Consider the following 44093-nt stretch of genomic DNA (forward strand, 5'->3'; position numbering starts at 1 on the left):
TAACTTAAATCCGCGTGCATGGGGTCTTGATATCGAAAACGGTATTTTAATAGAAGATCCAGAGCAAACAATTATGGATGCTATTGATAACGAAAAGCAGGAAATTTTACAACACTGCCGACGTTTAACAGGCCCAGATGATTTAGAAACGATGGATGATTACCCACAGCCAGTTAAAAAACTACTTGGCCAAGCTAAGCGCGTAAAAGTAGATTTTATAATTAAGCGTTTTATCTAAACCAGTTTATCTAAATAAGCTTATATAAATCTGAAATTTAAATACAAAAAAAGCAGCTAATTAGCTGCTTTTTTTATGGGTTGTAGTTAGGTAGCTACATTATTTAATACCAACCTAACCACAAAACGCTAAATTATGCGTTTTCTACCGCTGTGCGTGGGTCAACATATTCCATGTTGAACGCTTCTGCTACTTCTTTGTAAGTTACTTGGCCTTTAATTACGTTTAAGCCTTTTAAGAAGTGAGCGTCATCTAGTAACGCCTTTTTATAACCTTTGTTTGCAAGGTTAATGATGAAAGGCAACGTTGCATTGTTAAGTGCAAACGTAGATGTGCGTGGAACAGCACCTGGCATGTTAGCAACACAGTAGTGAACAACTTCATCAACGATGAAAGTAGGATCAGCATGCGTCGTTGCTTTAGAAGTAGCAATACAGCCACCTTGGTCGATTGCAACGTCAACAATTGCAGAACCAGGTTTCATTGCTTTAATGTGCTCAGCAGTTACTAGTTTAGGTGCAGCTGCACCTGGGATTAGTACGCCACCAATTACTAAATCAGCTTCTAGTACGTGTTTTTCTAGAGCATCAGCAGTTGAGTAAATAGCTTTAACTTTATTACCAAATTGCGCGTCTAGTGCACGTAATACGTCGATGTTACGGTCAAGAACGACAACTTCAGCACCAAGACCAACAGCCATTTGGGCTGCACTACGACCAACCATGCCGCCGCCAATGATAACAACTTTAGCTGCTTCAACGCCTGGTACGCCACCTAGTAGCATGCCACGACCGTGGTTAGATTTTTCTAGCGCTTGTGCACCAGCTTGAATAGACATACGACCAGCAACTTCGCTCATAGGAGCAAGAAGCGGTAAACCACCGCGAGAGTCAGTTACAGTTTCGTATGCAATACAAATAGCTTTGCTTTTTACAAGGTCTTCAGTTTGTGGAAGATCAGGTGCAAGGTGTAAGTAAGTGAAAAGAATTTGGTCTTCACGTAGCATTGCACGTTCAACAGCTTGTGGCTCTTTTACTTTTACAATCATGTCTGCTTTAGCGAAAACGTCAGCAGCAGTTGCTAAAATTTCAGCACCCGCTAGCGTGTAATCTTCGTTAGTAAAACCAATACCCATGCCTGCATCAGTTTCTACAATCACTTGATGACCGTGGTTTACTAATTCACGAACACTCGCAGGAACCATACCTACACGGTATTCATGGTTTTTAATTTCTTTAGGAACACCAATAATCATATCATTTGCCTTATTAAGAACGGATTAACATTTTTCACTATTATATTCATCATAAGCCCGTGTGTCTCACCTTTTTTAAAGTCAAATCTAGTGTTATCATCTATATAACAAAAATAAACAGCATAAAAAACTAGTTGGCACTATGCATCAGTTATTAGATAGAATTGACCGTAAAATTTTAATGGAATTACAGCACGATGGACGCCTTTCAAATGTTGAACTGGCCAGACGAGTTGGCCTAAGCGCCACGCCCTGTCTGGAGCGAGTGAAAAAGCTAGAACGAGAAGGCTACATACTTGGCTATAAAGCAGTGGTCGATCCAGCTAAGCTTGGGCAAGGTTTATCGGTGTATGTAGAAGTAACAATTACTAAAACATCTCCCGACGTATTTGATGAGTTTAGTGCGGCCGTTAAAAAGCACGAAGAAATTATCGAATGTCATTTAGTATCGGGTAATTTTGATTTTTTACTTAAAACGCGCGTAAATGATATGTCAGAATACCGTGGTGTATTAGGTGACATATTATTAAAATTGCCTAACGTTAGTGAAAGCCGAACTTATGTAGTAATGGAAGAAGTAAAAGGTGAAGAAGGCGTAATTATTCGTCCTTATATTACTTAAGGTTATTTATATTAGCTGCGTCATTTGCTTATATAAGCTCAAATTATAAAAACTTGTTCATAATCAGGCCATCAAGGTTAAGATAAAGTGCAACAAATTGCATTTCCTGCTAAGGTATTTCACTGCTAAGTAAGTGTGAATAAAAATAGAATAATAAAGAGGAATAGGGAACTATGCGCCTAAACGGTGTGCAAAGACTATTAGAAACAGGGCTGATTATCAGCACCTTTACGGCAATATTTATTTTATGTGCCTTGATCAGCTTTGATCCAGCAGATGCTGCATGGTCGCAAACTAGTTTTAGCGAAGTAAGCAACATCACAGGAGCAGCCGGTGCATGGATAGCCGACATTTTATTACTCACCTTTGGTTGGTTGGCTTACTTAGTGCCAGCGGCCATCCAGCTATTTGGCTACTTGCTATTTAAACAACCTCACCGCATTTTACAGCTTGATTACACCACCTTAGCGCTGCGTGTTATTGGTTTTGCTTTATTTATCACCTCAGCTACCGCTATTAGTAGTATCAATTTTGACGATATTTATAACTTTTCCTCTGGTGGGGTAGTGGGCGATGTTATTGCATCAGCCATGATGCCTGCGTTTAACTTTACCGGTACATCTATATTATTGCTGTGTTTCTTTTTTGCCGGGCTTACCTTATTAACGGGTGTATCGTGGGTTGATTTTGTAGATTACCTTGGCGATTTAATGGTTAGGTTTTACCGCTTTATTGTATCGTACGCAAAAGGCTGGATGCACCGAGAACACGCTGCGGGCAAAGCAAATAATTACGATGAAGTAGACGCCCATTTTGAAGACGATATAAAAGAGCAAATAGAGCTGCCTACATCAGCTAAAAAAGCAGAGAAACAAAAAGCAATTAATAAACCGCAAACACCGTTTAATGAGCCTCAAATTAGTGAAGAGTTTATGCCGTTTGACGAGCTTGACGACATACTCGATCAAGAAATTGGCTTTAGCGCCATAGACGATCAGCCAATGGACACGGCTGCTGCATTAAATGCGCTTGACCAAAGCCCAGTTGTAGAGCCAGAAAAACCAGTTACAACAGTTGTATCGCCAGCAAGACCAATGCCTAAACCAAAAGCGCAATATCAACCACCACCAACGGCAAAAGAAAAGTTTGAGCAATTATTAACGCAAGAACCACCACCGGGGCCATTACCGTCGCTCGATTTACTCGACAGACCGGACAAAGCTAAAAACCCAATTTCGCAAGAAGAGCTCGATACAGTATCGCGCCTAGTAGAGACAAAACTACTCGACTTTAACGTACAAGCTAAAGTTGTAGCGGTATACCCAGGCCCTGTTGTTACTCGCTTTGAGCTGGATTTAGCGCCAGGTATTAAAGTGTCAAAAATTACAGGTTTAGCAAAAGATTTAGCCCGTTCGCTTTCGGCAATTAGTGTGCGTGTTGTAGAAGTTATACCGGGTAAAACATATGTTGGTATTGAGCTTCCTAATAAACACCGCGAAATAGTACGTTTGTCAGAAGTAATAAACGCACCTAAATTCGAGCAAAATCCATCGCCACTTACCATGGTGCTAGGTAAAGACATCGCCGGTCAGCCTGTCTGTGCTGATTTAGGTAAAATGCCACATTTATTGGTAGCCGGTACAACTGGTTCAGGTAAATCAGTGGGCGTTAATGTCATGATAGTAAGCTTGCTTTACAAATCGGGCCCTGACGATGTACGTATGATTATGATTGACCCTAAAATGCTTGAGCTATCAGTATACGAAGGCATTCCGCATTTATTGTGTGAAGTAGTCACCGACATGAAAGAAGCCGCTAACGCACTGCGTTGGTGTGTGGGCGAGATGGAACGTCGTTATAAATTAATGTCAGCATTGGGTGTGCGTAACTTAAAAGGTTACAACCAAAAAGTGCTTGAAGCCAATGAAGCAGGTTATCCAATTCTTGACCCATTATTTAAAGACACCGATGGCATGAAAGAAGGCCCGGAAGAACTTGGTAAGTTACCAAGTATTGTTGTAGTAATAGACGAATTTGCCGACATGATGATGATTGTTGGTAAAAAAGTAGAAGAGCTGATTGCCCGCATAGCCCAAAAAGCACGTGCGGCAGGTATTCATTTAATACTGGCAACGCAGCGCCCTTCGGTAGATGTAATAACCGGTTTAATTAAAGCAAATATACCAACGCGTATGGCGTTTCAGGTGTCTAGCAAAATAGACTCGCGTACCATACTTGACCAACAAGGCGCAGAAAACTTACTGGGCATGGGCGATATGCTTTATTTACCACCAGGTACTAGCGTACCAGAGCGTGTACATGGCGCGTTTGTAGACGACCATGAAGTACACGCCGTAGTAAACGATTGGAAAGCGCGTGCTAAGCCAAATTACGTTGATGAAATACTCAATGGTGATGCCAGTGAAGATATTTTATTGCCAGGTGAAGCAAGCGAAAATGCAGACGAAGAGAACGATCCGTTATACGACGAAGCCGTGTCGTTTGTAATTGAAACCGGCAAGGTATCGGTATCGTCAGTGCAACGTAAACTGCGTGTTGGCTATAACCGCGCAGCACGTTTAGTCGAACAAATGGAAACATCGGGTATCGTGAGTTCACCAGGTCATAATGGCGCTCGCGATGTATTAGTACCTAATGGAGCAAATTAATGAAAAAATTTAACGCCTTATTATTAGTGTTAGGCAGCGTACTTGCCGCACCAAGCTTTGCTGACGACAGCCAAGCATTACAAGACAGACTTGCCACTTTAAAAAGTTTTAAAGCGCAGTTTGCACAAAAAGTAACAGACAAAGAAGGTCAAGCAGTTATGCAAGGCGAGGGCACAATAGCGCTTCAACAGCCTATGATGATTCGCTGGCAGCAAACAAACCCAGACGATACATTATTTGTATCAAACGGCGATAAAACCTATTACTTCGACAGTTTTGCTGAGCAAGTAACTATTATGAAAACCAGCAGCCTAATCGATTCAACTCCGTTTGTGCTGCTTACATCAAAAGACCCAGCACAATGGGAAAAATACAGCGTACTTGCAACAAATACAGGCTTTAGTGTAACGCCAAATAAAGGCGTAGAAAGCCAAGTAGAACAACTTGATATAGCGTTTTCAGGTGCGGGTAAAGAGCAAGGCCTTGCTAAACTAGTCGTTACCGACAACTCAGGGCAGCTATCGTCATTTACGTTTAACAATGCCCAAGTTAATACGCCGCTTGATAAAAGCACTTTTGAATTTACGCCTCCTGAAGGTGTTGAAATAGACGATCAGAGTAACGGTGAGTAATTTAGGATTTAATTTTGGGCCCGATGTACGGCCACTTGCTGCGCGTATGCGCCCCACAACGCTTGACGAGTACATTGGTCAGCAACACTTATTAAGTGCTGATAAACCACTGCATCAAGCCATTGTCGCGGGGCGATGCCATAGTTTAATTTTATGGGGCCCGCCGGGTGTAGGTAAAACAACACTTGCGCAAATAATTGCCAACCATGCTGATGCCTCACTTATTCAAATGTCGGCAGTAACCGCAGGCGTAAAAGATATACGTGACAGCGTAACGCAAGCGCGCGATAACCTAGAAAGCCGTGGCCAACGCACCCTTATGTTTGTTGACGAGGTTCATCGCTTTAATAAATCCCAACAAGATGCGTTTTTACCGCACATAGAAGACGGCACCTTTATATTTGTAGGTGCAACCACCGAAAACCCATCGTTTGCCCTTAACAACGCTATATTGTCGCGTGCACGTGTGTATGTTTTAAAATCGCTTGCCGATACCGACTTATACACCGTAATAGAACGTGCACTTAAACAAGACGAGCAGCTAATCCAAAAACATATCACTATTGCCGACAACGCTAAAAAGGCACTGTGCCAAGCAAGTGGCGGCGATGCGCGTAAAGTACTTAATTTACTAGAACAAGCGGTTGATTTAACAACCGAGCAAAACGGTCAATACAACGTAGACGAGCACGTACTTAGCCAAGTGTTACCAACGCATTTAGCCAAATACGATAAAGGCGGCGATGAATTTTACGATTTAATATCAGCCTTTCATAAATCAGTACGTGGTAGCTCTCCCGATGGTGCACTGTATTGGTATTGCCGAATTTTAGCCGGTGGCGGCGACCCTTTGTATGTAGCAAGGCGTTTACTTGCCATTGCAACAGAAGACATTGGTAACGCCGATCCGCGTGCGATGGAAGTGGCCTTAAATGCATGGGATATATTTCAGCGAGTAGGCCCAGGCGAAGGTGAGCGTGCAATTGCACAAGCCACATTGTATTTAGCCAGCGCACCCAAAAGTAATGCAGTGTATATGGCGTTTAATCAAGCCAAAGCAGACGCTCAAAACGAGCCAAGTTACCCCGTACCAGAGCATTTACGTAATGCCCCAACTAATTTAATGAAAGACTTAGGGTATGGCGCTGAGTACCGTTATGCGCATAATGAAGAAGGTGCGTTTGCCGCAGGTGAAAAATATTTACCACCTGAAATGGATGGCAAAGAATATTACCTACCGAGCGAACGCGGACTTGAACAAAAAATCAAACAAAAACTCGATTACCTAAAAGAGCGCGATGCGCAAAGCCCACTTAAACGGTACGAAAATGATTAAACTTTATATGATGATCGCCCTTGGCGGAGCCTCAGGTGCGTGTTTACGGTTTTTTATTAGCGAAAGCATGCTAAAACTCCTCGGTAGGGGATTCCCTTTTGGCACGTTGACGGTTAATATTCTGGGTTCATTGTTAATGGGCATTTTGTACGGTTTGATAGATAAAGAAATTATCACCGCCAGCCCCGTCAAAACTCTTATCGGTATTGGCTTTTTAGGTGCATTAACCACCTTTTCAACATTCTCAATGGACTCGTTGTTGTTATTACAACAAGGTCACTTTATTAAAATGGCCCTCAATATCATCCTAAACGTGATGGTGTGTATTTTTATGGCTTGGCTGGGCCTTCAGCTAGTAATGCAAAAAGGTTAAAAAACTAACATGTTAGATTCTAAATTTTTACGTCAAGACATCGAACAAACTGCAGCACGTTTAGCGGCGCGCGGTTACGAACTCGATGTAGCGACGGTAACGGCACTTGAAGAAAAACGCAAAACATTACAAGTAAAAACGCAAGAACTTCAAAGTCAACGTAATGCAAGCGCAAAAGCAATTGGTCAAGCCAAAGCTAAAGGCGAAGACGCACAGCCACTACTTGATGCAGTGGCTAACTTAGGCAGTGAGCTAGACGCCGCTAAAACAGAGCAAGATGAAGTATTAGCCGCTATTAACGACATTGCTTTAGCAATTCCAAACTTGCCAGACGAGTCAGTACCGGCGGGTAAAGACGAGGACGACAACGTTGAAATTTTAACGTGGGGCACACCTAAAAAATTCGATTTTGAAGTTAAAGACCACGTAGATGTAGGGCAAGACCTAAACGGCTTAGACTTTGAAATGGGCGTTAAAATTAGTGGCGCACGCTTTACTGTAATGCGCGGCCAAGTAGCGCGTATGCACCGTGCACTAACGCAATTTATGCTAGATATACACGCTGATAAAAACGGCTATACAGAAATGTATGTACCGTACTTAGTAAATAGCGCAAGCCTTTACGGCACGAGCCAACTACCTAAATTTGCGGGCGATTTATTCCACACATTAGGCCTTGTAAATGACGATGGCGAACAACAAGCCGGCTTTAGCTTAATTCCTACAGCTGAAGTACCGCTTACAAACAGCGCCCGTGACGAAATTTACGATGAAAGCGATTTACCAATTCGGTTAGTTGCTCATACTCCGTGTTTTAGAAGTGAAGCAGGCAGCTATGGTCGCGATACACGTGGCCTAATTCGTCAGCACCAGTTTGATAAAGTTGAACTTGTACAGCTTGTAAAACCAGAATACTCAATGGCAACGCTTGAAGAGTTAACAGGTCACGCAGAGCAAATACTACAAGCACTTGACCTACCATACCGTAAAGTAATTTTATGTATGGGCGACATGGGCTTTGGCTCAGCTAAAACATACGATTTAGAAGTATGGTTACCTGCGCAAGATACATACCGCGAAATTTCATCATGTTCAAACATGGCTGACTTTCAGGCGCGTAGAATGCAAGCACGTTTTCGTCGTGAAGGTGTTAAAAAGCCAGAGTTACTACATACACTAAATGGTTCAGGCTTAGCCGTTGGCCGTACACTAGTAGCCATACTAGAAAACTACCAACAAGCCGATGGCACAGTAGTAGTACCAGAGGTTTTACGCCCATACATGGGTGGACTAGAAGTGATTGGTAAACAATAAAAATCAAGTTTAAGTTAAGCAAGCTTTAAGCTTGTAAATCTTAAGACGAAAGCCGCTGTTTGCAATGAACAGCGGCTTTTTTGTTTTAGGTTAAAGGCAAAAGCTTAGATAAAAATTTAAGTTATCTTTTTAATAATATCGCTTACACCTATTTTTATAGCTCATTACTTTTTTGTCCGATATTACTGATCTCTACCATTTTGGGGTATTTCTACATAAAGGAAACTTAAATATCGGCTAACTAGTTGTTTACAAGTCCTTATTAGCTGGTTAAATTAGAACCTTTGTAATATTTGGACATTTGTCGGTTTGTAAAGCGACAAATGTCGGATACAAAGTTGTTAGGCTAATCAAGGAGATTAGGTGTTAGATTTTATTTTTGGTATTAGTACTTCAATTGTTGCAACTGGGCTTATATTTTTAACACGAAATTTTTGGGTTTCTTCGTGGCATAAGTTGTATTCAAAAATATACCCTAAAATTGACGGTCGTTTTGCCATTACATTTGGGAATGTAGAAAACCAACTTCCTTGGTTTGAAAATGAACGTTCTGAATTCGAATTAAAGCAATACGGTAAAAATATAAATGGGTTTTATAAAGTTTATAGTGACAATAATTTAAAGTTATCTTTCAAAGTTTTTGGTTTCGTTACAGCCGATAAAATATTAGTTTTAAACTATGAGTCTAAAGACGCTAGTACAAAAGGTGCAGGATCTTTTGTTTTTACTATTACAGGAATAAGCAAAAATATTATAGGTGCGTCTACCTACGTTTGCAGCCAATGTGATGATGTTCATACATTTCCCTGTAAATTAGATAAAGTGGAAAATTAGCCTAACAAGAAGCTAAACCAGACGGCTAAAGCTGTCGTTTTTTTCGCGAAAGAGACGCAACAAAGTACGCCAGCACACCGCTGGTTAGTTTGGCGTTATGTCTCTTTAAACGATTAGGTATTAACATGCAATTTGAAATCAACTTTGACTGGTGGCGACGTAAGACTAAGTGGAACAAGCGCTTATCATCTGTGCTAGGTTTCTTTTTGTTACTCTTTTGTATATTGGCGTTTGGTGTCACAGCATTTATCAATGGCGATGGATACAAGTTAGCCGTAACTGAATTATCGACTAATGCCCAGGTGACAGAGCAATTTGGCGAAAGTCTCGAATATTCTTTCGGTTATTTTGATGGATTTTCCATATATTTGCGTGGTGGGTCGGGTGATGCAGATTTTGTAATTAAAGTGTCAGGAGCTGACAAATCTGGGTTGGGCTATGTTGCTATGACTAAAACAGCCGGTGTTTGGGAGATAGATAATTTGAATATATTAATAGAGGGGCAAGAGCCTTTGGTCTTGGTGGGCGGTAATAGCAATTAACAGTGACACCTATCCTAATTTTTGCACTTTGTGAAACGCCAGATTAGTTTACAATTGGAGTGGCTGTCCAGTTTAATGTTTTGCAATGACAACTGTATTATCTTGTTTATAATATAGAAAAATTGCAAAACACGATGCATTAAGAAGGGGAGGCCCTTTTAACCTAAATAAAAGCCACTCAACCACTCGTAATCACTTCTAAAACGCCAATTTAAACAACACCAAACACTTCTTTATATGCTGCGTAAAAATACAGTAATCGATTGAACCAAAATAGGAACTCAGCTATGGTTTGTTTATCAATAAAAACAAATTTAAAAACGAGTTAATCTACAGGCTCGTTAGCTTTACAGGAGTTGTAATCAACAATGAAGTTCAATCAGAAAGTAGTATTATGTATTTCGTTTCTTTTTTTAACGGCTTGTGCGAGTACCACCAAAAATATCAAAACGGATCAAAGTTTAGATACTAACCAAGGAATAGTTGTAACCAAAATTCATTCTAACTGGGATGGTTATAACAACCCTCTTTTAGCCGATTTAGAGTTCATATTCACCCAAACTGATGGGAAGAAAAAAGATTCAAAGTTTGTGCTTAGTAAAGCCGATGATTTAAAAGTAGTAGCATTGCCCGCCGGTGAATATAAGTGGTTTCGTATTCTTTTTGGTAATTACTATATGGACTTAAATGGCGGATTTACTATCAAGCCCAATGAAGTTACTTATATTGGTGACATATATTCTCAATTAGATCTTGGTATGTTTAGTATGTCAGGAGAATCTCGGATAGTTAATGAATCTGAACAAATTCAAAGCGACTTAAAAGCTCAGTTTCCTAAGCTTTTAGAACAACATAAATTTACGACTGAGTTGTCTACATTACAGCAAAAGTAAAGCCAACAAGATAATTGGACTCCCAACCTCTACACTGAAGTAGAAATTATTTTTCGGAGTTCAATTATAAATAAGTTAAGAGAAAAATTAGGATGACCCCATCCTAATTATTACGAAAAAAGCCAAAAAACAGCATGAAGAGTGCATTATTATAAATAAAGTAAAAATAATGGGGTTAGGTCTTTCTTTTTGCCATTAGCTTTATTATTTCATGCAGATTAATTTGCTATAACCAACATAAGCTTTGCCTCTTTACCGTCTGTTAATACCGCGACGTTACCGTTATCAGTTACAAACACATCTCTTAATCACATCATAAACTAGACACTCACTCTAAATTTTGCACTTTTATGAGCAAAGCACTACGCTTTGTTTAGTGTAAAAAATAAGCAGGTGTCTTATGGCAATCGCAAGAAAGCGTCAAGTAAGTTTGGTTGATACAAAGTACGACCATTGCATATCACGTTGCGTACGCCGTGCATTTTTATGTGGGGAAGACCACTTTACAGGTCAATCCTACGAGCATCGTAGAGGCTGGGTTGAAGACAAACTGCTTGAGTTAGCCAAGGTATTTTGTATTGATGTATGTGCTTATGCTGTCATGAGCAATCATACGCACTTAGTGTTGTATGTTGATGACAAAAAAGCGAATCGGCTGAATGATAAAGCGATTGTTATTCGCTGGCACAAGCTGTGTAAAGGCACTGTACTTACGCAAAAAAGCCATAAACTAGAAGCCATAAACTAGACACTCACTCTAAATTTTGCACTTTTATGAGCAAAGCACTACGCTTTGTTTAGTGCAAAAAATAAGCAGGGTGTCTTATGGCAATCGCAAGAAAGCGTCAAGTAAGTTTGGTTGATACAAAGTACTACCATTGCATATCACGTTGCGTTCGCCGTGCATTTTTATGTGGGGAAGATCACTTTACAGGTCAATCCTACGAGCATCGTAGAGGCTGGGTTGAAGACAAACTGCTTGAGTTAGCCAAGGTATTTTGTATTGACGTCTGTGCTTATGCTGTCATGAGCAATCATACGCACTTAGTGTTGTATGTTGATGACAAAAAAGCGAATAGGCTGAATGATAAAGCGATTGTTATTCGCTGGCACAAGCTGTGTAAAGGCACTGTACTTACGCAAAAATACATACAGGGTGAAAAGCTAAGTAAAGCTGAACTTATCTTTTTTAATCAAACAGTAAAACAATACCGCGAGCGCCTATCAAGTATTAGCTGGTTTATGCGGTTGTTAAATGAAAACATTGCTCGCAGAGCAAATAAAGAAGATAACTGCACTGGCCGTTTTTGGGAGGGACGATTTACGTCTCAAGCATTATTAGATGAAGCAGCCCTTGCGGCCTGCATGGCGTATGTCGATTTAAACCCCATTAGAGCCAAAATGGCTAACACCCCAGAAGAGTCAGACCATACCAGCATCAAACAGCGTTTTACGTATGCAAAGGATGGCAAGCAACCAAAACAACTACTGCGCTTTGCAGGCATGCCACGTCAAATTATGCCAAAAGGGCTGCCGTTTGAGCTTAAATCGTACCTTGAACTTGTTGAGTTAACAGGACGTTGTATACGAGAAGACAAACGCGGTTATATTGAAAGTACACACTTACCCTTACTCGAAAGAGTTAATATCTCCCCAGAAAACTGGTTAAAACTCACCACACAATTTACGCGTGTATTTCATGGCGCAGTCGGCAGGCCAAGTTCACAAGCAAGTTATTGTGAAAACTTAAACCGAAAGCGGCGAGCGAATATCAGTAACTGCGAAAAGCTACTGGCATAAAACGTAAGTTACTCAGTAAAACTATTCAGTAATAAATCACAACTGCATTATGCAGTCATTTTCATGCGTGTAATTTAGGTTTAACAGTGATAATTGCTTATTTAATGTCTAACGCGCGAGTAAAGATATAAAAAGAGGTGAACTCTTAGCCCAAAAAAGTAAATTTAGTGGCGCGCTAGATTAGTTTACAATTGGAGTGGCTGTCTAGTCTAATGCGATTTAGGTTTAAGAGTGATAGTTGCTTATTTACTGGATGAATGAAAGTAAGGTAGTCGTAAAAATCATTTATTAGCCAAAAAAAGTAAATCTTGTAGTGACACAGCTTTACTTGCTGAATTAGAGTAAGTTTCAAGCGCATGTTATCGGATTGTTTTTCCGCTGCGCTCCAAACCAGCCGTAAACGCGGGCGTTATATTTTTATCGACGACTGATGCGCATCACGCTATACTTGTGTCATGATTAAATCTTTCAAACACAAAGGCCTCAAAAAATACTTTCAAACAGGAAGTGTTGCTGGAATTCAGGCTAAGCATCAACGTAAATTACGGATGCAACTTACAGCAATAGATACCGCACAAGAAATTGATGATATCAATCTACCCGGTTTTAAATTGCACCCACTAAAAGGGGAACGTGATGGGGTTTGGTCTATTACTGTAAATGGTAACTGGCGCATTACTTTTGAATTTATCGATGGTAATGCATATATTCTTAACTATGAGGACTATCACTAATGACTATGCATAATCCACCACATCCTGGAGAGTTTATTTACGATGTATACCTAGAACCTTCAGGTTTTAGCTGTCGTTATTTAGCTAAACAACTAGATGTGGCATCATCTACTTTAAATAGGGTTCTAAAAGGGCAAAGTGCTATCTCTCCAGAAATGGCTCTTCGTTTATCTAAAGCAATTGGCAGAACTCCTGAGAGTTGGTTAGCAATGCAAGATAACTATGATCTTTGGCATGCTAAACAACAGATTAACTTAACAAATGTCCACGTAGTTGATTTTGCAGTGGCATAAAAAATATAACAAATTCCTAAGAGGAAAAATAACAGTTGGCTATCGCTCCGTGATTATAACCAACGAACAATAAACAAGACCGAACAATAAACAAGACAGCCAATCTAAATTTTGCTGACGCAAAAAGCAAGTTTAGTGGCGCAGTATTATTTGTTTAATTAAATTATCCGTCTGTTTAATAGGCAGTTAATTCAATATAGGTAAGAGGGGGGAGTTTGGATATGATTGAGACGTTAAAGATAAAATTACTTGATGGTATGCACGCTTATAATGAATGGGAATGTGCTTTAGAAATCCCAATTGACTATAGTTTGGATGAATTACATCAGGCAGTTTTGTCTGCTGTAGACTTTGATGATGATCACATGTATGAGTTTTGTATAGGTAACTCTTATTACTCTAGAAGCGCGCAACGTATAGCATGCAATGAGGATAAGGTAACTCAAGAAACAATTGATAGCATATTCCCACAAGCTAAGGGTAAAAAACTCTATTATATGTTTGATTACGGTGATAGCTGGTTGTTTCAAATAAGTAAAAGTAGGAAAAAACGCTTTAGTGAAAAGCCTGATATATTTTATCCTAAAGTGGTACTCGAAAGTGGTATAAAACCGGAACAATACCCTGATGGAGATTGATGATTTTATCTAATTAGACAGTTGTAGAGCGCTGTGCTCAACTCGTTTTGACCACAGCTTGTATTCATTAGTATACCTTTTGTTTAACTCATTTTATGTTAGTCCACGGTTAAAACTACGTGCTCCAACCTAATATTAATAACGCCAATTACCTTGGTGTGACTAACATTAGCTTTGCCTCTTTACCGTCGGTTAATACCGCGATGTTCCCCTTAGTTGTAACAAACACATCCCTTAATCTACCCATTGCTTCAGGAAATACGTGAGACTGCGTAAATTCACCATTAGCCAGATTAACGCTGTAGAGCTTTTTATCAACAAGAGTAGTGATAAGCACATGTTGTTGTAATGAAGGAAAAGCGGCGTGTTTAGATCCGTAATACGCCATGCCTGATGGCGCTATTGATGGCGTCCAATTAACACTTGGTTTTTGCATGCCTTTATATTCGGTAAAGGGGGAAATACGCGCTTGCGAGTAATCTTTGCCATAGGTGATTACCGGCCAGCCGTAATTTGTCCCAGCGGTTAAGTAGTTTAGCTCGTCACCGCCTGCAGGGCCGTGCTCGTGGCTAACAATTTGCTGCGTATCGTAATCATAAACTAAGCCTTGAGGGTTACGATGACCTAGTGAGTAAACAGCATGTGCATTTGGATTTTTGTGATTAATAAATGGGTTATCTGTTGGAATGGTGCCATCTAGGTTTATACGTAATATTTTACCAAGTTGGCTGGTGATAACTTGTGCTTGCTCTCTAAAGTCAAATCCATCGCCCGTTGAAATTAATAACGTATTGTCGGGTAGGACAAGGGCGCGTCCTGCGTAATGTTGCGGTGTGTTTTTATCAGTCGCTACTTTATAAATAACGTTAGGCTTTGAAAAGTCAGCGCCATTAAACGTGGCTTTGGCAACAACAAGCCTATTTGCGCTTGCATTACCTTGGGCATAAGTAAAAATAATTTCTTTGGAGTCGTTATAATCTGGTGATAATACAATGTCGAGTAAACCACCTTGGCCTGCAACGTATAAACCTGTTAGGTTTAATTTTACTCTTGATTGCACATTGTTTTTAACTATAACTACGTGACCATCACGCTCTGTAATTAACCATGTGCCGCTTGGTAGTTCAACCATGCTCCACGGAGACTGTAATTGCGTAGCCAGTGTTTTTGTACTGTATTGCTCCTTTGGTAACGTAGCATCTGCATTAACAGAAAACGAAAAAAGCGAAAGCAAAGTAAAAAAAGAGATACATTGTTTACGGAGCAAGCCTTTGCTAGCATGACTTGCATAAGAGAAAAGCTTTATTTTAAATTGAGATAACAATGTTGTTTTTAACACGTATATTGCCTTCATTTTTAGTTTCTTGGTTACTTACATTCACACTTGCTAGCTTGTTTCATAGCCAATACGTTGTCAATCAATTAGTTAATGTAGGTGTAGTGGTGGGCTTTAGTGATCGTGCTAGTTTAACGCTTGATGATTGGTTAGGCCTATTACCTACCTACGGCGCTATTATTGCCGTAGCACTTGCCATCGCTTTTTTTGTTACCGTAAAGCTTAATAAAAAGGTTCAAAAATACAGTACTCAGTTATTTGTTATTGCTGGCATTGTGGCATTTGCTATTGTGTTAATTGCCATTGAATCAATTATGAATATTCATATTATAGCGGGCTCAAGAGGCTGGGGTTTTTATGCTCAACTGCTTGCAGGCGCGGTAGGTGGTTTTGCGTTTTCGCAATTAGTTAAGACAACTAAAAACCAAAAAGCGTGTTAGATGTGTGAATATAAGTACGGCTTATACGTTATTTAGTGATTAATAAATAAAGGCCGCTGTCTATTGTAAACAGCGGCCTTTAAATATGGTTTTTAGAGTTAAATTAAAAAATTAAACTAATTAGTTTGTAGCTACTTAGCCCAAAAATTAGGATTAAAACGGGCAGGGTCACCAGGTTTAACACCAAAGAGTTAGTGTAGTTTCCCATAACCCCTTTTTGATTAACCAGCCATACAAGGTAGGTGCTAACAATAGGAAGTAATAACCCGTTAGCCGCTTGCGCGAATATAATTACCGCGACAGGGTCTAAACCGAGTGACGCCACAGCAGCACCAAACAATAAAATAACAATAGCGACGCCTTTAAAGCGCGTGTTACCCATATCGTTTGACCACCCTAACATGCCACACACAGCATAAGCACCGGCAAGCGGCGCTGTAATAGCGCTTGTTAAACCTGCAGCAAATAAGCCAATAGCAAAAAAGTAATGAGCGGCGTCACCAAGCAATGGCTCTAGCTGCACGGCCATGTTAGCCGCACTAATTTGCCCCACATCGGTGCCATAAAATGCGACTGAAGCTGTAGATAAAATAGCTAAAGTGATCACACCGCCTAAGGTGATTGATAGGCCTGTATCAACATTTGTTTGTTTAATCACTTTTTGCATGTCGCTGTTACTGTCGTGTCTAGCAGCGAGTACGCCGGAGTGTAAAAATAAGTTGTATGGCACAATGGTAGTGCCTACTAATGCCAATATGGTCGTAATAGAGCCTTCAGGCATACTAGGAATAAAACCAGCAAATACATCACTCAGTGAAGGCGCTGCCATTACAAGTGTTGAGATAAACACTAAGCTCATTAAAATAACGAGTAAAATTAGCGCGTTTTCAACCACTTTATGTTTGCCGCTATAAAGTAAAGCAGCACTTAAAAAAGCAATTAGTGGTGTCCATAGTTGAGGACTAACTTGAGGGAATATTTCAATTAATCCCATGCTAGCCCCACTTAAGTTACCCGCTTCATAAGCTGCACTGCCCACGCCAATGGCGCTAATTACTAAAAATATAGCTAAAGATTTAAATAAAGGCGTTTGAATATGTGCTCTGAGCGCTTGAGCTAAATCTTGCCCGGTAGCAACGCCAAGGCGCGCCGCCATAGATTGTAATAATATAGTGGCAACTACTGAAAACAGTAATGTCCATATAAGTGCAAAACCAAAGTTTGCACCTGCCAAGCTGGCGGTAGTAATGGTACCTGGTCCAATGAAGGCAGCGGTGACAAGTAGTCCTGGTCCTAATCGCATAATTGACCTTAATAGTGCTATTGCATGTTGCTATTTAAAGTTACATCTAACGTTTAAAACCAATATTTATACGCGATGCCTGTAGTGTTATTGCTGCCACTTTAATTAAGTGCCCTGCAGCGATTATCGCCCCTTGGCTGGTTCTTTTTTAATAAGCATATGTTATACCAATCCGCAATAATACTTAATCAATTTGAGGGATTAAATCTGACGCTAACTGCGTTAAAAATTTCTGATATACGACTGCATGGATGCAGGAGATAGAGCAATGCAGGAGCAATTAGTGATAACAACTAAATAACGAAATTTTTGCCTGGTTATCGACACGATTTTCTCACCTCAGAATAGATCACTTAATTAAGCGAATTGCTATTAAAAAAGGGCGCGTAGGATACCAACTTGTATATAAATTTAAAGGGGATACAGTGCGTTTGCATGAATTTTAAACGAATATATAAGCGAGTTAAATGACTGATGCCGATATTAATATCGGCATCAGTATATTTACTTTATTAGGTTTTTAATCGCTTCTAAGCCTTTTTTTAGGATATCTGCATCGGTAGCATAGTTAATACGAATACACTCGTGCTTGTGCGCCCAGCTGTCGTCAATGCCGATAAAAAAGTTGTGACCTGGGATCACATACACGTCTTGCTCTTTAAGCTTTTGATACAACACCTCGCTTGTCATTTTTGCATCTTTAAACCACAGCCACATAAAAAATGCGCCTTCAACTTTGTGCAAATAAACAGGCAGTTCGGCAAATACTTCATCAAACAATTCAATCGCTATGTGTGCTTTATTACGATAAAAAGGCAGTACAACATTACGACACAGTGGGAGTAGTTCGTTGTCGTTAATTAAGCGTGTCACTAAGCTTGGGCCAATACTATTTGGCGATAAAACCATACTGCCATTTACGCGGCCAATTGCTTTAATAATCTCATTGTTTGCAACCACAATACCGCTGCGTAAACCTGGTAGGCCAAGTTTTGAAAGTGACATACATAAAATAATGTTTGAGTTCCACGTTAGGTTTGCGTCGGTGTAAATACAACCTGGGAACGGATCGCCGTACGCGTTATCAATAATGAGTGGAAGACCATATTGCTTAGCGAGCAAATCAAGGTGTTTTACTTCATCGTCGGTAATTACATTACCTGTTGGGTTGGTAGGGCGTGATACGCACAGCGCGCTTATACTGCTGTCGTTTGCTAGTACTTTTTCAACTGCTTTAAAATCAATTACGTATTTAAACTGTTTTGATGCACTACCTGTATTTAAAATTTCGATATCAGGCTTTATGGCAACAAACATATCAGCCGATAAACCTTGATCGGCATAACCTATGTACTCTGGCGCAAGGGGAAATAAAATCCTTTTATGGCTGCCATCCGGCATTTCGCCTGCCAACATATTAAACAGCACAAAAAAGTTAGCTTGACTGCCATTACCAAGTGCTACGTTATTGGCGCTAATATCCCATGCATACTCTTTACTTAGCTGGCCTGCTAATGCAGCTCTAAACTCGTCGTTACCGGTAGGGCCGTCGTAAAGGCCAAATACTTGCGATACCTTGTTACTGGTAACGAGTTTTTGTAATTCACTTAAAAAAACCTCATTTACTTGTGGTACTAGTGCGGGGTTACCGCCACCGAGCATAACAATATTAGGATTGTTGCTGTTTTTAGCACCACCTAAATCTTCCATTAACTGAGTAATGCCGTTGGGTTGTGTGAATTTAGTGCCAAAGTTTGAGTAGTTCATAATGCATAGCGTTTGTTAGTAATGGGGAGGGCAGTATAGCGTAAATAAATGGCTTAAATTCGATGATGAGAATAATTCAATGCTTAGCTTTGTAGCTAGCTATGACAATGTAATTTCTATAAAACAAAGGCTAAGTTAAGATTTTTTAACGCCGTACAAAAACTCTTCGCCGCAGTCCATATACAAATCAAATTTGGTCATAACTTTGGTAAACATGGGGGCGTGCAAAAACTCGTTTAACCATGCGCGTACATACGTGTATTCACTTTGTAAGTACCAGTGTTTATCTACGCGGGTAAACTGTCTAATAAATGGCAGCAGGGCATAATCGGCTAGACTTTTTTCATCGCCCATTAAGTATTTATGCGTGGTTAGTTTTGCTTCAAATTGCTTAATAAACTCTTCGCAGGCTTTTTGGTAATAAATTTGTGCCATGTCTTTTGTACGAGCATAAAATTTGTACTTTTCGAGCACGGGTTTAAATTGCGTGTCGTTTAGCTTAATTAACTCAAGCATGCGCTCAAGTGCTAATGGGTCTTGAGTATGCAGTAAATTATACGGATCGTTTTGTTTGAGCGCCCAGAGCATAATGTCTAGACTTTCATCGATTACTTGATTATTCGGCAGTAATAAAACAGGCACAGTGCCTTTTGGCGATATTTGCAATAGATGCGGCGGTTTATTTTTAGTTTTTATAGCGCGTAGTAGCACGTGTTGCTCTGCCATTAAAATACCCATTCGTGCACGCATTGCGTATGGGCAGTGTTGTAATGAATATAATAATGGCAATGTCATGTTAGTTACCTTAGCTGTTTAGGCCTTCAACATATTGCTGGCGGGTTTGCACTTTAACCAAGCTATTTAAGTGTTCAACCGCTTGTGTTTGCCCGTTAATTAAATCTTGAAAATGCGCAAGTAACACAGCTTTATCCAGTTTTTCTTTATCGCCTGAACCAATGTCGGTTAAATCAATCATAAATTCGTCAAATTTTTCGGCAAAGTCACTCACAATATCCATGTTTAAAAATTGCTCATGGTTATAAATGCTCGGGTAGCCGCCTTTTTGTTTATCAATTGCAAAGCTAATGCCTTTAACATTGGTAACGGTTGTTTCTTTTTTACAGCTCAACATACAGCTTGCGTCAATACGTGGTTTTTTACAGCCAACGGTTTGCTGGAAAAAACACTGTCGGCTGGTCATCATTAGTATTGGGTGATAAATGCTGTACATCATTTTAAAGTTGTTAGGGCGTTTAATATTACGCATTTGTGGTTTGTTTATTTCGTTTGAAATAAACGCGCCTTTTGCGTTTAAATCTTCTTGTAGTGTTAGTAACGCGTAAGAATTTGTGGTGTTTAATAATGGGCCTGCAATCCAGTCAATGCCCATTTTTACTGCTTTAAATGCTACGCCTGTGTTGTTACTAATAATAAGCTTAGGTTTTACAACCTCAAGCAAACGCACTGCTTCTTCAAAATCTTTACCAATTAACACCGCCGGAAACCACGGAATTAACTGTGGATGCTCTAAAAATACATTAATGTATTTATCGTTATCGGTTCTAAAGCTTTCAGGTAATTTAAAGTAAACATCGCCGTCAGTTAAATCACATAGGTGAACGTCTTTTATGTCCGATATTAAAATAGAGAGTGTTGTTTTGTTTTTATCGACTTTTTCGTGATTAACTAGTTTAGGCAGTTCAACAGGGGCGAGTACCTCTTTACCTTCGTTTAACAAAAACGCGACTTGCTTTTTAATACGGGCGAGCTCTTTAAACGGAATGCTTAAGTTGTCGCCTAAGTTTGAGTAATCCATATTTTTAATGTCAAAATTGGCATTACTAAAGGTTTTAAAGCGTTTATCTATAGCTGCAATATCAACAACCGATTTATCGGCGGTTTGCATAGGCATTTGCGATTGAACTTCAAAGCGTAGAGGTTGAAGGGCGCTTTGCTCTGCTAGGGTGTTGTCGTGTTTATCGTTTATTGTCAGTGTTACTGTAAATGGCTGGTTTAATTGACCGCTAAACTTAAAGCGTAGTTCTCGTTTTGAAATATCTAAAAACTCAATCTTCTTTTTAACCAATGTATCAATGTCATTTTTTTCTGCGGCGAGCTCTTGTTGTGCATCGTAAATTTGCACAACCGAAATCGCGTTACTCTTTTCGTTAGCGTGATCAAAGCTATGATCGCGCGGGTTATCGGTAAACATGTTTTTTGTCATGTCACCTTGCAAAAACTTATTAGTAAAATTACGGTTAAATACTTTGTATAAGCTTGAGTCGTCTTCAATTAAGTTACCGGTTTGTACAAAGGTATCTATTTGTTTGCGCCAGCTATCAATAACCGTATGTACGTAGTTAGCGCCTTTAATACGGCCTTCTACTTTTAACGAGTCAACACCTGCGGCTACCAGCTCTGGTAAATCAAAATAAGCTGAATTATCTTTTAAGTTTAATGGGTGTTTGTTACCCATAGCCGTTGGCTCGTATTCATCACGACACGCTTGCGAGCAACGACCACGGTTACCCGAGTTACCCACACTTACTGAGCTTGAATAACATTGCCCTGAAAACGCAATACATAAGGCGCCGTGCACAAACACTTCGGTTAATACGTCGCATTTATGCGCTACATCGGTCAGTATTTTAATTTCAGTTAAGTTAAGCTCGCGCGATAAATTTACGCGTGTAGCGCCAATGCGCGCTAAAAACTCAACCTGTGATTCGTTATGCGTAGTTAACTGCGTTGATGCGTGAATATGCAAAGTAGGAAAGTGCTTTTTAACTATATTGAATAACCCTAAATCTTGCACAATAATACCGTCGAGCGTGGTATTTACTAGCTGATTTAATAGCTTAAATAGCGCACCCATTTCGTGCTCTAATATAACTACGTTTAGCGTTAAAAAAATCTCACAGCCGTATTCATGGGCTAGGCGAAGTGCGCCGTTAAGCTCATCAAACGAAAGATTAGACGCTCGGTTACGTGCATTAAAGGTATCTAACCCACAATAAACCGCATTAGCACCGGCTACAATGGCGGCTTTTACCGCGTTTACATCACCGCCTGGGGCTAATAGTTCAATCTTTCTACTCATTACAACTTCACTTCGCTCATATTTAATTGCCGCGAATTTTATCTGGTTAAGCACGTTAATGCTATTTATTGAGGGATATAATAAGTAGTAAAATAAAAGAGTGTATAAAATTACAATTAAGCTGGCTGATTTATTACGTAAACATGTAATAAAATGATAGTTTATAAGCAAGTAACACTTTCAACTTTACTTAGGCGATACCCATCAGCAATCAAGATCTTAAACAGTTAGATACAGATTTAAAAAGTGATGAATCTGGAATTATTAACACCCAACTAAAAATAGCCACATTTAACCTGTTTAACTATCTTGAGCCGCCCAATGCATACTACGAGTTTGAGAAAATTTATACTGTGCAGCAGTGGGCTAAAAAGCAGCGCTGGATTGTTGATTACTTAACAGAACATGCCCCTGATGTGATTGGTTTTCAGGAAGTGTTTAGCATTGACTCATTAAAAGAGCTAGTAGGCGAGCAAGGTTATAATTACTTTGCTGTAGTTGATACGCCAGAGGTGATTGATGACTTTATTTATAAACGCCCCGTAGTGGCAATCGCCTCTAAATACCCCATAGTTGAAGTAGCAGCGGTTGAGCACGATAGTGAGCTTGCAATTGGGCTTGGCCTTAATAGTGAGTTTACTTTTAGTCGCAAAGTACTAAGAGCAACTATAACGCTGCCGCATATAGGTAATACCGATTGTTACGTGGTGCATTTTAAATCTAAGCGCCCAATGATTAATGTCGATGAGCATAATAAAGAGCTTACACCCGAGCAAAACATAATTGAAATTTTAAAAGCGAATGTAGCGGGTGGGTGGGGCTCAACTATTCAGCGTGGCAGTGAATCTACATTACTAATGATACAAATGATTGCTCGTCGCGAAGCTACGCAACAACCCATGCTATTAATGGGAGACTTTAATAATGAACTTGCGGATGGCGTATTAAGCCATTTACTGACAAGTACGCTACGCTTTGCGCCTGCATTTGATGCTAAAACCTACCTCGCTAAATATTGTTTAAATGATTCATGGGATTTGTTTGTTAAGTCGCAGCTAAACGAAGATGGACTGTCTAATGGTGAGGCAATGACTAGCGATGAAATAAGCGATAGTGAAAGCAATGGCATTTTTGATTTAGCTGATGAAAACGAAGCAAAAAATGTTAATGCAACTAAGCTTATGCCTTTAAGAGCACCAACACATTATTATGGCGCGAGCAGCTCCGTGCTTGATTATATTTTATTATCTTGTGAGTTTGATGCCAGCTACCTTGGCAGTTTTTTTGAGGTGATTGAGTATAATACTTATGATCGTCACTTAATTAACCCCGAATTTGAGCGTGATGATTTAAGTACTGATCATGGAATTGTGTTAGTTACACTAAAACTAAGAAGCTAGGCTTGCTCTATGCATAATTATGCTAAAATTATAAATTAAAAGTATTCATATAGCAGCAATACTTGATGTATTGCGCCGGGTTGTATATTTTATCATCAGCCTTTCGAATTGCATTAATAATAAATTACTAAAATGGTAAATATGGAATTTTATACCTACTTGAATCATAAGCGAAATATGGATTTACCTTCGTAAATACATAGTTTCATTGTAAAGCGAATTTATAATTTTACATTTTTAGTGAAAGCTTTGCTTTTTGCTTTGTTTGTTAGCTTAAACAGCGCTTACGCACAAGAAACCACCTCATACAGTTTAACTAATGAATCTAATGCAGGGCTGCTTAAAAGAGCTGAATTACTTATAGATACTGACGCTATAACAAGTATTGAACTAAGTAAGTCGTTGTTGTCACAAGCGCAAAGTGCTGATGACATGTTACTCAGCGCAAAGCTACATAACTTGCTAGGTAGGGCGAATAAAAAAAATAACAATATTAATGCATCGCTCGAGCACTTTTTACAATCCTCTGTTTACTACAGCAAATTAAATGATTCACGAAACCAAATAAAGGCGTCTATTAATTATATAAATATATTATTAGAAGAAAAACGTTATGACGAACTTACTACCCGCATTGAAACTTTATTACCAACAACCCTTATGTATGGCGATGACTTTTTTATAGCGCAAGTGCTCCTTACTAAGGGGGATTCGTTTTATGAGCAAAAAAAGTACAATAACGCGAACGCGCAATATACATCTGCTTTAAAATACCTTGTTGACGAAGACGAATTAATACAAAGACAGTTAGGTGAAACGTATAAAAAATTAGCTCAGTCGTACAAACGCCTCAAAAATAGAGAGCAAACGGCTCATTTTTATACCAAAGCTTTAGAGATATATACTAATTTAGATGATTTAAAGTTAATGGCGCGTACATTAAATACACTAGCAGAAGCGCAGCGCTATTTAGACAACTTAGTTTTAGCCCTTGATTACTCCACTCGTGCATTAGAAATACATAAAGAAATTGACGATCCTGCCGGCTTAGCTAAAGCATTATTAGGTGCTGGTATTATTTATCGCCATATCAACCTTTATGAAAAATCACTTAAGCATATAAATGAGGCATATTTATATTATAAAAAAGTAAATAACGTGCTTGGGATTGCTAAAACATCGAATCAAATGGGGCTGCTATACACTCGATTAAAGCAGTTTGATCAGGCCGAGATTTTCTATCAAATAACTATCGATTTGCCAAAAGGTATGGTCGAGGAAAAAACGCTTGCATCAGCTTTAAGAGAAATGGCTGTTATTAACTATGAGTCTGGCGATTTAGTATCAGCGATGCAATATGCTAAAAAAGCTTATGTAACTTATAAAAACAAAAATCTTACATCCTACATTTCTATAACGGCGCGTATTATTGCTAATATTTATCGTGCCCAAGGGAATAAAAACAAGGCTATAAAGTATTACAAAGAGTCGTTGTCGTTCGCCAGAGAAACAGGCAGTAAGCTTTATGAGATAAAGTCGCTAACAGCGCTTGCGGGGATTTTAATTGGTATTGATACAAATGAGGCGATTTCTTTACTAAAAAGGTCACTCGCTTTATCAACCGAAATAGATGATAAGTTACATATGCTATACGCTTATCGTGAAATTCGAATAGCAGAAAAACAGCGTGGACGCTTAGATGAGTCACTTCGTTACGCGGAAGAAGAAATAGCCCTAACCGAAATAATTCAATACGAAAGAGACGAAAGTAAGCTTGCTCTTGAAAAAGCACATTTGCACTTGCATAAAATGGAAGTAGAGCTGGAGACATTAAGAGAAAAAGAAAAACTCCATCAACTTGAGCTTGAAAAGAAAAACAATGAAATTGAAATATCAGGCCAAGCTAGGGTTATATCAGAGCTAGAGCTTGCAAAAAACAAATACGCGAGTATTGCGCTCGCATTTTTATTAGCCGCTTGTTTAGCTATTGTTTTATTGGTTTATCGAAGCTTTATTGCCTCTAAAAAACGTAATGAAGAGTTAGACTATTTGGCCGCGCGAGACCCTTTAACCAATTGTTATAACCGCCGTATTTTATTTGAGATTATGAATCGCGACTTTTTGGATTTACCTCAGATTGAAGAGTACTGTATTTTAATGGTCGATATTGACCATTTTAAAAGTGTTAACGATACTTATGGGCACAGCATTGGCGACACCGTACTTTGTGGCGTTGCCAGTCTTTTACAAGCCAATATACGTACGAGCGATAGCGTGGCCCGTTTTGGTGGCGAGGAATTTTGTATTATTTTACCCAACACGACTCAAGAGCAAGCAATACGTATTGCTGAAGCTATTCGTATTAAAGTAGAAAAAGCGATATTTGATGATATTCCTGTTACGTGTAGTTTTGGGGTTACGTCTATTAAATTTAAAGCCAGAACACCTTCTGAGTTAATTGAACAGGCCGATTTAGCACTTTATGAGGCTAAGTCTTTGGGTCGTAATCAAGTTGTGTTGTGGGATTGTGCGTTTGAAGAGTTTAAGCTTTTTAGATCGGAGTAAACCTAGCAGTATACAGCTCAGTTTTGATGTTATTTTTAAAATCATAACAAGTAAACTTTATACAACGTCGTGAGTTACTTACACATGTAATCAGGCTTATTAAATTAACCCTTTAAATATCAGTGTATTAACTTAGGCTTTAAAATTGCATTCTAAACTAAGTTAAAAAACAAAATAAGGGATTTAGTAATGACTGAAGTTGCACTTTCGGCCTATTTGGCTTTTTACCTCTATTTAATTATGTTGCTTGTACAGTGGGCTGTGGCTACTTTTAGCAAAGCTAAAGAGCCAAATGCTGTACCAGGTAAAATTGACGAGGATTTATCGCACGATAGCTTTATATTTAGAGCGCATCGTACGTTTCATAATACGCTTGAAAACAGCGCATTATTTATAGGTACGGTGTTATTTGCGTTTGTAATTAATTATCAAAGCCCGATTTTTGCTATGTGTATTTGGGTGTACTTAATTGCGCGTTTAATTCACATGGCGCTGTACTACGCTATAGCAACGGAGAAAAACCCAAGCCCACGTAGTTACTTCTTCTTAATTGGTGTGCTTGCTAATGTGGTTATGCTGATAATGATAGGGTTAAGACTAATCTCTTAGTTTATAAAAAAGTTATAAACTCTATTTATAACTTTAAACAAAAAAGCGAAGAGCCTTTAAGGCATCTTCGCTTTTTTGTTTAGGTAGCAGCAGAATATAAACCACGTCTACAGTAAGGTAATATTAATGGCTAATCGACGCCTATAAACCCGCCTGTTTGATGTGTCCACAGGGCTGCGTAAATCCCGCCCTTAGCGATTAGTTCTTCATGAGTGCCTTGCTCAACTACGCCGCCGTCATCAAGTACAATTAATCTGTCCATTTGTGCAATGGTTGAGAGCCTATGCGCTATCGCGATTACTGTTTTGCCTGTCATTAAATCATCAAGGCTTGCCTGAATTGCTGCTTCTACTTCTGAGTCGAGTGCGCTGGTGGCTTCGTCGAGTATAAGTATGGGTGCATTTTTAAGTAGCACACGTGCAATAGCAATACGTTGGCGCTGACCGCCCGAAAGAGTAACACCGCGTTCGCCCACTTGAGCATCAAAGCCTTTGTTGCCTTTGCTATCTACCAAGTCGTTTATAAACTCAAGTGCTTTGGCTTGTTTGGTGGCGTTGATCATCTCAGCTTGCGTTGCATCGGGGCGACCATACAAAATATTGTCTTTTACTGAGCGATGAAGCAGGGACGTATCTTGCGTAACCATCGCTATGTAGCGGCGTAGGCTTTCTTGGCTTACATCTGTGATGTTTTGCCCATCAATTTTTATTGTTCCTGAGTCGGTATCGTAAAAACGCAGTAACAAGTTAACAAGTGTTGATTTACCTGCACCAGAGCGGCCGACTAAACCAATTTTTTCGCCAGGCTTAATGTTTAAGTTTAAACCGTCCATTACTGGGCTGCGATTAGTCTCGTTTGCAGCTTTTCCGTAGTTAAAGTGTACGTTGCTAAACTCAATGGCACCTTGGCTTACGTTAAGCGTATCGGCATTTGGTTTATCGGCAACTTCAATAGGGTTTGACAGTGTTTTCATGCCATCGGCTACGGTGCCAATGTTTTCGAACAAGCTGCTTATTTCCCACATGATCCACTGCGCCATACCGTTTAATCTAAGCGCTAAACTAACAGCAACTGCAATGGCACCTGCGCTAATCGCACTAAGCGACCATAAATAAAGTGATACTGCGGTAACTGAAAATACTAATAAATAATTTAAGCTTTGAATAACAAAGTTTAGGCTGGTTACCAAGCGCATTTGTTTGTACACAGGCTGTAAAAATACATCCATGCTTTGTTTTGCGTATTGCTCTTCACGCTGGGTATACGAAAACAATTTAATAGTAGAAATATTTGTGTAGCTATCAACAATTCGACCGGTCATTTCTGAGCGCGCATCGGCTTGTGAGCTGGCAATTTTTTTAAGGCGCGGTACAAAATAAAGCTGTACGCAAATGTATAAAACTAACCAAACCAGTAAAGGGATCATTAAGCGCCAATCAGCTTCGGCAACTAAAAATACCATTGAACCAAAATAAACCACTATGTACATTAATACATCGAGTAGTTTGGTCACTGTTTCGCGAACGGCTAAAGAGGTTTGTAATACTTTGGTGGCTATTCTTCCTGCAAACTCATTTTGATAAAAGCTCACACTTTGGCGCAGTAAATAACGATGCGCTAACCAGCGAATCGACATAGGGTAATTGCCCAGTAATGCTTGGTGCAAAATAGCAGAATGAAAAAATACGACTACGGGCAATACCAGTAAGAGCATGACAGCCATTTTGATAAGTTCTGATTTTTGCTCTACAAACAAGGTTTCGGGTGTGTAGGCCGTTAACCAATCAACAAGTTGGCCCATGTAGCTAAATAAAGAAACCTCTAAAATAGCGAGCATGGCGGCGCTGATTGACATTAGCACCAACGACAATTCCATTCCTTTGGTGTAGTGACGACAAAAAGCAAATAAAGTAGAAGGCGGCTGAGTAGGTTGATCCTCAGGAAATGCTTTTGTCATTTTTTCAAATAATCGATACATTTTAAAAACTTAAATGGCAAATAATGGTGGCTATTATACCATTTAAGTATTTTTAAATGCAGGTTTGTAAGGTATTAATTGTGAATATGCTAGAGCGTTATTAATATAAACTTATGTATAAAAGAACACCTAAAAACACTTCACTTACTTTTATAGCATTGGGTTATTTAGGTTTGTACCTTTGCTCATGTATAAATCGTCATATCTGAGGCCACCATTTCCGTAAGGCTTTTTAATTGGGCCTGTATTACAGTTTGCTAAAAAATATATAAGAGGTTGTTCGCGCTTCATTCTAAATTGTGCATTTTTATACACCAGTGTTTGCTTGCTAAATTCACCGCCTTTTACGTAAACATCATATTGCTGACCTTGCTCTGAGACTGCTGCGTTATTAACAACATACCATACGTCGTACCAGGTATTTGTTTGCAGTGGCTTGGCCGATTGTTTGGTAGTGTAGTTTTGAATGTTGCTATACCCGCTGTCGGTTTTAACCATTAATGCGCCATCGTTTACAAGCCCGTTTGATTCTGTTTTATCAGTTACGCGAAGTGTAGGCTCAAACGCATCGTACGCATGTTTATTAATTAGCTCTGGCGTAAGGTTGCTTAATCCAAAAGCATGGTTATTAGGAAAAGCAGCCACGTTTATACGCATATAAAATGTGTAGGTGTCGCCAACTTCAACCGCTTGTGGAAGTTTTGTATAAGAAAGCGCTTTACGATTTCCTACAATGCTCTCAGCCGCAGGCTTTTTTAGTAAATAATGATTTGTTGATGAGTTTGCTTGTTCTGATTGTATAACTGTTATTTGTGGGTTTTTAACCTGTGGCTTAGTTTCATTTTGCGTATCGACACTTTGCCACTTGCTAAGTGAATTTTCAAAGTCATCAATAAGTAGCCAATCGCTCGATGTGTTTTTAGAAATGGTTGAACACGACGCTAACGCGCTTAACAAACATAAAAGTGACATGTGTTTACAATGCATAATTGGCTCTCAGTAAGTTTAGGTTTTTTGGTTAACCAATTATTGTTTTGGCTATAACTTTAAAGTAAAGGTTATGTAACCAATTTAATGTTTTTATGTCAATCATTAAAAAAATAGGTATGGCGTGGGAATTGCGGAGATATAAAAATTATTATTCCATTCAAAAAATTAACCAGTAAACTTATCCATTAAATCAACTCAGCAAATTTCAGCTGAGTTTAAAATAATTTAATAGTTAGGATGTTATATGTATACGGGTTCGTGTTTGTGCGGTGAGGTAAGCGTTGAAGTGTCGGGTAGTATAACTAGGGCGTGTTGTTCTTTATGGATTGAAATTTGTTCAATCTAGGGGCGATTTAATCGCGGCGCAAGGTTTGTAACCTAGTGGGCTAAGTAAAAACCGAGCAACAAAGAGTCAATCGTCCCTAGAAAGAACCCAAAGGGCAGCGCATGTTTGGTCTTTATGCTACGTTATCGCCTATGTATGGGGAACAACCACATATCATAGGCTCTGCCTTGCCTAAATACCAAACACACTGCTGCAAATTCAACCACCAAAGAACAACACGCCCTACTATTATTCATTGTCATTGTCATTGTTCACTGTGCAGAAAAAACAGCGGGACTGCATTTGCAACCAATGGCTTTGTAAATGTTGTGGCTCGCCGGTTTATAGTAGCAATAATGATGACAAAAGCAGAATACGAATTCGTTTAGGAATATTTGATAGCGATATTACTGAGCAGGTTTTATCGCATAATTTTGTTACGTCTAAAGCTAACTGGGAGAAGCTAGAAACAAGCTTACCGTGCTATGAAAAACATGAACCTGGTCGGTAACGCGTTTTATTCAATGTGGTAAATGCTGTTAATACTTTTATAAAGGTCTGGCGCAAAGTTTATAAACACCGGTGAGTTTTGTATTTCATCAACGTTTATATGCATTAATGTTTGCTGGCTTAGTATGATCACTATATTTTTGTATTCGTTAAACTCTATTATCCCTAAGCACTTAAAATGTTGCCTTAAAAGTACTAAAAGCATTTGCAGCTCTTGGCCTGTTTGTGGGTTTAAATTAATGATTACTTGCGTATTTTGCTCACTGCAGCGATTTATATTTTGCCAAAAGCTATCGCAGGTTAAAAAAGGCAGGTGATATTCACCACTAAAAATATCTATAGTGATTACGTTAAAGTGATCAGTGCATTGGGTAATATATTGTTCGGCGCATTGTAAATAGGTGCTGTGCTTAATTGGTAACTTAAAGTGCTGGGCGGCAATTAAGGCAATGCTTGGGTTTATTTCTACCGTGTTAAATGTATTTATAGTGTTTATGTAAGGCGTATTACTTTGCAAGTGATACATAATTCGCTCAAACCCTGCCGTGCCTAAACCTAAATTTAATATATTTAGTGTATCTACCGGTTTAAGTAAAAATAACATCATACACTGGTTTACCGGTACGATTACTTGCTCAGGGTGTATAAGGTTCATAACACCCTGAATTATAATGTCTTCATTGGTTTTTTGTGCAAGCGTTAACCAACGATATTTTTTATTTTGATACACGCATACGGGGCCGTATGCACTTTGCTGCGACTCAATAAGGTTACTTTTAACTGTATCTTCTTTTAGCTGACGCATAACTTAAACTATTAATATATAAACAATGACAGTGTGCCACGAAAAACACATTTTTTAATAGATTTTTGTGTAACAAGGTTTGTAATTTAACCTCTAAATATAATATTGTATTAGCAATTAATTAGTTAGATGTTATTCAAGGATTGAAAATAAGAACATTTATTTGCGCCGTTCATTTTGTGTGTGCTCAGTGGATGAAAAAATTAGACTCAAGAAATAAAAATACTGCCATCAATGCTGCAGCATTGTTAGCCATGATATCTACTGTATATAGTTTTCTTTTAGCGATGACGTTTGACATTCGCCACTTAGATAAAATAATCAGTACTTTTAAGCAAAACCCTTTACTTATTGGCGCTTTATTTTACGCAATCGTAATTGGAATTGTGTTTTTAATTTTGGGTGATTTTAACGGTTATAGAAGTAGAGTTAGCTCTTGTATAAATAAAGGGAACTTTAAAAAATATATTTTAGGAATAAAGCTGTGGATGTTTGGGTTAATTCCTATGACCGGTATTATGTTGATTGTACGACTCAATTAACTCTCTAACTATTACTATAACTGCGCTTTAGCGTGCTCCTTTCTGCATCTACCTCAAATGTGTTGCCATAAAATCCTAGTTAAGTAATGGTTACACTATAATAATTAGGAGCTAATAGATGCTTAAAACACCTTTAAAAATCACAACAACGTTACTCAAATTTACTGCAATTGCAGGCGCTTGCACACTTGCATTATCAGCACATGGTGAAACGCAGTTACAATATACCGACCAACAAAAGTTACACGATATAGCAAGTGAAGTGTCGGCTACCCGTATCGGTAGTGACATTCAAACGCTGGTGGATTTTGGTACTCGCCATACGCTTTCAGAGACTAAATCGGATACGCGAGGTATTGGTGCGGCTAGGCGTTGGATAAAAAAAGAATTTGAAAAAATATCTGTACAGTGTGGTGGTTGTCTGGAAATTATTGAAGTAAAGGACACTATATCGGGCGAAAAACGCATTCCTAATCCTGTTGAAGTGGTTAACATAGTGGCTATTCAACGTGGGTCGAGCGAGCCTAATCGCATGGTGATGATGTCGGGTGATATAGATTCACGTGTAAGTGATGTTATGGACTTTACTAGCGACTCTCCTGGGGCAAATGATAATGCATCGGGCGTGGCAGGAGTAATAGAAGCAGCTCGTGTTTTAAGTAAATACAAATTTAATGGTTCGGTAGTTTACGCGGCGCTTTCGGGCGAAGAGCAAGGTTTGTTTGGCGGTAAAATATTAACGGCTTATGCACAAAAGCATAACTGGCAAGTTCATGGTGTTTTAAACAACGATATGATTGGCAATATTACCGGTATTAATGGGGTAACTGATAACACGACTGCACGTATATTTTCAGAAGGTACCCGTGTTGTAGAAACAAAAGAGCAAGCTAATACTCGCCGCTTTACAGGTGGTGAAGTTGATTCTGCGAGTCGTAATTTAGCTCGCTACATAGATACTATTGCTGACAGATATATTCCTAATTTAGATACAATGCTTGTATATCGATTAGATAGATTTGGCCGTGGTGGGCATCACCGTCCATTTAATGACGCAGGTTTTGCAGCAGTGCGTATTATGGAAACTAACGAGCACTACGATCGTCAACATCAAGATTTACGCACTGAAAATGGTGTTGAGTATGGTGATACCATTGAAGGCGTTGATTTTGATTATACAGCCAAGTTAACCTCACTTAATGCGGTAACGATGGCGTCTATGGCGTGGGCACCCGCACCGCCAAAAGAAGTTAAAATAAAGGGCGCTGTTACAGCTGATACGTCGTTTTCATGGCAAGAAAGCAGTGATGAAAATATTGCTGGCTATAAAATTTATTGGCGTTACACGAGCGAGCCGCAATGGCAGTTTAGTAAATACGTTGGTAAGGTTTCACAGTACACACTTAAGAACGTAGTGATTGATAATTATTACTTTGGTGTAGCATCTGTTAGTAAAGACGGTGTTGAGTCTCCAGTAGTTTTTCCGGGTGATGTAGGTTCGTTTGATCACAATATAAAATAATAGTTTGGCTAAAAACAAAGCAAACAGAGAGCTTTAAGGTGCAAACTACCTTTTTATACTTGCACCTTATTTACTAAGCCTTTAGAGTGTAAAAAAAGAAGTAAAAGGTTATTAAAAATGCAACAACAAGAAAAAAAGCAGTTAACAGCAAAAGAGCAAGTTATAACTGATGAGCAAAGAATGCAGTGGCAACGCGAATGTTTTCAAGCAGCGCAAAAGCATTTAGCCGAAAAGGGCATTATGCCAAAATCAGTAGTTGATAAAGACAGCCGATTTTTAGCACCACTTTGTGCAATGTGGAAATTTAAAGCTCAAAACGGTAAAACATATTGGGTAGTAACAGGGCGATTACCTACAGATCATGCTGAAGTAAGTGCAGCTACAGATGCTCGCGATGCAATGCGTTATTTTTCATTGCAGTGGCAATTAAAAGCGGATCAAATTATGAGTACAGGCGCGCGAGATAAAACGCAGGTAGACTTTGCTAACTTACTTATAAATAGAGCACATGGCTTGTACGAAATGTATGATAATGAACCGCTGTGGGCTAATGAACCAAAGTAGCTACAGTTTGGGTTAAGTAACAATGTATAGGGTGATAGCATATTTATTGCCCTTTTCTTTATCTAATGGACAAGTGTGAAGGGGGTTGTATTAAATGCTGAAACAGGGCATTGCATACGCTGTCTAGGAATTCCCGCCTCCATAAAAACATTTCCTTGCTGAATAAAGCCATTTCGCTTAAAACGCTCTACCTCATTTAAAATACAATTAATGCTAACTTCTTCAATGCCTTGGTTTGACGCTAATTCAACAATAAAGTTAAGAAGTGATTTATATACTTTGCGGTTTCGATGCTCGGGTAATACCGCTATTCTGCCGATTAAGCCATCTGTACACAGTCGACCTGTTGCAATAGGGCAGTTTGCATCGTCTGTAACAAGTACATGTAATGCAATTTTATCTAGGCTATCGAATTCGATGTGCTTGGGGATATGTAACTCGTAAACAAAAACTCGTTCTCGAATTTTTTGTAGCATATCTTTTTTTATATCCCATTCAACCTTATCAACCAGATAGCCCATTGCAAACTCCTATTGATACCCAATTAAAATGAGTAAGCAATCACAGCAAAATTATTTAAGCCAATATCAGGTGAAAATTAAAATTTTTAACTAACCTGTATACACAATACTTTACGCTGCAAAATGCTCATCATTATTAATAAAATTGGTATTATTACTCTTGGTCTATATTAAACCAGATCCCCTCATTAACAAGTGTAGTAAAGGTTTGAGTAAAAACTAAACTTGGGTTTGTTGAATTTAATGCTGAACTTTCAAATTCAGTATTATCGGTAAGTAGTTTTACCGCCGCTAAGTCAGTTAATGGCATAGCGTAATTTTCACCGTTTACACTTAATAACACTTCGGTATCGAGCTGCTGATAAATAGCACGCGTGCCACCTAAACGCTCAAACACAGTTTCTTCATCACTTAAATCATCGCTTATTTGCTCAGGTGTAAATGGAGGTTCTACTGGTGCTAAATCCATTTCATGTTTGGGCTGACTAAGCGTTGAGCCTAACCATTGTTTAAATAAATCGTCATTTTCTAAAAGTGCCGCCATCAATGTTTTAACTTTATCAACTTCAAGATTTGTAAGTTCACCTTTTGATTTTCTGAGCGTTATGTTGTGATCGGTATAACGCTTTTGGCCACTTTCGGTATCAATAATATGATCGGCAAAGCTTGAGAGTAAATCTTGTTGATTTGGCGCTCTAAAACCAACTGAATAATTTAGCGCATTTTCTACAGCGTAACCTTCGTGAGGGCACCCTGGTGGAATATACAAAATATCGCCAGGTTCTAATATGCAATCTATTACGGCTTCAAAAGGTTCAACTTGCAATAATTTTTTGTTTTGAGCAAACTGTTTAAGTGATGGATCAGGCAGACCTACACGCCAATGACGTTTACCTTCGCCTTGAATAATAAATACGTCGTATTGGTCTAAATGTGGACCAACACCACCATTAGGCGTTGAATAGCTGATCATTAAATCATCTATGCGCCAGTTTGGAATAAACCTAAATGGTTCTAGCAGTTGTGCAGCATCGCTATGCCAGTGATCAACTGCTTGCACGAGTAAAGTAGAGTGATCGTCTGTTAACTGCTCAAAGTCTTCAAATGGACCTTGGTGCGTTTGCCAGTCATTTTTATGATTGGTGATAATACGTGACTCTATGCTTTCTTCCATTGCTAGGCCGGCAAGTTCATTAGCATCAAGCGGGTCTTGAAAATTAGCAAAACCTTGTTTGATTAAAAGCGGCTTTTTTTGCCAAAAATGGCTTAAAAACTCTTGCTCAGACAAATTATTTATTTTTAATTGATACATACATTATGCCTACTAGTTAGTGCAATGGGGTTAAAACAAAAAAAGCGAAAGGATGATCCTTTCGCTTTTTAAAAGAGTAATTTAGTTTTTAAACTAAATCATCAATAAACTCAACAGCACGACCAATGTAATTAGCAGGTGTTAGTTTTTTCATTTCTACTTTAGCGTGCTCAGGAAGGTCTAAACCATCGATGAAGTCAGCCATTATTTCTTGATTTACACGTTTGCCGCGTGTTAAATCTTTAAGTTTTTCGTATGGCTTTTCAATACCATATTTACGCATAACCGTTTGAATCGGCTCGGCTAGTAATTCCCAGTTTTGATCAAGCTCGTCAGCTAAACGTTGCTCGTTTACTTCAAGCTTACTTACACCTTTAAGCGTTGATTGGTATGCAATAATTGCATAACCCATACCTACACCTAGGTTACGTAATACGGTTGAATCAGTAAGATCACGCTGCCAGCGAGAAACTGGTAATTTTTGTGCAAGATGAGCAAAAATAGCATTTGCTAAGCCTAAGTTACCTTCTGAGTTTTCAAAATCAATTGGGTTAACTTTATGTGGCATTGTTGATGAGCCAATTTCGCCAGCAATTGTTTTTTGCTTAAAGTGGTTAAGGGCAATGTAACCCCACATGTCACGGTCAAAATCTAACAATATAGTGTTAAAACGTGCAATTGCGTCAAACAACTCTGCAATATAGTCATGCGGTTCAATTTGTGTAGTAAATGGGTTTAGTGTTAAACCTAAGCTTGATACAAATTTATCTGCATGTGTGTGCCAGTCGTAATCTGGGTATGCGCTAAGGTGAGCGTTGTAGTTACCAACAGCACCATTAACTTTACCTAGCATCTCTACTTGTGCAATTTGCCCGCGTTGACGTTTTAAACGCATATATACGTTAGCAAACTCTTTACCCATAGTTGATGGTGTAGCAGGTTGTCCGTGCGTACGAGTCATCATTGGGATTGTTTTGTATTCAATTGCTTTGGCTTTAATTGCGCTTAAAAGTTCATCGCAATAAGGAAGTAAAACATTTTTACGCGCTTCGCTTAGCATTAAACCATGAGATAGATTGTTAATATCTTCTGAAGTACAAGCAAAGTGAATAAATTCGTTTATTGCATGAAGCTCACTGTTATCGGCTACTTTTTCTTTTAGTAGGTATTCAACCGCTTTAACATCGTGATTTGTAGTGCGTTCTATATCTTTAACGCGTTGTGCATCAGCTTCACTGAAGTTATCTACAATGGCGTTTAGAAGTGCATTAGCTTCTTCGCTAAATGCAGGTACTTCTTTAATATCGCTTGCTGCAGCTAACGCTTGCAACCAACGCACTTCAACAATTACGCGGTATTTGATTAAGCCAAATTCGCTGAAAATACTGCGCAGTTCAGTGGTTTTGCTGCCGTAGCGACCATCCACTGGAGAGATAGCCGTTAACGCTGAAAGCTCCATAATAACTCCTAAATTTTAGTTTGAACGATAGTTAAATTTTTGTTTTAGCAATGGCGAGTATTTTTCTTTTTGCAAAGAAAAAGTGACGGCGTTTACCGCCCATTTGTCGCCATAATACTGCACTTCTAATGCCGGCTAATAATAACGCACGGATTTTATTTTGAGTGAGCTGCTGTTTTAATAACTCGGGTTTACCATAAACCTGTATTCGGTGCCCAAGGGGGCTCAGCACCGACGAGTATATATCTGCTAAACCGGCAACAACGCTCTCATCGGTAATAGCAAAGTGGTCTAAACGACGATGAATATCATCAATTCGTTTACCTAATTCGTTTAAGCTTTTGTCGTTTGCACTTAGTGCTCGCTCAAGCTGCATTAAACCACCTACGTACTTTACAATTTCAACATCTTTTTGAGCGCCTGCGGTTAGCTGCGCCATTAATGTTTTGTAACCATCACGTAAGTTGTTAGTACCTTGGTAAACATCTTCTGGCGATGCCGGAGATGTTTGAATAATACTTGAAAGTAATATTTCTAAATCATGTTCGTTATTGTTGCCATATTGGGCAATTTTTTGAACTTGTTTAGCAGCCTGGCACATGGCGGCAAGCGCCATGACTTGGTGTTCATTCATTACTTAATCACCGAATCAATAATACCGCCACCTAAACAGATATCTTCTGCGTAAAATACGGCAGATTGACCTGGCGTCACTGCTTTTTGTGGCTCGTCGAACAATACGCGGGCCATGCCGTCTTCACCTACAAGTAAGGTACAGCTTAAGTCTTCTTGGCGGTAACGCGTTTTTACTGTGCAGCGAGTTGTGCCTTTAGGGCCAATACGGTCTACCCAGTGAAGTTGGTTTGCGTTAAGACCGTTGCTGTATAGGCGAGGGTGATCTTTACCTTGGCCCACAATAAGTACATTTCGCTCAAGGTCTTTATCTACTACGTACCAAGGCTCACCAGAACCTTCTTTCATACCACCAATTAACAAGCCTTTGCGTTGTCCAAGTGTGTGGTACATTAAGCCTTCGTGCTCACCTACGTTATTGCCGTCAGTGTCTTCGATAACGCCAGGTTGTGCTGGTAAGAACTTTTGTAAAAAGTCTTTAAATTTACGCTCACCAATAAAGCAGATACCTGTACTGTCTTTTTTATCGTGAGTGATTAGGTCTTGTTCTTCTGCTATGCGGCGTACTTCTGGTTTTTCGATATCGCCTACAGGGAATAACGTTTGGCCAATATGTTCATGGCTTAGAGTATATAAGAAGTAGCTTTGATCTTTATTGTTATCAAGCCCGCGACACATTACGTATTTGTCATCGCGAAGCTCGCGGCGAACATAGTGACCCGTTGCAATAAAGTCAGCACCGAGTGCTTGAGCAGCAAATTCCAAAAAGGCTTTAAATTTAATTTCTTTGTTACACATTATATCTGGGTTAGGTGTACGACCTGCTTTGTATTCAGCTAAAAAGTACTCAAATACATTGTCCCAATATTCTGCTGCAAAGTTTACTGTGTGAAGTTCAATGCCTAACTTATCACACACTGCTTGTGCATCTTTTAAGTCATCAGCGGCAGCACAGTATTCATCATTATCGTCTTCTTCCCAGTTCTTCATAAACAGGCCTTCTACTTGGTAGCCCTGTTGTTGTAATAAATATGCAGATACAGAAGAATCAACACCGCCGGACATGCCAACAATGACTTTAATGTGACTATTTTCGCTCATGAATAATTTCGCTTATACAGATTGCTGTTAACTTGGAAAGGCCGCGATTATAGCATGTATTTTGTTTGTGCTTAAAGAGACTAAGGGCGCAAAGAGGGGAATTAGTCAGTATTTTATTTATATAACAAATAGCAAACTAGACTTAAGCGCGTTATCAGGCTGTAACTTTAGTAATATTAAAGTGATCTTTACTAATAAATTAAGACTATAGAATAATTCATGTAGTTATTAAGTTTTATTAATAGTATTTTCTTTTAAAACTACTAGAGTAAATATACACTTAATAAAATAAAAATAGTGGTGAGTATATGAATGTAAACCACTTTAAGTCGCTTGATATATAGTCAATGGAATGAATATATGAATTATGCCTATCAAATAAACAAGATAAATTCTTTAGTTGAACACTACACACGCAAATCTGATTTTGTGGATAGTGAATTACTCTCCAGTAAAACGACAGAGTTTAAAAAGTCAGCCTATCACCTTTTTTATGAGTTAATAAAACTCAAAAACCCTCATATTTACCAAGAACCAAACCATGTACATGAGTTATTTAGCTTAATAAAGGGTTCAACCGTTAAAAAGAACATTGAGCTAAAGGTGCTGGAGCATGTGGAGCACTGGTGGCTTGAATGGTATTTCGCTTTAGAAATGGATGAAAAGCTTAGTATTGAAAAAAGTGATATGCCAATGAGTTACTTACCTCAAAGTACACTCAACCCTATGCGCAAACATGAGATAAGTCACTACGCTAGGTTATTTACCGTTTTGCCAATGCCGGTATGTAATGTGTGTGCTAAGACGGGTGATATTTTGAAAGTTAATCAACGTTTTGTAGATGTTTTTGGTTATACAGTAGAGGATGTACCTAATCTTAAATCGTGGTGGGAAAAAGCGTATCCAGATCCGCAATACAGAGCACTTGCAAAAGAGCTGTGGCAAGACTCACTTGAAAAAGCGCTGAATAATAATAACGATATACCCGCAAATAACTATCGTGTGTCTTGTCATGATGGCTCACAAGTGATGATGGAGATATCAGGGATTGATATAGGTGAAGAGTTCTTAGCTGTTTTTAATGATGCTACAGAGCGTTTAGAAGCAGAGGATATACTTAGGGATATGGCCTTTTTGGATGCATTAACCAAGATTGCAAATAGGCGTCGGTTTGATGAAAAACTAACGCATGAGTACGAACGAGCAAAAGAATGCGAAGGCATGCTATAGATGATTATTATCGATATTGACCATTTTAAACAATTTAATGACCGGTATGGGCATGTATCGGGCGATACGTGTTTATATGATGTGGCTCAAAAAATTGCTTCAACGGTTAGTCGCCCAGAAGATTTTGTTGCTCGCTATGGGGGAGAGGAATTTGTTGTTTTATTACCTCAAACCGATAGGCAAGGGGCGCTGTTTATAGCTGAGCAAATACAAAAAGCTGTAGAAAGCTTAGCTATTGCACACCAGGATAGCTTTACCGGATTTTTATCTATAAGTATGGGTATTAATACCATCAGTGACTATACAAATAGTGATGAAATTAGCTTTGTAAAAGCCGCTGATAACGCCCTGTATTATGCTAAAAAACAAGGGCGTAACTGCATAGCGCTAAGCTCCGAGTAAATAAAATAGAGTTAATTATTTTATTTAAGCTACTCCCCAATATAGCTAATTATAAATAGTTTCTAGGCTTAATACTGGTCGATTCAGGCTGTCGTTAATACACTTCAATACTAAAGGGCTTCTAAGCGGTAGTGATTTTATTTGCTCTAATGTGTACCAGTTAGCGCTGATAATGTCGGTATCTATTGGCGTTGGCGCTTTTATATTATCAGGCGCTTCAAATAAAAAGCAGAATCGTAAATAGTGCACTCCATTTTCGGCATGCAAATTATACACACCTAAAAAGCCGACTGGCTCAAGCGCTAAGCCTGTTTCTTCAAGTAGTTCTCTGCTTGCGGCTTGTGCAAGAGTTTCGTTTTGCTCTAAATGACCCGCTGGTTGATTGTAACAAATTTGCTTTGTAAATTTATCGCACTCTTTTACAAGTAAAAACTCATTTTGCTTTTTTACTATTGCCGCAACTGTTACATGCGGTTTATGCATCAACTACACCCTTAATTACTTTGTATTCACCACAATTAATATCATCTAACGTATAGTTGCCAATACTGTAGCGAATAAGGCGAAGTGTAGGGTGGCCAATATGCGCGGTCATTCGGCGAACTTGTCTGTTTTTACCCTCGTTAATGGTAATACTTAACCAAGTAGTCGGGATTGCTTTTCGCTCGCGTACAGGCGGATTACGCGTCCAAATTGTAGGTTCATCAATTATTTTAACGTTAGCGGGGAGTGTAAGCCCGTCTTTAAGTTCTACGCCATTACATAAATCATTAATTGATTCACTTGTTGGTTCACCTTCAACTTGTGCCCAGTATGTTTTATTCGTTTTTTTATCAGGTGCAGTTAAGGTGTTTTGCAATTTTCCACAGTTTGTTAAAAGTAATAAACCTTCACTGTCTCTGTCTAATCTTCCTGCTGCGTAAACTTCTTTAATAGGGATAAACTCAGCGAGAGTTTTTCTGTCTGCGTCATCTGTAAATTGGCATAGCACATCAAATGGTTTATTGAATAACACAATTTTTCTGTCTTTAGATGCTATTTGCGGCTTTATTTCTCTTTTACCTGAAGGCGTTTTGTTAAGTGCACTGCGAGAATAAGTACGCCCTGTACTTCTTTTTGGCTTGGATTCAGTTACTTGATTATTGCCTGATTTAGATCTCATTATATGCACCTAGCTGGTTTTGGTAATCCGGCGATTTTTGTTGCTTGCTTAGCAGGGCCTTTAGGGAATAATTTATATAAATAAAGGCTGTTTCCTTTGTCTTCACCGAGTGCTTTAGCCATTGCTTTTACAAGCATCCGAATTGCTGGACTGGTGTTATATTCAATATAAAAATCACGAACAAAGTTAATGACTTCCCAGTGTTGAACGCTAAGGGTAATGTTTTCTTGGATAGCAATTACAGGTGCAAGCTCCTTTGACCACAAAGTATGGTCAAGCAAGTAGCCTTGTTTGTCGGTTTCAATCTGTTGGTTGTTAAATTCAAGCATGAGTTACCACGTAATTGATTGATTAGTTGATAAAGTGAGTGCTACAAAGTCTTCATAGCTAATGGCTTTATCGTTATCTGTTAATTTTATTGCACGTACTTGCGCGTCTTGTTCAAGTATTAACAGTGTATCTGCAAATTGCCTAAATTGTTTTTTTGCAAAGCAGGCATCACCAACAAGTAGCACGTTATCGTCTGATAAAATTAAGTTCTCTAGCTGATTTGCCGAGTAGTAATTAAGCGGCTTAGAAAAAATATGTAATGTACTCATAAATTCACCACATGTTGCTGCGCTTTAATTAATGTTTGTTGTTGACTAAAGTTCAGTGCCTTTGCCTCTATGAGTAAATCATGCTTATTTAAACCATAATCAAGCAATGACTTTTCACACACGTAGATGTTTTCAACATCATAGATTTCGAGTGTTTTAATGTTTTTAAAAAAATCTTTTAAACCAATATTGTTTGGTTGTTGATGTTTTTTTAAAGCCAAAACGGCGGGGCCGCTAAACAACCAACTCACATTTTGGTCAACGGCAGCAAATATCAATGTCATATCAAGTGCATCACGAATATTTAAATCGTCAAATGGACTGCACTGACTCATTACTAATACGTTTATCATTTAAATTGCATCCATTTATCAGCGTCGCTTGCAAGCATTGCAAATTCAGCTAGCCCTGCGACTGCAAATACACCTGTGTTTTTAATATCTAACCCGCGTTTTTCAGCGGCGGTAACACACAGCATTAAATTTAGTTTTTGATCGGCGAGTTGCTGCCAAAGTGCTGAAATTTGAAGTTCGTCTGAGGATAAATCAAAGTGGGTAGATGCATGATAAATACCTTGCTGGTATAAAAAAATAGCATCAATGGTGTGCCCTTGGGCTAAACATGCATTCGCAAACTTAACTAACCTTTGCGTTGTATCGTGATCGGATGGTGGTGTATGTAATGAAAGAACAAAACGTGACAAAACAATTCCAATAAAAAAGCCCCAATTAAGGGGCTATTTTAACAGAACTATTTAATTAGTCATCACTTGCGCCAAGTAGAGCAAGTAAAGACGTAAATAAGTTATATACGCTTAGGTATAAAGACACTGTTGCGCGAATGTAGTTGGTTTCGCCGCCATTAATGATTCGGCTTGTATCGAATAAAATCAAACCAGACATGATCAATACAACTGCCGCATTAAGCACCATAAACATAAGTGAACTGCCAACAAAAATATTAACAATGCTAGCTACAATCACAACGATTAAGCCAACCGTTAAAAAGCCACCCATGAATGAGAAGTCTTTTTTAGTGTTCAGTGCGTAAGCAGATAAACCAAAAAAGATAAGCGCCGTAGAACCTAACGCTTGCATAATAAGCATTGGGCCATTAGGCATTGCAGCATAATGGTTAAGCAATGGACCTAAGCCTGCCCCCATTAAACCTGTGAAAGCAAACACCCAAAATACACCAGATGCTGTATCTGCTTTTTTATTTACAACAAATAATAAACCGAACGAAACAAGTGTAAACACAATTCCCATAAAGTAAGGTAATTGTAGTGCCATTGAAATACCGGCTGTAACAGCACTGAATGCAAGTGTCATAGCTAGTAAAAAGTAGGTGTTTTTAAGTACCTTGTTTGTTTCAATGGTAGACATTACCGGTTTCGCGGTATTGTACGATTGATTAAACGCCATTGTAGAGCTCCTTTAAGTGAAACGTGTGTGTTTCGATAATTTAACTAAAATTAGATTACCAACTCTTATATGTTTGGGCAAACCTTTGTAGATCAATAGAGTTAAATATTTAAATAAAAGAGTATTGACGGCTAAATTAAAAACACTTTGTTCTAACTTTAGACAAATTAATTGTTTTTTAAGCACTTAAACAATTAATTTAAAAAAAAGCTTCACAAAAGGGATGGGTTTCCCTATTATGCAGGCCGTGCGGAGAGATGGCAGAGTGGTCGAATGCACCGGTCTTGAAAACCGGCATGGGTTTATAGCCCATCTAGGGTT

General features: G+C 38.8%; 42 protein-coding genes and 3 pseudogenes (1 of these 45 cut by a window edge). 24 read left to right on the plus strand and 21 right to left on the minus strand.

Going from position 1 to position 44093, the window contains the following annotated elements; translation table 11 throughout:
* On the plus strand, window positions 1-238 hold the final stretch of the coding sequence (gene pssA / locus AAEY62_RS02805) for a CDP-diacylglycerol--serine O-phosphatidyltransferase (RefSeq protein ID WP_024590327.1). Its footprint begins 1088 nt before the window's first position; only the last 238 of its 1326 coding nucleotides appear in the window; the start codon falls outside the window, past its left edge; it ends in the stop codon at window positions 236-238.
* A gap of 133 nt (window positions 239-371) precedes the next feature.
* Here the strand turns inward: pssA and ald are convergent, their stop codons facing one another.
* Window positions 372-1493, minus strand: coding sequence for an alanine dehydrogenase (gene ald / locus AAEY62_RS02810; RefSeq protein WP_010552621.1), 1122 nt, complete (start codon window positions 1491-1493; stop codon window positions 372-374).
* 142 nt (window positions 1494-1635) lie between these two features.
* Here ald and lrp point away from each other — a divergent pair, with 142 nt between their 5' ends.
* The 14 genes and pseudogenes from lrp (at window position 1636) to AAEY62_RS02880 (ending at window position 14173) form a co-directional block, all read left to right on the plus strand.
* On the plus strand, window positions 1636-2115 hold the full coding sequence (gene lrp, locus AAEY62_RS02815) for a leucine-responsive transcriptional regulator Lrp (protein WP_007582985.1): 480 nt from the start codon (window positions 1636-1638) through the stop codon (window positions 2113-2115).
* Window positions 2116-2288: 173 nt separating this feature from the next.
* Window positions 2289-4784 carry a DNA translocase FtsK gene (locus tag AAEY62_RS02820; protein WP_024590326.1) on the plus strand — a complete coding sequence of 832 codons (2496 nt, stop codon included), beginning with the start codon at window positions 2289-2291 and terminating at the stop codon, window positions 4782-4784.
* A complete protein-coding gene (gene lolA, locus AAEY62_RS02825) occupies window positions 4784-5416 on the plus strand; it encodes an outer membrane lipoprotein periplasmic chaperone LolA (RefSeq protein ID WP_024590325.1) in 633 nt (210 codons plus the stop codon). The genes AAEY62_RS02820 and lolA overlap by 1 nt, the downstream gene beginning before the upstream one ends.
* Entirely contained in the window at window positions 5409-6752 is a 1344-nt protein-coding gene (locus AAEY62_RS02830) for a replication-associated recombination protein A (protein WP_024590324.1), read from the plus strand. The genes lolA and AAEY62_RS02830 overlap by 8 nt, the downstream gene beginning before the upstream one ends.
* Window positions 6745-7125 (plus strand): fluoride efflux transporter CrcB, encoded by a 381-nt coding sequence (crcB, locus tag AAEY62_RS02835; RefSeq protein ID WP_024590323.1) that lies wholly within the window; start codon window positions 6745-6747, stop codon window positions 7123-7125. Before AAEY62_RS02830 ends, crcB begins: the two co-directional genes overlap by 8 nt.
* Before the next feature lie 9 nt (window positions 7126-7134).
* Window positions 7135-8439 carry a serine--tRNA ligase gene (gene serS, locus AAEY62_RS02840; RefSeq protein WP_350634569.1) on the plus strand — a complete coding sequence of 435 codons (1305 nt, stop codon included), beginning with the start codon at window positions 7135-7137 and terminating at the stop codon, window positions 8437-8439.
* Between the two features lie 363 nt (window positions 8440-8802).
* On the plus strand, window positions 8803-9273 hold the full coding sequence (locus tag AAEY62_RS02845; protein ID WP_121954554.1) for a hypothetical protein: 471 nt from the start codon (window positions 8803-8805) through the stop codon (window positions 9271-9273).
* Window positions 9274-9398: 125 nt separating this feature from the next.
* The gene (locus AAEY62_RS02850) at window positions 9399-9815 is read left to right on the plus strand and encodes a cytochrome c oxidase assembly factor Coa1 family protein (RefSeq protein ID WP_197237088.1); all 417 of its coding nucleotides are present in this window, start codon (window positions 9399-9401) and stop codon (window positions 9813-9815) included.
* A 368-nt stretch (window positions 9816-10183) separates the two neighbouring features.
* Complete coding sequence (locus AAEY62_RS02855) at window positions 10184-10708, plus strand: hypothetical protein (protein ID WP_165735235.1); 525 nt, start codon at window positions 10184-10186, stop codon at window positions 10706-10708.
* Window positions 10709-11108: 400 nt separating this feature from the next.
* Window positions 11109-11429 (plus strand): annotated as a pseudogene (locus AAEY62_RS02860) (transposase); the annotation flags it as partial.
* A gap of 104 nt (window positions 11430-11533) precedes the next feature.
* Complete coding sequence (locus AAEY62_RS02865) at window positions 11534-12508, plus strand: transposase (protein ID WP_101162875.1); 975 nt, start codon at window positions 11534-11536, stop codon at window positions 12506-12508.
* Window positions 12509-12963: 455 nt separating this feature from the next.
* A complete protein-coding gene (locus AAEY62_RS02870) occupies window positions 12964-13242 on the plus strand; it encodes a type II toxin-antitoxin system RelE/ParE family toxin (protein WP_024589150.1) in 279 nt (92 codons plus the stop codon).
* On the plus strand, window positions 13242-13535 hold the full coding sequence (locus AAEY62_RS02875; RefSeq protein WP_024589151.1) for a HigA family addiction module antitoxin: 294 nt from the start codon (window positions 13242-13244) through the stop codon (window positions 13533-13535). Before AAEY62_RS02870 ends, AAEY62_RS02875 begins: the two co-directional genes overlap by 1 nt.
* Window positions 13536-13756: 221 nt before the next feature.
* Window positions 13757-14173 carry an IS1096 element passenger TnpR family protein gene (locus tag AAEY62_RS02880; RefSeq protein WP_024589152.1) on the plus strand — a complete coding sequence of 139 codons (417 nt, stop codon included), beginning with the start codon at window positions 13757-13759 and terminating at the stop codon, window positions 14171-14173.
* 148 nt (window positions 14174-14321) lie between these two features.
* Here the strand turns inward: AAEY62_RS02880 and AAEY62_RS02885 are convergent, their stop codons facing one another.
* Window positions 14322-15512 (minus strand): PQQ-dependent sugar dehydrogenase, encoded by a 1191-nt coding sequence (locus tag AAEY62_RS02885; RefSeq protein WP_350634570.1) that lies wholly within the window; start codon window positions 15510-15512, stop codon window positions 14322-14324.
* Between AAEY62_RS02885 and AAEY62_RS02890 the strand changes: the two genes are divergently transcribed.
* A complete protein-coding gene (locus AAEY62_RS02890) occupies window positions 15497-15949 on the plus strand; it encodes a hypothetical protein (protein WP_350634571.1) in 453 nt (150 codons plus the stop codon). The genes AAEY62_RS02885 and AAEY62_RS02890 overlap by 16 nt on opposite strands.
* 103 nt (window positions 15950-16052) lie before the next feature.
* Here AAEY62_RS02890 and AAEY62_RS02895 read toward each other — a convergent pair whose 3' ends face one another.
* The 4 genes from AAEY62_RS02895 to AAEY62_RS02910 all read right to left on the minus strand — a co-directional run bounded on the left by AAEY62_RS02895 (window position 16053) and on the right by AAEY62_RS02910 (window position 22119).
* Window positions 16053-17252: an Nramp family divalent metal transporter gene (locus tag AAEY62_RS02895; protein ID WP_350634572.1), complete on the minus strand. Its 1200-nt coding sequence runs from the start codon at window positions 17250-17252 to the stop codon at window positions 16053-16055.
* 504 nt (window positions 17253-17756) lie between these two features.
* Window positions 17757-19019 carry a valine--pyruvate transaminase gene (locus AAEY62_RS02900; RefSeq protein ID WP_350634573.1) on the minus strand — a complete coding sequence of 421 codons (1263 nt, stop codon included), beginning with the start codon at window positions 19017-19019 and terminating at the stop codon, window positions 17757-17759.
* Window positions 19020-19154: 135 nt separating this feature from the next.
* Entirely contained in the window at window positions 19155-19814 is a 660-nt protein-coding gene (locus AAEY62_RS02905; protein ID WP_024589158.1) for a glutathione S-transferase, read from the minus strand.
* 10 nt (window positions 19815-19824) lie between these two features.
* The gene (locus tag AAEY62_RS02910; protein WP_350634574.1) at window positions 19825-22119 is read right to left on the minus strand and encodes a peptidase U32 family protein; all 2295 of its coding nucleotides are present in this window, start codon (window positions 22117-22119) and stop codon (window positions 19825-19827) included.
* A gap of 296 nt (window positions 22120-22415) precedes the next feature.
* Here AAEY62_RS02910 and AAEY62_RS02915 point away from each other — a divergent pair, with 296 nt between their 5' ends.
* The 3 genes from AAEY62_RS02915 (at window position 22416) to AAEY62_RS02925 (ending at window position 26693) form a co-directional block, all read left to right on the plus strand.
* The gene (locus AAEY62_RS02915) at window positions 22416-23519 is read left to right on the plus strand and encodes an endonuclease/exonuclease/phosphatase family protein (protein WP_350634583.1); all 1104 of its coding nucleotides are present in this window, start codon (window positions 22416-22418) and stop codon (window positions 23517-23519) included.
* A 240-nt stretch (window positions 23520-23759) separates the two neighbouring features.
* Window positions 23760-26084 (plus strand): tetratricopeptide repeat-containing diguanylate cyclase, encoded by a 2325-nt coding sequence (locus AAEY62_RS02920; RefSeq protein ID WP_350634575.1) that lies wholly within the window; start codon window positions 23760-23762, stop codon window positions 26082-26084.
* Between the two features lie 189 nt (window positions 26085-26273).
* On the plus strand, window positions 26274-26693 hold the full coding sequence (locus AAEY62_RS02925; RefSeq protein ID WP_002963227.1) for an MAPEG family protein: 420 nt from the start codon (window positions 26274-26276) through the stop codon (window positions 26691-26693).
* Window positions 26694-26823: 130 nt separating this feature from the next.
* On the opposite strand, the gene AAEY62_RS02930 is transcribed toward AAEY62_RS02925, so the two are convergent.
* Entirely contained in the window at window positions 26824-28671 is a 1848-nt protein-coding gene (locus AAEY62_RS02930) for an ABC transporter ATP-binding protein (protein WP_197236942.1), read from the minus strand.
* A 150-nt stretch (window positions 28672-28821) separates the two neighbouring features.
* Window positions 28822-29658, minus strand: coding sequence for a hypothetical protein (locus tag AAEY62_RS02935; RefSeq protein WP_165743154.1), 837 nt, complete (start codon window positions 29656-29658; stop codon window positions 28822-28824).
* Window positions 29659-30138: 480 nt separating this feature from the next.
* On the opposite strand from AAEY62_RS02935, the pseudogene AAEY62_RS02940 reads away from it, so the two are divergent.
* Window positions 30139-30497 (plus strand): annotated as a pseudogene (locus AAEY62_RS02940) (GFA family protein).
* A 6-nt stretch (window positions 30498-30503) separates the two neighbouring features.
* Here the strand turns inward: AAEY62_RS02940 and AAEY62_RS02945 are convergent.
* Window positions 30504-31301 carry a class I SAM-dependent methyltransferase gene (locus AAEY62_RS02945; RefSeq protein ID WP_350634576.1) on the minus strand — a complete coding sequence of 266 codons (798 nt, stop codon included), beginning with the start codon at window positions 31299-31301 and terminating at the stop codon, window positions 30504-30506.
* A 194-nt stretch (window positions 31302-31495) separates the two neighbouring features.
* Between AAEY62_RS02945 and AAEY62_RS02950 the strand changes: the two genes are divergently transcribed.
* From AAEY62_RS02950 to AAEY62_RS02960, 3 genes are all read left to right on the plus strand, one after another.
* Window positions 31496-31843 carry a hypothetical protein gene (locus AAEY62_RS02950; RefSeq protein WP_206006115.1) on the plus strand — a complete coding sequence of 116 codons (348 nt, stop codon included), beginning with the start codon at window positions 31496-31498 and terminating at the stop codon, window positions 31841-31843.
* 118 nt (window positions 31844-31961) lie between these two features.
* Window positions 31962-33365: a M28 family peptidase gene (locus AAEY62_RS02955; protein ID WP_350634577.1), complete on the plus strand. Its 1404-nt coding sequence runs from the start codon at window positions 31962-31964 to the stop codon at window positions 33363-33365.
* Between the two features lie 117 nt (window positions 33366-33482).
* Window positions 33483-33929 carry a DUF4826 family protein gene (locus AAEY62_RS02960; protein WP_350634578.1) on the plus strand — a complete coding sequence of 149 codons (447 nt, stop codon included), beginning with the start codon at window positions 33483-33485 and terminating at the stop codon, window positions 33927-33929.
* A gap of 62 nt (window positions 33930-33991) precedes the next feature.
* Here AAEY62_RS02960 and AAEY62_RS02965 read toward each other — a convergent pair whose 3' ends face one another.
* The 5 genes from AAEY62_RS02965 to mnmA all read right to left on the minus strand — a co-directional run bounded on the left by AAEY62_RS02965 (window position 33992) and on the right by mnmA (window position 38955).
* Window positions 33992-34450 carry a GNAT family N-acetyltransferase gene (locus AAEY62_RS02965; RefSeq protein ID WP_169060878.1) on the minus strand — a complete coding sequence of 153 codons (459 nt, stop codon included), beginning with the start codon at window positions 34448-34450 and terminating at the stop codon, window positions 33992-33994.
* Between the two features lie 154 nt (window positions 34451-34604).
* Window positions 34605-35762 carry a ribosomal protein uL16 3-hydroxylase gene (locus AAEY62_RS02970; protein WP_350634579.1) on the minus strand — a complete coding sequence of 386 codons (1158 nt, stop codon included), beginning with the start codon at window positions 35760-35762 and terminating at the stop codon, window positions 34605-34607.
* 88 nt (window positions 35763-35850) lie between these two features.
* Window positions 35851-37221, minus strand: a complete 1371-nt coding sequence (purB, locus tag AAEY62_RS02975; protein ID WP_010552649.1) for an adenylosuccinate lyase — start codon at window positions 37219-37221, stop codon at window positions 35851-35853.
* Window positions 37222-37252: 31 nt separating this feature from the next.
* The gene (gene hflD, locus AAEY62_RS02980) at window positions 37253-37855 is read right to left on the minus strand and encodes a high frequency lysogenization protein HflD (protein WP_350634580.1); all 603 of its coding nucleotides are present in this window, start codon (window positions 37853-37855) and stop codon (window positions 37253-37255) included.
* Window positions 37855-38955 carry a tRNA 2-thiouridine(34) synthase MnmA gene (gene mnmA, locus AAEY62_RS02985; RefSeq protein WP_007580201.1) on the minus strand — a complete coding sequence of 367 codons (1101 nt, stop codon included), beginning with the start codon at window positions 38953-38955 and terminating at the stop codon, window positions 37855-37857. The genes hflD and mnmA overlap by 1 nt, the downstream gene beginning before the upstream one ends.
* Before the next feature lie 360 nt (window positions 38956-39315).
* On the opposite strand from mnmA, the pseudogene AAEY62_RS02990 reads away from it, so the two are divergent.
* Window positions 39316-40587 (plus strand): annotated as a pseudogene (locus tag AAEY62_RS02990) (sensor domain-containing diguanylate cyclase).
* A gap of 45 nt (window positions 40588-40632) precedes the next feature.
* On the opposite strand, the gene AAEY62_RS02995 reads toward AAEY62_RS02990, so the two are convergent.
* The 7 genes from AAEY62_RS02995 to AAEY62_RS03025 are packed head-to-tail and all read right to left on the minus strand — an operon-like array spanning window position 40633 to window position 43772.
* Window positions 40633-41070: an NUDIX hydrolase gene (locus AAEY62_RS02995; protein WP_350634581.1), complete on the minus strand. Its 438-nt coding sequence runs from the start codon at window positions 41068-41070 to the stop codon at window positions 40633-40635.
* Window positions 41063-41749: a pseudouridine synthase gene (locus tag AAEY62_RS03000; RefSeq protein WP_007580204.1), complete on the minus strand. Its 687-nt coding sequence runs from the start codon at window positions 41747-41749 to the stop codon at window positions 41063-41065. Before AAEY62_RS03000 ends, AAEY62_RS02995 begins: the two co-directional genes overlap by 8 nt.
* Window positions 41749-42078, minus strand: coding sequence for a TusE/DsrC/DsvC family sulfur relay protein (locus AAEY62_RS03005; RefSeq protein WP_007580207.1), 330 nt, complete (start codon window positions 42076-42078; stop codon window positions 41749-41751). Before AAEY62_RS03005 ends, AAEY62_RS03000 begins: the two co-directional genes overlap by 1 nt.
* 3 nt (window positions 42079-42081) lie before the next feature.
* Window positions 42082-42348 carry a DsrH/TusB family sulfur metabolism protein gene (locus AAEY62_RS03010; RefSeq protein WP_007580209.1) on the minus strand — a complete coding sequence of 89 codons (267 nt, stop codon included), beginning with the start codon at window positions 42346-42348 and terminating at the stop codon, window positions 42082-42084.
* Window positions 42345-42701, minus strand: a complete 357-nt coding sequence (tusC, locus tag AAEY62_RS03015; RefSeq protein WP_007580210.1) for a sulfurtransferase complex subunit TusC — start codon at window positions 42699-42701, stop codon at window positions 42345-42347. The genes AAEY62_RS03010 and tusC overlap by 4 nt, the downstream gene beginning before the upstream one ends.
* A complete protein-coding gene (tusD, locus tag AAEY62_RS03020; protein ID WP_024592559.1) occupies window positions 42698-43051 on the minus strand; it encodes a sulfurtransferase complex subunit TusD in 354 nt (117 codons plus the stop codon). Before tusD ends, tusC begins: the two co-directional genes overlap by 4 nt.
* 55 nt (window positions 43052-43106) lie before the next feature.
* Window positions 43107-43772, minus strand: a complete 666-nt coding sequence (locus AAEY62_RS03025) for a Bax inhibitor-1/YccA family protein (protein ID WP_007580214.1) — start codon at window positions 43770-43772, stop codon at window positions 43107-43109.
* Between the last annotated feature and the right edge of the window lie 321 nt (window positions 43773-44093).

The organism is Pseudoalteromonas sp. GW168-MNA-CIBAN-0100, assembly GCF_040309225.1.
Classification (GTDB): domain Bacteria; phylum Pseudomonadota; class Gammaproteobacteria; order Enterobacterales; family Alteromonadaceae; genus Pseudoalteromonas; species Pseudoalteromonas arctica.

What these genes read in the sequence shown, in the direction of transcription:
- AAEY62_RS02890 (WP_350634571.1), top strand. Translation starts at nt 15,497, where the DNA reads ATGTTGTTTTTAACACGTATATTGCCTTCATTTTTAGTTTCTTGGTTA.
- ald (WP_010552621.1), bottom strand. Translation starts at nt 1,493, where the DNA reads ATGATTATTGGTGTTCCTAAAGAAATTAAAAACCATGAATACCGTGTA.
- AAEY62_RS02950 (WP_206006115.1), top strand. Translation starts at nt 31,496, where the DNA reads ATGAAAAAATTAGACTCAAGAAATAAAAATACTGCCATCAATGCTGCA.
- purB (WP_010552649.1), bottom strand. Translation starts at nt 37,221, where the DNA reads ATGGAGCTTTCAGCGTTAACGGCTATCTCTCCAGTGGATGGTCGCTAC.
- AAEY62_RS02970 (WP_350634579.1), bottom strand. Translation starts at nt 35,762, where the DNA reads ATGTATCAATTAAAAATAAATAATTTGTCTGAGCAAGAGTTTTTAAGC.
- AAEY62_RS02905 (WP_024589158.1), bottom strand. Translation starts at nt 19,814, where the DNA reads ATGACATTGCCATTATTATATTCATTACAACACTGCCCATACGCAATG.
- tusC (WP_007580210.1), bottom strand. Translation starts at nt 42,701, where the DNA reads ATGATAAACGTATTAGTAATGAGTCAGTGCAGTCCATTTGACGATTTA.
- serS (WP_350634569.1), top strand. Translation starts at nt 7,135, where the DNA reads ATGTTAGATTCTAAATTTTTACGTCAAGACATCGAACAAACTGCAGCA.
- mnmA (WP_007580201.1), bottom strand. Translation starts at nt 38,955, where the DNA reads ATGAGCGAAAATAGTCACATTAAAGTCATTGTTGGCATGTCCGGCGGT.
- AAEY62_RS02895 (WP_350634572.1), bottom strand. Translation starts at nt 17,252, where the DNA reads ATGCGATTAGGACCAGGACTACTTGTCACCGCTGCCTTCATTGGACCA.
- AAEY62_RS02900 (WP_350634573.1), bottom strand. Translation starts at nt 19,019, where the DNA reads ATGAACTACTCAAACTTTGGCACTAAATTCACACAACCCAACGGCATT.
- AAEY62_RS02925 (WP_002963227.1), top strand. Translation starts at nt 26,274, where the DNA reads ATGACTGAAGTTGCACTTTCGGCCTATTTGGCTTTTTACCTCTATTTA.
- lolA (WP_024590325.1), top strand. Translation starts at nt 4,784, where the DNA reads ATGAAAAAATTTAACGCCTTATTATTAGTGTTAGGCAGCGTACTTGCC.
- AAEY62_RS02865 (WP_101162875.1), top strand. Translation starts at nt 11,534, where the DNA reads ATGGCAATCGCAAGAAAGCGTCAAGTAAGTTTGGTTGATACAAAGTAC.
- AAEY62_RS02945 (WP_350634576.1), bottom strand. Translation starts at nt 31,301, where the DNA reads ATGCGTCAGCTAAAAGAAGATACAGTTAAAAGTAACCTTATTGAGTCG.
- AAEY62_RS02880 (WP_024589152.1), top strand. Translation starts at nt 13,757, where the DNA reads ATGATTGAGACGTTAAAGATAAAATTACTTGATGGTATGCACGCTTAT.
- hflD (WP_350634580.1), bottom strand. Translation starts at nt 37,855, where the DNA reads ATGAATGAACACCAAGTCATGGCGCTTGCCGCCATGTGCCAGGCTGCT.
- AAEY62_RS02875 (WP_024589151.1), top strand. Translation starts at nt 13,242, where the DNA reads ATGACTATGCATAATCCACCACATCCTGGAGAGTTTATTTACGATGTA.
- AAEY62_RS02910 (WP_350634574.1), bottom strand. Translation starts at nt 22,119, where the DNA reads ATGAGTAGAAAGATTGAACTATTAGCCCCAGGCGGTGATGTAAACGCG.
- AAEY62_RS02930 (WP_197236942.1), bottom strand. Translation starts at nt 28,671, where the DNA reads ATGTATCGATTATTTGAAAAAATGACAAAAGCATTTCCTGAGGATCAA.
- AAEY62_RS03005 (WP_007580207.1), bottom strand. Translation starts at nt 42,078, where the DNA reads ATGCTTGAATTTAACAACCAACAGATTGAAACCGACAAACAAGGCTAC.
- AAEY62_RS02955 (WP_350634577.1), top strand. Translation starts at nt 31,962, where the DNA reads ATGCTTAAAACACCTTTAAAAATCACAACAACGTTACTCAAATTTACT.
- lrp (WP_007582985.1), top strand. Translation starts at nt 1,636, where the DNA reads ATGCATCAGTTATTAGATAGAATTGACCGTAAAATTTTAATGGAATTA.
- AAEY62_RS02870 (WP_024589150.1), top strand. Translation starts at nt 12,964, where the DNA reads ATGATTAAATCTTTCAAACACAAAGGCCTCAAAAAATACTTTCAAACA.
- AAEY62_RS02820 (WP_024590326.1), top strand. Translation starts at nt 2,289, where the DNA reads ATGCGCCTAAACGGTGTGCAAAGACTATTAGAAACAGGGCTGATTATC.
- AAEY62_RS02960 (WP_350634578.1), top strand. Translation starts at nt 33,483, where the DNA reads ATGCAACAACAAGAAAAAAAGCAGTTAACAGCAAAAGAGCAAGTTATA.
- AAEY62_RS02965 (WP_169060878.1), bottom strand. Translation starts at nt 34,450, where the DNA reads ATGGGCTATCTGGTTGATAAGGTTGAATGGGATATAAAAAAAGATATG.
- AAEY62_RS03010 (WP_007580209.1), bottom strand. Translation starts at nt 42,348, where the DNA reads ATGAGTACATTACATATTTTTTCTAAGCCGCTTAATTACTACTCGGCA.
- AAEY62_RS02855 (WP_165735235.1), top strand. Translation starts at nt 10,184, where the DNA reads ATGAAGTTCAATCAGAAAGTAGTATTATGTATTTCGTTTCTTTTTTTA.
- AAEY62_RS02935 (WP_165743154.1), bottom strand. Translation starts at nt 29,658, where the DNA reads ATGCATTGTAAACACATGTCACTTTTATGTTTGTTAAGCGCGTTAGCG.
- AAEY62_RS03000 (WP_007580204.1), bottom strand. Translation starts at nt 41,749, where the DNA reads ATGAGATCTAAATCAGGCAATAATCAAGTAACTGAATCCAAGCCAAAA.
- AAEY62_RS03025 (WP_007580214.1), bottom strand. Translation starts at nt 43,772, where the DNA reads ATGGCGTTTAATCAATCGTACAATACCGCGAAACCGGTAATGTCTACC.
- crcB (WP_024590323.1), top strand. Translation starts at nt 6,745, where the DNA reads ATGATTAAACTTTATATGATGATCGCCCTTGGCGGAGCCTCAGGTGCG.
- AAEY62_RS02995 (WP_350634581.1), bottom strand. Translation starts at nt 41,070, where the DNA reads ATGCATAAACCGCATGTAACAGTTGCGGCAATAGTAAAAAAGCAAAAT.
- AAEY62_RS02850 (WP_197237088.1), top strand. Translation starts at nt 9,399, where the DNA reads ATGCAATTTGAAATCAACTTTGACTGGTGGCGACGTAAGACTAAGTGG.